The 48,179-nt window shown below is 65.1% G+C and carries 40 protein-coding genes (1 of these 40 cut by a window edge); 26 read left to right on the forward strand and 14 right to left on the reverse strand.

Translation table 11 applies throughout. The annotated features are described in order from the left end of the window. On the reverse strand, positions 1 to 1,264 hold the 5' portion of the coding sequence (locus tag H290_RS0119165; RefSeq protein WP_231373752.1) for a serine hydrolase. The gene continues 68 nt to the left of window position 1, outside the view; the window shows 1,264 of its 1,332 coding nt (coding positions 1-1,264); the start codon lies at positions 1,262 to 1,264; the stop codon falls past the left edge of the window. Between the two features lie 235 nt (positions 1,265 to 1,499). Between H290_RS0119165 and coaE the strand changes: the two genes are divergently transcribed. Continuing rightward, the gene (gene coaE, locus H290_RS0119170) at positions 1,500 to 2,417 is read left to right on the forward strand and encodes a dephospho-CoA kinase (protein ID WP_020108447.1); all 918 of its coding nucleotides are present in this window, start codon (positions 1,500 to 1,502) and stop codon (positions 2,415 to 2,417) included. Positions 2,418 to 2,459: 42 nt separating this feature from the next. On the opposite strand, the gene H290_RS0119175 is transcribed toward coaE, so the two are convergent. Next, positions 2,460 to 2,969 carry a DUF402 domain-containing protein gene (locus H290_RS0119175; protein WP_020108448.1) on the reverse strand — a complete coding sequence of 170 codons (510 nt, stop codon included), beginning with the start codon at positions 2,967 to 2,969 and terminating at the stop codon, positions 2,460 to 2,462. Positions 2,970 to 3,044: 75 nt separating this feature from the next. Here H290_RS0119175 and uvrB point away from each other — a divergent pair, with 75 nt between their 5' ends. Continuing rightward, positions 3,045 to 5,201 carry an excinuclease ABC subunit UvrB gene (uvrB, locus tag H290_RS0119180; RefSeq protein ID WP_020108449.1) on the forward strand — a complete coding sequence of 719 codons (2,157 nt, stop codon included), beginning with the start codon at positions 3,045 to 3,047 and terminating at the stop codon, positions 5,199 to 5,201. A 169-nt stretch (positions 5,202 to 5,370) separates the two neighbouring features. Continuing rightward, positions 5,371 to 5,817, forward strand: a complete 447-nt coding sequence (locus H290_RS0119185) for a universal stress protein (protein ID WP_028463397.1) — start codon at positions 5,371 to 5,373, stop codon at positions 5,815 to 5,817. On the opposite strand, the gene H290_RS0119190 is transcribed toward H290_RS0119185, so the two are convergent. The 5 genes from H290_RS0119190 to H290_RS0119210 form a co-directional block, all read right to left on the reverse strand. Next, complete coding sequence (locus H290_RS0119190) at positions 5,805 to 8,006, reverse strand: ATP-binding domain-containing protein (RefSeq protein ID WP_081631646.1); 2,202 nt, start codon at positions 8,004 to 8,006, stop codon at positions 5,805 to 5,807. The genes H290_RS0119185 and H290_RS0119190 overlap by 13 nt on opposite strands. A gap of 218 nt (positions 8,007 to 8,224) precedes the next feature. Then, the gene (locus H290_RS0119195; RefSeq protein WP_020108452.1) at positions 8,225 to 8,482 is read right to left on the reverse strand and encodes an HPr family phosphocarrier protein; all 258 of its coding nucleotides are present in this window, start codon (positions 8,480 to 8,482) and stop codon (positions 8,225 to 8,227) included. Positions 8,483 to 8,570: 88 nt separating this feature from the next. Next, positions 8,571 to 10,643 (reverse strand): fructose-specific PTS transporter subunit EIIC, encoded by a 2,073-nt coding sequence (locus H290_RS0119200; protein ID WP_020108453.1) that lies wholly within the window; start codon positions 10,641 to 10,643, stop codon positions 8,571 to 8,573. A gap of 56 nt (positions 10,644 to 10,699) precedes the next feature. Next, a complete protein-coding gene (locus H290_RS0119205; protein ID WP_020108454.1) occupies positions 10,700 to 11,680 on the reverse strand; it encodes a 1-phosphofructokinase family hexose kinase in 981 nt (326 codons plus the stop codon). Then, the gene (locus tag H290_RS0119210; protein ID WP_020108455.1) at positions 11,677 to 12,444 is read right to left on the reverse strand and encodes a DeoR/GlpR family DNA-binding transcription regulator; all 768 of its coding nucleotides are present in this window, start codon (positions 12,442 to 12,444) and stop codon (positions 11,677 to 11,679) included. The genes H290_RS0119205 and H290_RS0119210 overlap by 4 nt, the downstream gene beginning before the upstream one ends. A gap of 180 nt (positions 12,445 to 12,624) precedes the next feature. Here H290_RS0119210 and H290_RS0119215 point away from each other — a divergent pair, with 180 nt between their 5' ends. After that, the gene (locus H290_RS0119215) at positions 12,625 to 14,301 is read left to right on the forward strand and encodes a putative PEP-binding protein (protein WP_028463398.1); all 1,677 of its coding nucleotides are present in this window, start codon (positions 12,625 to 12,627) and stop codon (positions 14,299 to 14,301) included. A 24-nt stretch (positions 14,302 to 14,325) separates the two neighbouring features. Here the strand turns inward: H290_RS0119215 and H290_RS30865 are convergent, their stop codons facing one another. The 3 genes from H290_RS30865 to H290_RS0119230 form a co-directional block, all read right to left on the reverse strand. After that, entirely contained in the window at positions 14,326 to 15,438 is a 1,113-nt protein-coding gene (locus H290_RS30865; protein ID WP_020108457.1) for a DoxX family protein, read from the reverse strand. 131 nt (positions 15,439 to 15,569) lie between these two features. Next, positions 15,570 to 16,244: an MBL fold metallo-hydrolase gene (locus H290_RS0119225; protein WP_020108458.1), complete on the reverse strand. Its 675-nt coding sequence runs from the start codon at positions 16,242 to 16,244 to the stop codon at positions 15,570 to 15,572. Positions 16,245 to 16,281: 37 nt separating this feature from the next. After that, a complete protein-coding gene (locus tag H290_RS0119230) occupies positions 16,282 to 17,259 on the reverse strand; it encodes a GlxA family transcriptional regulator (protein WP_020108459.1) in 978 nt (325 codons plus the stop codon). Between the two features lie 71 nt (positions 17,260 to 17,330). Between H290_RS0119230 and H290_RS29240 the strand changes: the two genes are divergently transcribed. From H290_RS29240 to ilvD, 4 genes are all read left to right on the forward strand, one after another. After that, complete coding sequence (locus H290_RS29240) at positions 17,331 to 18,632, forward strand: MFS transporter (protein WP_020108460.1); 1,302 nt, start codon at positions 17,331 to 17,333, stop codon at positions 18,630 to 18,632. 73 nt (positions 18,633 to 18,705) lie between these two features. Beyond that, the gene (locus H290_RS0119240) at positions 18,706 to 19,332 is read left to right on the forward strand and encodes a YoaK family protein (RefSeq protein ID WP_028463399.1); all 627 of its coding nucleotides are present in this window, start codon (positions 18,706 to 18,708) and stop codon (positions 19,330 to 19,332) included. Positions 19,333 to 19,491: 159 nt separating this feature from the next. After that, a complete protein-coding gene (gene uvrA, locus H290_RS0119245; protein WP_020108462.1) occupies positions 19,492 to 22,443 on the forward strand; it encodes an excinuclease ABC subunit UvrA in 2,952 nt (983 codons plus the stop codon). A 59-nt stretch (positions 22,444 to 22,502) separates the two neighbouring features. Continuing rightward, the gene (gene ilvD / locus H290_RS0119250) at positions 22,503 to 24,191 is read left to right on the forward strand and encodes a dihydroxy-acid dehydratase (RefSeq protein WP_020108463.1); all 1,689 of its coding nucleotides are present in this window, start codon (positions 22,503 to 22,505) and stop codon (positions 24,189 to 24,191) included. An 82-nt stretch (positions 24,192 to 24,273) separates the two neighbouring features. On the opposite strand, the gene H290_RS0119255 is transcribed toward ilvD, so the two are convergent. Continuing rightward, a complete protein-coding gene (locus H290_RS0119255; RefSeq protein ID WP_020108464.1) occupies positions 24,274 to 24,624 on the reverse strand; it encodes a DUF1844 domain-containing protein in 351 nt (116 codons plus the stop codon). Between the two features lie 364 nt (positions 24,625 to 24,988). Between H290_RS0119255 and infC the strand changes: the two genes are divergently transcribed. The 6 genes from infC (at position 24,989) to pheT (ending at position 30,771) form a co-directional block, all read left to right on the forward strand. Beyond that, positions 24,989 to 25,627 (forward strand): translation initiation factor IF-3, encoded by a 639-nt coding sequence (gene infC, locus H290_RS0119260; RefSeq protein WP_028463400.1) that lies wholly within the window; start codon positions 24,989 to 24,991, stop codon positions 25,625 to 25,627. A gap of 37 nt (positions 25,628 to 25,664) precedes the next feature. After that, positions 25,665 to 25,859, forward strand: coding sequence for a 50S ribosomal protein L35 (rpmI, locus tag H290_RS0119265; RefSeq protein ID WP_020108466.1), 195 nt, complete (start codon positions 25,665 to 25,667; stop codon positions 25,857 to 25,859). 63 nt (positions 25,860 to 25,922) lie between these two features. Then, a complete protein-coding gene (gene rplT / locus H290_RS0119270) occupies positions 25,923 to 26,303 on the forward strand; it encodes a 50S ribosomal protein L20 (protein WP_020108467.1) in 381 nt (126 codons plus the stop codon). Continuing rightward, entirely contained in the window at positions 26,303 to 27,142 is an 840-nt protein-coding gene (locus H290_RS29245) for an RNA methyltransferase (RefSeq protein ID WP_081631642.1), read from the forward strand. Before rplT ends, H290_RS29245 begins: the two co-directional genes overlap by 1 nt. A gap of 89 nt (positions 27,143 to 27,231) precedes the next feature. Further along, positions 27,232 to 28,263, forward strand: coding sequence for a phenylalanine--tRNA ligase subunit alpha (gene pheS, locus H290_RS0119280; RefSeq protein WP_020108470.1), 1,032 nt, complete (start codon positions 27,232 to 27,234; stop codon positions 28,261 to 28,263). Positions 28,264 to 28,296: 33 nt separating this feature from the next. Continuing rightward, entirely contained in the window at positions 28,297 to 30,771 is a 2,475-nt protein-coding gene (gene pheT / locus H290_RS0119285) for a phenylalanine--tRNA ligase subunit beta (protein WP_020108471.1), read from the forward strand. A 19-nt stretch (positions 30,772 to 30,790) separates the two neighbouring features. Here pheT and H290_RS0119290 read toward each other — a convergent pair whose 3' ends face one another. The 3 genes from H290_RS0119290 to H290_RS0119300 all read right to left on the reverse strand — a co-directional run bounded on the left by H290_RS0119290 (position 30,791) and on the right by H290_RS0119300 (position 33,560). Beyond that, positions 30,791 to 31,840: a hypothetical protein gene (locus H290_RS0119290; RefSeq protein WP_020108472.1), complete on the reverse strand. Its 1,050-nt coding sequence runs from the start codon at positions 31,838 to 31,840 to the stop codon at positions 30,791 to 30,793. A 248-nt stretch (positions 31,841 to 32,088) separates the two neighbouring features. Then, positions 32,089 to 32,844: an ABC transporter permease gene (locus tag H290_RS0119295; protein ID WP_020108473.1), complete on the reverse strand. Its 756-nt coding sequence runs from the start codon at positions 32,842 to 32,844 to the stop codon at positions 32,089 to 32,091. Next, a complete protein-coding gene (locus H290_RS0119300) occupies positions 32,844 to 33,560 on the reverse strand; it encodes an ABC transporter ATP-binding protein (protein ID WP_020108474.1) in 717 nt (238 codons plus the stop codon). Before H290_RS0119300 ends, H290_RS0119295 begins: the two co-directional genes overlap by 1 nt. A gap of 93 nt (positions 33,561 to 33,653) precedes the next feature. Here H290_RS0119300 and argC point away from each other — a divergent pair, with 93 nt between their 5' ends. From argC to tyrS, 12 genes are all read left to right on the forward strand, one after another. Next, positions 33,654 to 34,691 (forward strand): N-acetyl-gamma-glutamyl-phosphate reductase, encoded by a 1,038-nt coding sequence (argC, locus tag H290_RS0119305; RefSeq protein WP_020108475.1) that lies wholly within the window; start codon positions 33,654 to 33,656, stop codon positions 34,689 to 34,691. Between the two features lie 71 nt (positions 34,692 to 34,762). After that, entirely contained in the window at positions 34,763 to 35,950 is a 1,188-nt protein-coding gene (gene argJ, locus H290_RS0119310) for a bifunctional glutamate N-acetyltransferase/amino-acid acetyltransferase ArgJ (RefSeq protein WP_036519635.1), read from the forward strand. Continuing rightward, positions 35,947 to 36,891 carry an acetylglutamate kinase gene (argB, locus tag H290_RS29250; RefSeq protein WP_020108477.1) on the forward strand — a complete coding sequence of 315 codons (945 nt, stop codon included), beginning with the start codon at positions 35,947 to 35,949 and terminating at the stop codon, positions 36,889 to 36,891. Before argJ ends, argB begins: the two co-directional genes overlap by 4 nt. Beyond that, entirely contained in the window at positions 36,888 to 38,087 is a 1,200-nt protein-coding gene (locus H290_RS0119320) for an acetylornithine transaminase (RefSeq protein WP_020108478.1), read from the forward strand. The genes argB and H290_RS0119320 overlap by 4 nt, the downstream gene beginning before the upstream one ends. Continuing rightward, complete coding sequence (gene argF, locus H290_RS0119325) at positions 38,084 to 39,007, forward strand: ornithine carbamoyltransferase (RefSeq protein WP_020108479.1); 924 nt, start codon at positions 38,084 to 38,086, stop codon at positions 39,005 to 39,007. Before H290_RS0119320 ends, argF begins: the two co-directional genes overlap by 4 nt. Further along, positions 38,986 to 39,474, forward strand: a complete 489-nt coding sequence (locus H290_RS0119330; RefSeq protein WP_028463402.1) for an arginine repressor — start codon at positions 38,986 to 38,988, stop codon at positions 39,472 to 39,474. Before argF ends, H290_RS0119330 begins: the two co-directional genes overlap by 22 nt. Before the next feature lie 107 nt (positions 39,475 to 39,581). Then, entirely contained in the window at positions 39,582 to 40,778 is a 1,197-nt protein-coding gene (locus H290_RS0119335) for an argininosuccinate synthase (RefSeq protein ID WP_020108481.1), read from the forward strand. A gap of 2 nt (positions 40,779 to 40,780) precedes the next feature. Next, positions 40,781 to 42,226 (forward strand): argininosuccinate lyase, encoded by a 1,446-nt coding sequence (gene argH / locus H290_RS0119340; protein WP_020108482.1) that lies wholly within the window; start codon positions 40,781 to 40,783, stop codon positions 42,224 to 42,226. Between the two features lie 108 nt (positions 42,227 to 42,334). Next, the gene (locus tag H290_RS29255; protein WP_020108483.1) at positions 42,335 to 45,322 is read left to right on the forward strand and encodes an AMP-binding protein; all 2,988 of its coding nucleotides are present in this window, start codon (positions 42,335 to 42,337) and stop codon (positions 45,320 to 45,322) included. Positions 45,323 to 45,370: 48 nt separating this feature from the next. Continuing rightward, on the forward strand, positions 45,371 to 45,610 hold the full coding sequence (locus H290_RS0119350; RefSeq protein ID WP_020108484.1) for a Trm112 family protein: 240 nt from the start codon (positions 45,371 to 45,373) through the stop codon (positions 45,608 to 45,610). 3 nt (positions 45,611 to 45,613) lie between these two features. Next, entirely contained in the window at positions 45,614 to 46,288 is a 675-nt protein-coding gene (locus H290_RS0119355) for a DNA-3-methyladenine glycosylase (RefSeq protein WP_020108485.1), read from the forward strand. Further along, a complete protein-coding gene (gene tyrS, locus H290_RS0119360; protein WP_020108486.1) occupies positions 46,285 to 47,571 on the forward strand; it encodes a tyrosine--tRNA ligase in 1,287 nt (428 codons plus the stop codon). Before H290_RS0119355 ends, tyrS begins: the two co-directional genes overlap by 4 nt. Positions 47,572 to 48,179: the final 608 nt, after the last annotated feature.

The following is a 48,179-nucleotide window of genomic DNA, read 5'->3' on the forward strand; positions in this document are numbered from 1 at the left end:
AAACGAACGGAATCAGCGACTTGGCGAGCACGGCGGCCGGCGGGAATCCGTCTGCGGTGGGCGCGAGGTTCCCCCAGACCACCAGTGTCACGTCGTTGACGGGGTCGTAGCCCATGAACGAGTTGTAGCCGGGCATCTCACCGATGTGCCCGAGTAGCGGTCCCATCGAAGCGATGCCGTAACCGTAACCGGAGCTTCCGGGGTCGTCGGGGTCCGAAGGTTTGATGCTGTCCATGCGCAGCTGCTGGGTTTTCGCGTCGAGGAGCCGGCCCTTGCCCAGGGCCTCCACCCAGGTGGCCAGGTCGCCCGCCGTCGAAATGCCTTGGCCCGCCGACCAGGTCCACGACGGGTTGTCGTTGGTGGTGATCCTCGGCTCAACCGTGCCGGCTTCGATGGCCGCGAGCCTCTCCGGTGGAAGGGATTCCTTGCCTTCACCCAAGGTCTCGACGTTCCCGCTGTACGAGTACCCGTTCACATAGGTGGACGGAAGGGAGGTGTCGGTGTTGGCGGGGAACGATGAGCCGGTCATGCCGAGCTCGGAGAAGAAACGGTCCTGAAAGATCTTGGCGATGGGTTTGCCGTCGAGTTCCTGGGCGATGAGACCGAGCAGGACGGTGTTCGTGTTGGAGTAGTGGTATTCGGTGCCGGGAGCCGAATACGGCGGATGTGCGAAGGCCAGCGCCAGCAGCTCTTCGGGCGTCCAAACCTTCTGGGTGTCCTCGTCGAGTGCGGTGTTCAGTTCGATCGTCTCGGTGTAGTTGTAGAGCCCGCTACGCATGTCGAGCAGCTGCCCGATGGTGATGTTCTCTCCGCCCGGAACATCTGGCCGATATTTGCTGACCGGATCGTCGACGGAGATCTTGCCCTCCTGGACCATCTGCATGATCGCGGTACCGGTCCAGGTCTTGGTGTTCGAACCGACGCGGACCTTCGTGGCGGGAGTCGGCTTCTCGGTGGAGTCGAGCCCGAGAGTGCCCCATCCGTTTGTGTAGTCGCCCTGCGGTGTCCGGATCAACACCATCATGCCTATCTCGTGGAACCCGGTGGCGATGTCGTCGACGACCTTGTCCATGGCGGCAGCGTCGAGTGGCAGCAGCGCGCTGTTCGATGGCGAACTACTCGAAGACGTCGATGTGTCCGAATCCGAGGAGCAGGCGGTTCCGACCAACGCGGTTGTGAGCATCACCGCAACCGCCGCGGTGGGTACGGGCCGGCGGGTCCGGCGCCGTGTCGCCTTGCCGTTCAATGGTTTTGATAAGAACATGTGCCCACCAAGGAGGAGATGCCAACGCACTCGGGTTTCAGCACGCGCCGATCCAATCGTGTGGACGCTCCGTGCGGGTAAGGCGACGGTACCGTGCGATTGCGGACCGTAGGGCGGAGTTGCAGCAGGATTGGGGCGAACGGACGAGCGGTGACGGCACCGGCCGAAACGCGTTGACTGCGGCGAAGACCGAGCTGACCGGCGTCACGGACTGATCATCTGCAACACTGAGTCGGTGATTCGAGTAGGCCTGACCGGCGGTATCGGCGCCGGAAAATCCACGGTGGCACGCACTCTGACCGAGCGCGGTGCATATCTGATTGACGCGGACGTCATCGCCCGGGAAGTTGTCGCACCGGGCAGTGATGGTCTTGCCCAGCTGGTCGAGACGTTCGGCGCAGACATTCTGCTGCCCGACGGTGCGCTCGACCGGGCGGCATTGGCGGCCAAGGCCTTCGTCGATGACGAGCAACGAAAGAAACTCAACGGCATCACGCACCCGTTGGTCGGTGCGCGCGCCGCTGAATTGCTCGACGCGGCGCCCGAGGATGCGATCGTGCTCCAGGACATTCCGCTGTTGGTGGAGAACCACACCGCGCCGTTCTTCCATCTGGTGGTCATCGTGCACGCCGACGAAGGCGTCCGGCTGGCTCGTCTGACCGGCCAGCGCGGTATGCCGGAAGACGACGCCCGGGCTCGGATCCGGTCGCAGGCCAGTGTCGAGGATCGGCGTGCGGTCGCGGATGTGTGGCTCGACAACAGCGGCACCCCCGATGATCTCGCGGCGAAGGCGGCGGCACTGTGGGACGAGCGGCTCGTGCCGTACGAGCGCGGGGTCCGCACTCGGGCCTGTGCGCCGCAGCCGAGCGCCGAGGTGGCCTACCGGGAGCAATGGCCGGTCGACGCGACCCGGCTGACGAATCGGTTGCGAGTGCTCGGCGGCGACAAGATCGCCGACATCAAGCACGTGGGGCGTACGTCCGAGGTAGGGGCTGCGGCGCTCGATGTCATCGAACTCGACGTCGCCCTGGCCGCCGGGGCGTCGGCGGCAGACTTGATCGATCCGCTGTCGGACGGCGGATTCCCGGAGCGCAGTCCGGGCGTGCACGCCAACGCCGATCCCGGCCGCGCCGTGACGATCAACCTGGTGTGACGCTCAACCCGGCGTGACAGATCGGCCGTCGAGGCGGCCGGCCTACTGCCACACGAGTGCGGCGCCCTGGGCGGCCAGCCAGGCCTCGACGTCGTTCCCGTGTGCCGCTGCACCGGTCATCGTGCGAGTGGCGATGTGGACCGCCGCCTCGGCGTGCTCACGCGGGAGTAGGCCGGCGGCATGGGCGTCGAACAGTTCATCGACGTCTTCGAGTTCGAGGTGGCCCGGGCGATCGATCAGGTCGAGATACCAGTCCTCCGAATGCCAGCAACCGTCCGCGTCGGGGCCGGTGAACGCCCCGACATCGAGGTAGAGGCGCTGGTTGCGCTCGTGTCCGGGGCGGAAGTGGAAAATGTTCGCCCGGAGCCCGAAGTCGGGGAGTAGCCAGGATTGCAGCCGGCTGAACTGCCGATGATCGGCGGGCCGGTCCATGTAGAGCCCGAAGTCGGTGGTCCGGTAGACCTCGACCGCACGGATGAACCCCTTGGGATCGGTATTCGTGCGCCCCGGGACATCGAAGATCTCGTGTTTGGGCGGGTGCGGCGCAGCCATCGCGACAACCTAACCCAGCCGGGTGTCCGCTGTCGGCGTACGCGCCGTGTCAGAGGTCGCGATTACTCTGGCGTCATGGCTTTCGCAGCAGAACATCCGATCGTTGCGCACTCGGAATTCCGCCCGGTCGGGGAGATCGAACGTACCGAGGCGACATTTGAGGTCGTCAGCGATCACCAGCCGGCCGGCGATCAGCCGACGGCGATCAAACAGCTCCAGAAGCGGCTGGCCGACGGTGAGAAAGACATCGTCCTGCTCGGCGCCACCGGCACCGGTAAATCGGCGACCACCGCCTGGTTGATCGAGAAGGTGCAGCGGCCGACGCTGGTGATGGCGCCGAACAAGACCCTTGCCGCCCAGCTCGCCAACGAGCTCCGGGACATGTTGCCCAACAATGCCGTTGAGTACTTCGTGTCCTACTACGACTACTACCAGCCCGAGGCGTACATCGCGCAGACGGACACCTATATCGAGAAGGACTCGTCGATCAACGACGACGTGGAGCGGTTGCGTCACTCGGCGACGTTCAGCCTGTTGTCCCGTCGCGACGTGGTGGTGGTGGCGTCCGTGTCGTGCATCTACGGCCTCGGAACACCGCAGTCCTACCTCGATCGTTCGGTGCAGCTCGAGGTCGGGCTGGAGGTCGACCGTGACGCGCTGTTACGCCTGCTCGTCGATGTCCAGTACAGCCGCAACGACGTCAGCTTCACCCGTGGCAGTTTCCGGGTGCGCGGTGACACGGTCGAGATCATCCCCTCCTACGAGGAGCTGGCGATCCGGATCGAGTTCTTCGGTGATGAGATCGAAGCGCTGTACTACCTGCATCCGCTGACCGGTGATGTCGTCCGGCAGGTCGAGGGATTGCGGATCTTCCCGGCCACGCACTATGTAGCCGGACCCGAGCGCATGGAGCGGGCGATCGCCTCGATCGAGACCGAGCTCGAGGAACGCCTCGCCGACCTGGAGGGCAAGGGCAAACTGCTCGAGGCCCAGCGTTTGCGGATGCGGACCAACTACGACCTCGAGATGATGCGGCAAGTCGGCTTCTGTTCGGGCATCGAGAACTATTCACGCCACATCGACGGCCGTGGCCCGGGTACCGCACCGGCAACCCTGATCGACTACTTCCCGGAAGACTTCCTGCTGGTGATCGACGAGTCACACGTCACGGTGCCGCAGATCGGCGCCATGTACGAGGGCGACATGTCGCGCAAGCGCAATCTGGTCGACTTCGGTTTCCGGTTGCCGTCGGCGGTCGACAACCGGCCGTTGACCTGGAGTGAGTTCACTGATCGCATCGGCCAGACGGTATACCTGTCGGCAACACCGGGACCGTATGAGCTCGGACAATCGAACGGTGAGTTCGTCGAGCAGGTGATCCGGCCGACCGGCCTCGTCGACCCGCAGGTGGTCGTCAAACCGACCAAGGGACAGATCGACGATCTGATCCACGAGATCCGGGAACGCAGTGAAAAGGACGAGCGGGTTCTGGTCACCACACTGACCAAGAAGATGTCGGAAGACCTCACTGATTACCTGCTGGAGATGGGAATTCGGGTGCGCTACCTGCACTCGGAGGTCGACACCTTGCGTCGCGTCGAACTCCTGCGTCAGCTCCGGCTCGGTGACTACGACGTACTGGTCGGAATCAACCTTCTCCGTGAGGGTTTGGACCTGCCCGAGGTCTCCCTGGTCGCCATCCTCGACGCCGACAAGGAAGGGTTCCTGCGGAGTACCACCAGCTTGATCCAGACCATCGGGCGTGCAGCCCGAAATGTCTCGGGCGAGGTGCACATGTACGCCGACAAGATCACCGACTCGATGCGCAACGCCATCGAGGAGACCGATCGTCGCCGCGAGAAGCAGGTCGCCTACAACAAGAAGATGGGCGTCGATCCGAGGCCGTTGCGGAAGAAGATCGCCGACATCCTCGATCAGGTCTACGAAGAAGCCGAAGATGCTGTTGCCGTTGGTGGTTCCGGCCGCAATGCGAGTCGTGGTCGTCGGGCGCAGGGCGAGCCGGGGCGGGCGTCGACGTCCTCCGGTGTACTCGATGGCCGGGACGTGTCCGCGATGCCTCGTGCAGAACTCGCGGACCTCATCGGCGCGCTGACCGATCAGATGATGAATGCTGCCCGCGATCTGCAGTTCGAACTCGCGGGTCGCCTGCGCGATGAAATAGCTGATCTGAAGAAAGAGTTGCGCGGCATGGACGCCGCGGGGATCTCGTAGACCAAGTTACATGTGACGCGAGTGACAGTAATCATCGCCGCAGGTCAGCGCAGTCGGTGGTGCGCGCTTCCGTGGATACCCGATTGCTGGACGCCGGTAGCGATATACCCTCTCGGAAGGCAACGCCGCCGGGCGTTTCCATATGCAGGCACGTTTATTGGAGGAATGAATGAGCGCATACCAGACCGTCGTAGTGGGAACCGATGGATCTGAATCGTCGATGAAGGCCGTGGAGCGCGCGGGGGCGATCAGTGGGGGCTCGGCACAGTTGATCATTGCGTGTGCATATTTCCCGACCGACGACAGGGCGGTTTCGGCGGCATCCGATGTGCTCAAAGACGAGGGCTACCAGGTTCACGGGTCCGCGCCGACCGAGGAAATCCTCCGAACCGCAAAGGAACGGGCCACGGCGGCCGGTGGTGTCAAGATCTCCACCCGTCCCGTCGTCGGCGCTCCGGTGGATGCACTGCTGAACCTCGTTGCGGACTCCAACGCCGACCTGCTCGTGGTCGGTAACAAGGGTCTCAACTCGATCGCCGGTCGGTTGCTCGGTTCCGTCCCTGCGGACGTCGCCCGCAAGTCGCGGTCCGACGTCCTGATCGTTCACACCGTCTGAGCGGCCCGCTGTAGGGGCTGGGGCAACTCGGCGCTGTGCACAACTGCCAGCTGCTGAGTTGCCCGGGTGAGTGCCACATACAGATCGCCCCATCCGCGTGCTGACTGCTGCACGATCATCGACGGTTCGATGACGATCGTGCGGTCGAACTCCAGGCCCTTGCATTGCGCCACGGTGAGAACGGACAGTTCCACCCCACCGCCATCGAGATTCTCGGTGGCACAGCGGATTTCGTCGATCAACTCGTCCGGGGCGATGATCGCAGCGATCCCGTCGAGTGGTTCGGTCGCGAGTCTGGCCGCAACCGAACCGACCTTGTTGGCCGATGTCTGCTCGAAGACCGGTGGCCGTCCACTCGATCGGATCGAGGTGGGCGCCGACATCTCGCTGTCGATCTGCTCGAGGATCGGGGCCGCGACCGCCATGATCTCGCTGGGTGTGCGGTAGTTGACCGTCAGGTCGAACTTGCGCCACCGCTGGGCCACGTACGGGGTGAGCACCTCGCCCCATGAGTTCGTCCCCGCCGGATCGCCCGTCTGCGCGGTGTCCCCGATGACGGTCATCCAGCGATTCGGGATGCGGCGCATGATCATTCGCCATGCCATCGCCGACAGTTCCTGGGCTTCGTCGACGATCACATGGCCGAATGTCCAGGTGCGGTCGTTGTATGCGCGTTCGGCCGTGGTCAGAGCCACCCGGTTGGTCTGGCGTGCCGCAAGTTGTTCGGCATCGATCAGGTCGTATGCCATCAGGATTTCCGGGTCCAGTTCATCTTCGAGGTCCTGGGGTGCCGATCCGGTCAGGATGTCGAGCGCATCCTGTGCGTCCGACAGCTTTTGACGCCACTGGGCGCGTTCTCGCTCTTCATCGCCGTCGTTGTCGATGCCGATGATCTCGGCCAGTTCGTCGAGGAGCGGTGCATCGGCGGGGCTGAAACCACTACGTGAGGTACGGAGAAGTGCGTCCCGGTCGGCTTGTGGCCAGCCGGGCGTCGCGGACTTGATCCGCTGCGGTGACGTGAGCAGATCCGCCAGCACCACCTGCGGGGACAGCTGAGGCCAGAAATGCGCCAGAGCGGCAGTGATATCCGGGTCTTCGCGCATCTCGTCGCGGATGTCTGCGATGTCGGTGCCGCTCAGCAGCTGTGAACCGTCGATCAGGCTCGAACCGATCCGTTCGGCATGTTGCTGCGCCAGCGCGTCGAACGCCGAGCGCATGAATACCGAGCGGGCGTGGTTGTGCGGTCGCCGCGACGACCTCGCCCGGCCGCGGGCACGCTGGATCACCTTGCTGGTGATGGCGACCTCATATCCCTCGAACTTCAGGATGATCGGCGATGAGGGCAGCTCTTGGCGGTCCCGGACAGCCTGTTTCAGGACATCGACGATGGCCAGGTCGCCCTTGCGGGTCGACGCCACCGGATTGTCGGTGACGGTGGCCTGGACGCCCGGGTAGAGGTCGCCGATGGTCGACAGGAGGACGCCGCTCTCGCCGAGGGACGGCAGCACCTGCCCGATGTACTTCAAGAACGTGGTGTTGGGGCCGATGATGAGAACGCCACTGCGCGCGAGGGTTTCGCGATAGGTGTACAGCAGGTAGGCGGCGCGGTGGAGTGCCACCGCGGTCTTGCCGGTGCCCGGACCACCCTGGACCACCAGCACGCCGCGGTGCGGCGACCGGATGATGACGTCCTGCTCACGCTGGATGGTCTCGACGATGTCGTTCATGTGCCCGGTACGGGCGGCGTTGAGAGCGGTGATCAGTGCCGTTTCGTTGACCACGTCGCCGTGGCCGGTGTCGTCGGCGTCGGCGATCTCGGTGACGTCGAGACGTTCGTCGTTGATCGCGGTGATGGTGCGGTTGCGGGTGCGGACGTGACTGCGCGTCTGCACGTCTTCCGGTGATGCGGGGGTCGCGAGGTAGAACGGGCGACTGAGCGGTGCGCGCCAATCGAGCAGGAGGGTGCTGTCCTGATCGTCGTCGTCGAGGATGCCGATGCGCCCGATCCGGCGGACCTCACCGCTGTCGAGGTCGAGGCGGCCGAAGTAGAGATTGTGTTCGGCGGCATCGAACTTGGTCAGGTCGTCGTTGTACAGACGCTCATAGGATTCGCGTTCGGAACGGGCCTGTGGGGTGCCACCGGTATCGCGCAGCGCAGACGCCAGCCGGGTCTGCGCGTTGCGGCGCATCCGGTCGAGCCGACCGTATACGCGATCCAGATGGTGTTGTTCGGCCTCGAACACAGTCCTCCTCGGTGTACTGAAGCAGCGTGTCGAACGGGAGATCCGACTGCGTCGTGCGCGCACAAAAATGGCACCAAAGAATAACGCGGTGGGCCGGATAAAGCTTCCCGGCCCACCGCGTCACAGAGGGGATGCGGCCTGCTACCAGGCCGATGCGACCTTGTTCAGGCGTCGAGATCCGAGGCCACGAGCCCGGCGACCTTGTCGAGCGTTCCCTGATCCTCACTGGTGACGGTGACCTCGGTGCCCACCGTCGCGCCGAGCGTCATGATCAGCAGGGCCGAGCCGGCGTCCACCGGCTCACCCCCGGCCACGGCCAGGGTCACCGGGATCCCGGCGGCCGACACGGCTTCGGCGATGGTGGCTGCGGGGCGGGCGTGCAGGCCGATGGACGATCCGACCGCAACGGTGGTACTGGGCATGATTTTCTCCTTGTTTGTTTCGAGCTGTGGGGTTGTTTCGAGCTGGGGTGAAGCTGTGATCAGGGTGTTGCTGTGCTCTGTGTGTGGATCAGGCCGCGGTGAGGACTTTGGCCTCGGTGTCGGCCACCTTGCGGGGGCGGATGAACTGCTTGGCGGCGACAACGCACGCTGCCGAGATGATGGTTCCTGCCGCGAGTGCGACGAAGAACCACAGGAGCCCGCCGATGGCGAACGAGACGAAGATGCCGCCGTGGGGCGCGCTCAGGGTCACGTCGGCCGCCATGATCAGAGCGCCGGTCACGGCACCGCCGGCCATCATCGAAGGAATCACGCGGAATGGGTCGGCCGCCGCGAACGGGATCGCTCCTTCGGAGATGAACGAGGCGCCCAGCAGCCAGGCCGCCTTTCCGTTCTCACGTTCGGCCGGGGTGAAGAGTCCGGGACGAACGGTCGAGGCCAGGGCCATCGCCAGCGGCGGCACCATGCCGGCCGCCATGACCGCAGCCATGATCTGCAGCGATGCGTGGTCGGTGACCGAGAGTCCGGCCACGGCGAATGCGTACGCAGCCTTGTTGACCGGACCGCCGAGGTCGAAGCACATCATCAGTCCGAGGATGACACCGAGCACCACCGCAGACGAGCCCGACAATCCGTTCAGCCAGTCGGTGAGTCCGTCGGTGAGCGCGGCCAGCGGCTTCCCGAGCACGATGAACATCAGCAGGCCGACCACCAGTGAGGCGAACAACGGGATGATCACCACCGGCATCAGGCCACGTGCCCACTGCGGAACACCGATCCGGCCGATGTAGAGGGCGGCAAACCCGGCGATCAGACCACCGATGAGACCACCGATGAATCCGGCTCCGACGAATACCGCCACGGCGCCCGCGGTGAATCCTGGCGCCAGACCCGGCCGGTCGGCGATGGCAAAGGCGATGTAACCGGCCAGTGCCGGTACGAGGAACGAGAAGGCGAGCGAACCGAGCTGGAACAGGACCGCGCCGAGGTAGGTCATCAGTCCACCGTCAGGCAGCGACGTCAGTGAGTTGTCGAGGGTGATATCCGACGCGGTGTCGGCGATCTCGTAGCCCGCCAATAGGAAGCCCAACGCGATGAGCAGGCCGCCGGCAGCGACGAACGGGATCATGTAGCTCACGCCGGTCAGCAGGATCTGGCGCAACCGGGTACCCCAGCCGACGTCGCCGCCGCCGGTCTGTTCGGTGTCGGACACCGCGGAACCGGCAACTGTGGCGGCGTTCGGATCGAGTCCGGCCCGCAGCGCTTCGGTGATCATCGCGTCGGGTTCGTTGATGGCGCGCTTGACGCCCGAGGCGACCACCGGCTTACCGGCAAATCGTTCTTTGCCCTTCACCCCGACATCGGTTGCGAAGATCACGGCACTCGCGGCGGCGATGGTGTCAGGGGACAGGGGGGTGCTGCCCGACGAACCCTGGGTCTCGACATGCACTTTCACCCCGGCGCGTTCGCCGGCCGCCACCAGTGAATCGGCGGCCATGTAGGTGTGCGCGATGCCGGTGGGGCAGGCGGTGATCGCGACGATGGTCTGCTCGGCACCCGACGGACCGGTATCGCCGACAGGTTCGGAGGGGGACTTCGCGGTGGTGACCTTCTCGACGGCCGGTGCCTTGGCCGGCGTGGCCGCGGGTGCGGCCGCGGGTGCCGGATGAAGGACATCCTCGACGAGCCCGACCACGTCGTCTGCGCCGGCGGCGTTGCGCAGAGCCGACACGAACTCCGGCTTCACCAGTGCGCGGGCCAGTGAGGAGAGCAGTTTCATGTGCTCGGCTCCGGCGCCGGCGGGGGCGGCGATCAGGAAGACGAGGTCGGCGGGGCCGTCGGGGGCGCCGAAGTCGACCTTCGGGTCGAGCCTGGCGAACCCCAGGGAGGCCGCGACGATGGACTCGTCCCGGCAATGCGGGATCGCGATCCCGCCGGGAAGCCCGGTGGCGGACTGCGATTCGCGGGCCAGGGCGGCGTCGCGCAGGCTGTTGACGTCGGTGGTGCGTCCGGCGGCGGCGAGCTGATGGGCCAGCGCCTCGATCACAGCCTCTTTGGTGGTGCCGAGCCCGGTATCGAGCGCGATCAATTCCGGGGTGATGATCGCCGGAACCGGGCCGGTGTGGATCGTCGGGTTGGACATTGCGGATTCCTTATTTCGTGATTCGAGATCAGGGTTTCGAGGATCTGGTGTGGCCATCAGGAGCTACCGAGGACCGAGGTCAGCGCGGTGACTGTCACGGCGCCCGGGTTGGTGTGATGGGGACTGGGCAGTGCCGTGCCGGGTAAGGCGGCGGCGGCACTCCCGTACGCGACCGCCATGGCTAGGCGGTCAGCTGGTCCGGCGTTCTCCAGATCAGCGAGTAGATATCCGGCCAGCGACGAATCGCCGGCGCCAACCGTGCTTCGCGGCGCGATCGGAGGTGTTGTGGCGTGCCACGCGCCGGTCGTCGTGACCAGCACTGCGCCCGCGGCGCCGAGGGTGGCCAGCACGGTCTGCGGGCCACCGCGTTCGATCAGCGAGCGGGCTGCCCGAGCGGTGGGGTAGGGATCGCCCTGTTCGGCGGCGCGCTCGAGTTCGAGGCCGTCAGTACCAGCGAGCTGACCCAGCTCTTCGGCATTCGGCTTGATGAGATCAGGTGCAGCAATGGCAAATTCGGCTGCCAGTGCCCGAAGCGGACCGTCGGAGGTGTCGACGGCGATCTTGGCGGGTCCGGTCCGGAGCGCCGCAACGAGTTCGGCGTACCAGCGGTCCGGGACACCGGGAGGCAGCGAGCCCGACAGCACAATCCAGGCGGCAGACGCCGCGAGATCGCGGAGGGATGCCGACAGGGCTTCGAGTTGTTCGGGAAGCAGGGCGGCGCCCGGCTCATTGATCTTGGTGGTGGTTCCGTCCGGCTCGGTCACCGTGAGGTTCACCCGCGCTGCACCGGGATGCGCGATCGCGTGGTGGGTGATCCCGGACTCGGTCAGTGCCTGGAGCAGCGGTTCGCTCGGGTTACCGGGGAGCACTGCGACTGCACTCTTTCCGGCCGAGGTGATCACGCGGGCGACGTTGACACCTTTGCCCCCGGGATGTGAGGTCGCGGTGGTGGCGCGGTGCACAGCGCCGCGACGTAGCGGTCCGTCCAGTGTCACGGTGCGGTCGATGCTGGGATTGGCGGTCAGGGTGACGATCATGCCGTCACCACGTCGATGCCGGCGTCGATGAACTCGGCGCGGGCGGTGTCCGAGAGGTCGGTGTCGGTGATCAGCACATCGACCCGGTCGATGGGGGCGAAGCTGATCAGATCCTCGCGACCGACCTTGGATGAGTCCGTGACGACCACGACCTGGTGTGCAGACTCGACCATGGCCCGCTTGATCGCGGCTTCGTCGCTGTCCGGTGTGGACAAACCGTGGCGCATGCTGATGCCGTTGGTTCCGACAACCGCCACATCGACGCGCATGGTGGACAGTGTCCGGAGCGCATCGTCGCCGACGACGGCCTGTGTGATGCCGCGGACCCGTCCGCCGAGTAGATGCAGCCGCAGTCCACCGAGGCCGCTCACTCGCGTCGCAACCGGAAGTGAGTTGGTGATGACGACCAGATCCTGGTCGGTGGGCAGGTGAGCGGCGAGTCGCGCGGTGGTGGTTCCGGCATCGATCAACACGCTGCCGCCGGCCGGTGGCAGGTGATCGATGGCGGCTTTCCCGATGCGTTCCTTTTCTTCTGCGTGGCTGTGTTCGCGCTCGGTGGTGCCCACCTCGATGGCGGTCAGGGCCGAGGCCGGTACCGCGCCGCCATGGACCCGCCGGATCAGGCCGAGCCGCTCCACGGCGGCCAGGTCGCGGCGGACGGTCTCGGTGGTCACGGCGTACAGCTCGGCGAGGTCTGCAACCGACATCCGACCTTTCTGTGCGATGACCGATGCCATCGCCTGCTGCCGTTCCTCTGGATACATCCTGTCCTCCGATGCGGCCCGCCTCGATGTGGCAAGCGTTGGTTTCTTGTGTTGCTTTATGTTGTTTTATGCCCGAACGTATTGCTTTGTCAAGCATTTTAGGTAATCTGGATCACATCAACCCGTGGTTGTGTTTGCACGCACCACATGTTCGGATCGACTTCAGGAGGTCGGATGACGATGTCAGCGCAGGTAAAGAGCTCGCGACAGGTTCTGCGGGGTACCCCGGTGGTACCGGGCGTGGTCCTGGGACCCGCAGTTGTGCCCGGACCGCGCGTGGAACCGGCGATCGATACGGAACTCGTGCCCGCGGCGGATCGTGACGCACAGCTGCAGGCATTCGGCCGGGCGACCACCGCTGTTGCGAAACGACTCCAGGACCGCGCTGCGGTGTCGAGTGGATCGGCTTCGGAGGTGCTCGCGGCCAACGCGGCGATGGCAACCGATCGCGGATGGCTCGGCGCGGCGGAGAAGCTGATCGCCACCGGCAGTTCGGCCGCGGCGGCCGCGGTCGCCGCGACTGCGCAGTTCGCCGACCTGTTCGCCAAACTGGGTGGGCTGATGGCCGAGCGGGTGACCGATCTCAACGACATCCGCGATCGGGTGCTCGCCGAGTTGTCGGGCTTGCCCGAGCCGGGTGTCCCGGTGCCGGATGTGCCCTCGGTACTCCTGGCCGACGACCTCGCGCCGGCCGACACGGCGGGTCTGGACCCGTCCCTGATCATCGGGCTCGCGACCTCTCTCGGCGGGCCGACCAGCCACACCGCGATCATCGCCCGCCAACTCGGGATTCCTTGCGTGGTCGCGGTGATCGGGCTCGAATCCGTGGTGGCCGGCACCCAGGTGCTGATCGACGGGGGTACCGGTGAACTGACCGTGTCCCCCGACGTAGAGGTCGCGGCGAAGGCGGTGGCCGCCCACCAGTTGATCGCCGCACGCACCGCGGCGTGGTCAGGGCCGGGCGCGACCTCGGATGGTCATCGCGTCGATGTGCTCGCCAACGTGCAGGACGGGGCCGGGGCCCGGGTCGCGGCGGGAACCGCGGCCGGGGGCGTGGGACTGTTCCGCACCGAACTGTGTTTCCTGGATCGGGAGAAGGAGCCGACGGTCGACGAACAGGCGGCGATCTACCGTGAGGTGATCGAGGCCTTCCCCGAATCCAAGGTGGTCCTGCGGACGCTCGACGCCGGGTCTGACAAGCCGCTGCGTTTTGCCAATCATCCCGATGAGGCCAACCCGGCGCTGGGTGTGCGCGGCATCCGAATTGCCGCACGGGACAACGGAATCCTCGATCGTCAGCTGGACGGGGTGGCGGCTGCCGCCGAAGGCCTGCGGGCCCCCTGGGTGATGGCACCGATGATCTCCACCGCCGCAGAGGCGAAGTGGTTTGCCGACAAGGTCCGCGAACGCGGCCTGGTGCCGGGCGTGATGATCGAGGTGCCCGCGGCGGCCCTGCTGGCCGAACGAATCCTCGAGCACGTCGAGTTCTTGTCGATCGGAACCAACGACCTCGCGCAGTACACGATGGCCGCGGATCGGATGTCGGCAGATCTTGCCGAGCTGACCGACCCATGGCAGCCGGCCGTGCTGTCGCTTGTTGCCCGGACCGCGGCGGCGGGAGCAGCCGCCGGCAAACCGGTGGGTGTCTGTGGTGAGGCCGCGGCGGATCCGCTGCTGGCCTGCGTTCTGGTCGGACTCGGAGTCACGTCACTGTCGGCGGCCGCCTCCGCGGTGGCCGGAGTCGGCGCAAAACTCGGCAGCGTCACCCTCGATGAGTGTCGTCGGGCCGCTGCCGCGGTGTCGCAGACCTCGGATCCGGCAAGTGCGCGGGAAGCCGCCCGCGCGGTTCTCGGCTGAGACCCGCGCACCTGCCGAACCGGATCAGCGGGCCTTTGCTGCGGCTTTCTGAGCCTTCTTGGCCTGCCTGCGCGCCCGCGCGGAGAGTTTGGCCCCCTCTTCGGCGGCGCGCTCTGCCACTTCGAGGCTGTACTCCCTGACCGACTCGGCCAGCTCGGGAGCCTTCTCGCGCACTGTTTCCAGGGCGTGCTCGGCATGCTCGTAGGTCGAATCCCAGGCCTTGGCGGCAGAATCGGCGAGTGCGGAACGGTGGTACGCGGTCGCATCGATCACCTGCGACTGCTTCTTACCGGCTTTCTTGCCCAACGCGGCCTGCTGTTTAACTGCTGCTTTACCCAGTACGGCCTGTTGTTGCACGGCTACCTTGCCCAGAGCGGCCTGTCGTTCTGCTGCGGCCTTGGTCAGCGCTGCGCCCTGCTCGGCTGCGACACCCGCCAACACTGCGCCCTTGGCGGCAGCGACGTCCGCGAGTTCGGAAGCGCGTTCAGAGGCCACCTCGGCGAACTTGCTGCCGCGATCGGCCGCGACTTCGGCGAGCTTGCTGCCGCGATCGGCCGCGACTTCGGCGAACTCACCGGTGAGTTCGGCGACGGCCTCGGCGAAGTGCGACGCCTTGTCGGCGAGTACCTCGGTGGCCGCCGATCCGTCTGAACCCGATGGCAGCGCGGTGGCCAGCTTGTCGCTCGCCCGCGCTGCGGCCCGGCGTCCGCGCCACGCGAGTGACGGTTTGCCTTCGGTGTCGACGGTGGCGAGCAGAAGGCCGCCGAGTAGGCCGACGTTCTGGATGAAGTGCGCTTGCTGTTCAGCGCGCTCATGCGGGTCGGTTTCGTTCCAGAAATCGTGTCCGGCGAGTGTCGTCGGGACGACAACACCGGTCAGCGTCAGCGCGGCCAGTCGCGGGAACTTGCCCGTGGCCAGTGCCAGACCACCGGCGATGTGAATGGCGCCATTGATACGGACCACGGCCTGCGCGTCTTTGGGGATGAGATCTGCGGCCGTGGGCGGCAGTGCACCCTTGGCCTTGTCGACGTATGGTTGCGCGGCTTCGGCCAACGGTTCCGGACGTCGGATCACCTCGATCCCGGTGGCGATGAACGCGGCTGCGAGCATGGGACGGGCAATTCGGCGAATCAGCATTTTAAGGGCCTCCTCCAGACACTGTTAATTCGAATCTGCTTGTCGAGCTTTCGGCTGAACATGGCTGCCGGATGGGGTTCCACCCGACGTATGGTCGAACTAGGAGTGGGGTACCCCGCGGCGTGGGCTTTCTACCAGCCTCGTTCGCGCCACTCGTCGAGATGCGGGCGTTCGGCGCCCAGGCTGGTGTCGAGTCCGTGTCCGGGGTACACCACCGTGCTGTCGTCGAAACGGTCGAACAGTTTTGTGGTGACGTCGGCGATGAGCGACTTGAAGTCCTCGGGCGTCTGCGACTTGCCGACGCCGCCGGGAAACAGGCAGTCACCGGTGAACAGGTGCGTGACGTCGTCGTCGAAGAACAATGCGATGGAACCGTCGGTGTGACCCTTCACGTGGATGGTGCCCAACTTGAGGTTGCCGACCTCGATGATGTCGCCCTCGTCGACGAGCCGATCGGTCGGCACCTGAATCGGCGGCGCGTCGATCCGGCCTGCGGCGGTCGGCAGGCCGGTGGCCTTGACCACTTCGTCGAGCGCGATCCAGTGGTCGGGATGCCAGTGGGTGGTGAAAATCGATTCGATGTGGCCGTGCGCCTTGATCAGTTCGATCAGGACATCGGCGTCGTTCGCGGCGTCGATCAGCAGCGCTTTGCCGGTTTCACGGCAGGTGATGACGTAGACGTTGTTGTCCATCGGGCCGACGGACAGTTTGAGGATCGTTGCATTCGGTGTGGTTTTACGTTGTGGCACATCCGAATTGCGGAAGTCGCCGGTGTAGTTGTCGGAAATCGGGGCCGCTGCACTCATGGGATCAACCCTAACCGTCCGGCTGAGGGTTTGTGGCTCACCTGCCCTGGAACATGCGCCGATAGTGGGTGGGGGAGGTGCCCAGATGGGTACGGAGCTGGTGACGCAGATTCGAGCCGGTGACCAGACCGGACAGATGTGCGACCTCGTCCACCGGCAGGTCCCGGGTTTCCAGTAATTCGCGTGCGAGATGCAGCCGCTGCTTTCGTACCCAGACGGCCGGCGTGTCGCCGGTCTCCTCACTGAATCGGCGGTTGAACGTCCGCACACTCATGTGCGCGCGTTCGGCCAACTGGGCGACGGTCAGCGGTTCGGTCAGATTGTGGCGGGCCCAATCTCGAACGCTCGCGGTGGAACTGCTGTCGATCTCGGGTACCGCGGCGTCGATGAACTGCGCTTGGCCGCCGTCGCGCCATGGCGGGACGACGCAATACTTGGCAACCCGGTTGGCGACCCGCGTGCCGTGGTCGCGCCGGATGATGTGCAGGCAGAGGTCGATGCCGGCGGCCAGGCCCGCCGATGTCAGGACATCGCCGTCGTCGACGAACAGGACACCTTCATCGAGGTCGACGGCCGGATACATCCGTCGAAAGTCGTCGGCCTTGTCCCAGTGGGTCGTTGCCGGACGACCGTCGAGAATACCGGCGGCGGCCAGCGCAAATGCGCCGGTGCAGATCGACACCATGCGCGTTCCGGGTCGGACCTGCTCCAATGCCGCTCGAAGGTTGTCCGGGTAGACGCCCCCGTAGCGCACTTCGGGCATGCGGGTGCCCGGGATGAGCACGGTGTCCGCCTCGGCCAGTGCCTCAGGCCCGTGACCGGGGGTCAGCATGAAGTCGGACAGGGTGCCGACGGGACCGGTGGTGAGACCGGCGAACCGGATGTCGTAGAGCGGACGCCCATCGTCGTCGGTGGCCTGCGAGAACACCATCGACGGGATCGTCGCATCGAAGCCGATGACAGGTGCGAGGAGCAGTACCACCACCCGATGAGGCGTGAACCCGGCTGCAGTCATGGCAGTAATTCTACACATGATGGCATTTATGCCAATAGCGTCTTTGGTGCCCCTCGGACAGACTGACTCTTGTGACGACCGTCAAAATCCCCTCGGCCCGCACGCCCGGCCGCCTTCATTGGGCCTGGGTGGTGGCTGCTGTCGCCTTCATCGCGCTCCTGGCCGCCGCGGGATTCCGCTCCGTTCCGAGCGTGATGATGGAACCGCTGAACTCCGAGTTCGGCTGGTCCCACGCGACCGTCGGGCTCGCGATGTCGATCAACATGACGCTGTTCGGGTTGACTGCACCTTTTGCCGCGGCACTGATGGATAGGTACGGGATCCGGCCGATCCTCGCCGGTGCGCTCACCCTGATCGCCACCGGTACCGCGCTGAGCGTGTTCATGACCGAGAGCTGGCAGCTCATGCTGCTGTGGGGCGTGCTGGTCGGCATCGGGACCGGGTCGATCTCCATGGGCTTCGTGGCGACCGTCGCCACCCGCTGGTTCGTCGAGAAGCGGGGGCTGGTGACCGGTGTCCTGACCGCCGCGAGCGCCACCGGCCAGCTGATCTTCCTGCCGTTGATCGCGGAGGTGACCACGCGTGCCGGGTGGCGGTGGGCGTCGATCATCGTGGCCGCATCCGCGCTTGCCGTGGTCCCGCTCGTCCTCATCTTCATGCGAAACTACCCGTCCGACAAGGGTATTGGCCCCTACGGTGCCCCGCTTCAGGAGGCGCCTCCGATTCCCGCGGGCGGCAGCTTCCGAAGCGCGCTGGACGGACTGGTGATCGGTGCCCGCACCCGGGTGTTCTGGTTGCTCGCGGGCAGTTTCGCGATCTGTGGGATGACCACCAACGGGCTCATCGGCACCCACTTCATCCCCGCCGCCCATGACCACGGCATGCCCACCACGGTCGCCGCGAGCTTGCTCGCGACCATCGGTATCTTCGATGTCGCGGGGACGGTCTTCTCCGGCTGGCTCACCGACCGGGTGGATCCGCGCGTGCTGCTCGTCGTCTACTACGTCGGCCGCGGTATCTCGCTCCTGACTCTTCCCGTATTGCTGTCGCCGCACGCCGAACCGAGCACCTGGGTGTTCATCATCTTCTACGGCCTCGACTGGGTCGCGACCGTGCCACCGACCATCGCGCTGTGCCGCAGCTACTTCGGTGCGAAGACACCGGTGGTCTTCGGCTGGGTGTTCGCGTCCCATCAACTCGGTGCCGCGGTCGCGGCCTTCGGCGCCGGATATCTGCGAGACGAACAAGGCAGCTATGACATGGCGTTCTACATCGCCTCGGGGCTGTGCGTGATCGCCGCGGTGATGTGTGTGAGCATCCGCCGGCCGGCTTCCGCCCGACCCGTCGAACCGGTGCCCGTGGCGCATACTTGAGCCCACTGTTCGGCGTCGGTCAGGAGTCGTTGGTTGTGACGGTGCGGGTGTGAAGACGATCGACCGCAATGAGCTGGCGCTGGCGGCGGGATTGACCGCAGTCGCAGGATTTGTGGACGCGGTGGCATTCGTCCATCTCGGGGGCTATTTCATCTCGTTCATGAGCGGCAACACCACGAAGATGTCGTCATCATTTGTCGACGGCTTGATGGCGACCGCCCTGCGATGCCTATCGATCATCGGGTTGTTCGTGGTCGGGGTCATGGTGGGTTCGATCATTCGCCGTCTCACGATGGGAGAGCGCGGGCGAATGGAGGTGTTGTATTCGGTATCAACACTTCTCGGGGTGTCCGCGGTGATTGCCGTCACGTGGTCCGGATTTGTGTCACTGATGGTGGGCGCGGTGGCGATGGGCACTCTCAACTCGGTCTTCGAGAAATCGGGGGAGGTCTCGGTCGGTTTGACGTACATGACCGGGACTCTGGTGAAGGCGGCTCAGCGGTTGGTGGATGCCGCGTTCGGTGGTCCGAGGTGGTTGTGGGCGCGGTACTTTCTGTTGTGGGCGGCGATGGCGGTCGGGGCGCTCGGCGGGGCCGGCGCCTATCGCGAACTCGGTATGTCGGCAATGTGGCTGCCGTTTGCGACAGTTGCCTTGCTCACAGTCTGGGCGATGAGGATCACCGCAGGTCAGAAGGTTTGACGGCTCTAGCTGAATGGTGTGATCTGCGCGGACAATTTGCTGTCGCCGGTATCTTGTCAGTGGGTGCCTCTAACATTGCCGGGTACGCCTCTGGCACACATCTAACGGCCGATCAGTGATGGTTGGCACACGCCCTATTTGAACTCGAAAAGGACCACAGTGGTTGATCGACTCATCGTGCGCGGAGCCCGCGAACACAACCTTCGCGGCGTCGACGTGGATCTCCCGCGCGACAGTTTGATCGTCTTCACCGGGCTCTCCGGCTCGGGAAAGTCGAGTCTGGCATTCGACACGATCTTCGCCGAGGGGCAACGCCGCTACGTCGAATCGCTCTCCGCGTACGCCCGGCAGTTCCTGGGTCAGATGGACAAGCCCGATGTCGACTTCATCGAAGGCTTGTCGCCCGCGGTCTCGATCGATCAGAAGTCGACCAACCGCAATCCGCGGTCGACGGTCGGCACCATCACCGAGGTCTACGACTACCTCCGCCTGTTGTACGCGCGCGCAGGCAAGGCGCATTGCCCCGAGTGTGGTTCCGCCATCGAAAAGCAGACTCCGCAGCAGATCGTCGATCAGGTGCTGGCGATGGACGAGGGCATCCGGTTCCAGGTGCTGGCACCGGTCGTCCGGACCCGCAAGGGTGAATTCGTCGACCTGTTCGGCACACTCCAGACGCAGGGATTCTCGCGCGCCCGAATCGACGGTGTGGTCCATCCGCTGGCCGATCCTCCGAAGCTCAAGAAGCAGGAAAAGCACGACATCGAGGTGGTCGTCGACCGGCTGGCCGTGAAGGCCTCGGCCAAGCAGCGTCTCACCGACTCGGTGGAGACCGCACTCGGGCTGGCCGATGGCGTGATCGTGCTCGACTTCGTCGACCTGGAAGAAGGCGATCCCGATCGGGAGCGCCGGTTCTCCGAGCGAATGGCATGCCCGAACGGCCACCCCATCGCGATCGACGATCTCGAGCCGCGCTCGTTCTCGTTCAACTCGCCCTATGGGGCCTGCTCCGACTGTGACGGCCTCGGCGTCCGCAAAGAGGTCGACGAAGAACTGGTCGTCCCGGATTCCGATTTGACGCTCGCAGAGGGTGCCATCGCGCCGTGGGCGGGTGGCCACAATGCCGACTACTTCTTGCGGTTGATGTCCGGACTCGGTGATGCCATGGGGTTCGACACCGAGACCCCGTGGAAGAAGCTTCCGCTCAAGGCCCGCAAGGCGATCCTCACCGGCAGCGAACACCAGGTTCACGTGAAGTTCCGCAACCGGTACGGCCGCACACGCTCGTATTACACCGAGTTCGAAGGCGTGATGTCCTTCCTGCATCGCCGGATGGAACAGACCGAATCCGAACAGATGAAAGATCGGTACGACGGATACATGCGGGATATCCCGTGTCCCACCTGCAAGGGCGCGCGGCTGCGTCCCGAGATCCTCGCCGTCACCCTCGACCACCAGCGGTACGGCAAGAAGTCGATCGCCGAGGTCTGTGCGCTGTCGGTGGCAGAATGTGCCGACTACCTCTCCGACCTCAAGCTCGGCAAGCGCGAGCAGGCCATCGCCGGCCAGGTTCTCAAAGAGGTGCAGTCACGCATCCGCTTCCTGCTCGACGTGGGTCTGGAATACCTGTCGCTGTCCCGGGCGGCGGGTTCGTTGTCCGGCGGTGAGGCGCAGCGTATTCGCCTGGCCACCCAGATCGGTTCCGGCCTGGCCGGTGTTCTTTATGTCCTCGACGAACCGTCGATCGGACTGCATCAGCGCGACAACCGCCGACTGATCGACACCCTGACCCGGCTGCGCGACCTGGGTAACACCCTGATCGTCGTCGAGCACGATGAAGACACGATCAGGTCGGCCGACTGGATCGTCGACATCGGCCCGCACGCCGGTGAACACGGTGGTCGAGTCGTGCACAGCGGCAGCTACCAGGACCTGCTGAAAAACGAGGAATCCATCACCGGCGCGTATCTGTCGGGGCGTTCCAGGCTGGAGGTCCCGCTGATCCGGCGGCCGATCGACCGCAAGCGGCTGCTGACCGTGGTCGGGGCGCGTGAGCACAACCTCAAAGAGATCGATGTCGTGTTCCCTCTGGGTGTTCTCACCGCGGTCACCGGCGTCTCGGGGTCGGGCAAGTCGACGCTGGTCAACGACATCCTGGCAACGGTGATGGCGAACAAGCTCAACGGCGCACGGCAGGTCCCGGGGCGTCACACCCGCATCAACGGGATGGACAACCTGGACAAGCTGGTCCGGGTCGACCAGTCTCCGATCGGCCGTACCCCGCGATCCAACCCGGCCACCTACACGGGGGTCTTCGACAAGATCCGCACCCTGTTCGCCGCGACCACCGAGGCCAAGGTCCGCGGTTACCAGCCGGGACGGTTCTCGTTCAACGTCAAGGGTGGTCGCTGCGAGGCGTGCTCGGGCGAAGGCACGATCAAGATCGAGATGAACTTCCTGCCCGACGTCTACGTTCCGTGCGAGGTGTGCCACGGCGCCCGGTACAACCGGGAAACCCTCGAGGTCCACTACAAGGGCAAGACCATCTCCGAGGTCCTCGACATGCCGATCGAGGTGGCGGCGGACTTCTTCGAGCCGATCACGTCGATCCATCGGTACCTGAAGACCCTCAACGAGGTCGGGCTGGGCTATGTCCGGCTCGGGCAGCCCGCGACAACGCTGTCCGGTGGTGAGGCACAGCGTGTGAAGCTGGCGGCCGAACTGCAGAAACGGTCGACCGGGCGCACGGCCTACATCCTCGACGAACCCACCACGGGTTTGCACTTCGAGGACATCCGCAAGCTGATCACGGTCATCAACGGCCTGGTCGACAAGGGCAACTCGGTCATCGTGATCGAGCACAACCTCGACGTCATCAAGACCGCCGACTGGGTCATCGACATGGGTCCGGAGGGTGGTTCGGGTGGTGGCACCGTCGTCGTCGAGGGGACTCCCGAAGATGTCGCCGCCGTGCCGCTCAGTCACACCGGCAAGTTTCTCGCCGAGATCCTGAAGCCGACCAGCGACGCCGCGCCGGCGCCCGCACGGAAAGCGGCCCCACGGAAGGCTGCCGCCAAGCAGACTGGACGTAAGAAAGCGGTCACCGCAGGCTGAGTGTGGCCACCGGATAGGACGGGGCCGACACCGGCCGACGACAACACCGAGGAGTTCCGATGGTCGACATGAAGCCGCGTAGCCGCACCGTCACCGATGGGATCAGTGCGGCTCCGAGTCGGGGGATGCTGCGTGCTGTCGGAATGGGTGACGAGGATTGGGGCAAACCCCAGATCGGCATCGGCAGTTCCTGGAACGAGATCACCCCGTGCAATCTCTCGCTCGACCGGCTGGCGCAGGCCAGCAAGGAGGGTGTGCACGCCGGTGGCGGCTATCCGTTGGAGTTCGGCACCATCTCGGTGTCGGACGGCATCTCGATGGGCCACGAGGGCATGCATTTCTCGCTGGTGTCGCGGGAGGTGATCGCCGACTCGGTGGAGACCGTGATGCAGGCCGAACGCCTCGACGGCTCGGTCCTGCTGGCCGGTTGTGACAAGTCGCTGCCCGGCATGTTGATGGCCGCCGCCCGCCTCGACCTCGCCTCGGTGTTCCTCTACGCGGGCACGATCGCGCCGGGCTGGGTCAAACTCGCCGATGGCAGCGAACGCGACGTCACCCTGATCGACGCGTTCGAGGCGGTCGGCGCATGTCATGCGGGCAAGATGTCCGAGGAAGACCTGGGTCGTATCGAGCGGGCGATCTGTCCGGGCGAGGGTGCCTGTGGCGGGATGTACACCGCCAACACGATGGCGTCGATCGCCGAGGCGCTGGGGATGAGCCTGCCGGGCTCGGCAGCACCACCGGCCGCCGACCGCCGGCGGGACGCGTTCGCGCACCGGTCGGGGGAGGCCGTCGTCAACCTCTTGCGACTGGGAATCACCACCCGCGACATCATCACCAAACCCGCGCTCGAGAACGCGATCACCGTGACCATGGCTCTCGGCGGTTCGACCAACGCGGTGCTGCATCTGCTGGCCATCGCCAGCGAGGCCGAGGTGGATCTGCACCTCGACGACTTCAACCGCATCGGCGACCGCACACCGCACCTCGGCGACCTCAAGCCATTTGGCCGGTATGTGATGAACGACTTCGACCGACACGGCGGCATCCCGGTGATCATGAAGGCGCTCCTCGACGCCGACCTGCTCAACGGCGATGCTCTCACGGTCACCGGCAAGACCCTCTCCGAGAACCTCGACGAGATGGAGATCGGCCCGCTGGACGGGAAAGTCATTCGGGCACTGGACAATCCGATCCACAAGACCGGCGGTATCACCATCTTGCACGGCTCGCTCGCGCCCGAAGGTGCGGTGGTGAAGTCGGCCGGATTCGACGCCGACACGTTCGAGGGTCCGGCCCGGGTATTCGAACGCGAGCAGGGCGCGTTGGCCGCCTTGGCCGATGGCGTGATCACGGCGGGCGACGTGGTGGTGATCCGCTATGAGGGTCCAAAGGGCGGACCCGGGATGCGGGAGATGCTGGCCATCACCGGTGCCATCAAGGGCGCCGGTCTGGGTAAGGATGTGTTGTTGCTCACCGACGGACGATTCTCCGGCGGCACCACCGGACTCTGCATCGGACACATCGCACCGGAGGCCTCCGACGGGGGACCGGTCGCTTTCATCCGTGATGGCGATCGCATCCGGGTCGACATCGCCGGCCGCACGCTCGACCTCCTCGTCGACGACGAGGAGATCGAGCTACGTAAACAGGACTGGAAGCCGCTCGACCACAAGTATCAGCGGGGTGTGCTCTCCAAGTACGCGAAGCTGGTCCGCTCGGCCTCGGTGGGCGCCGTCACCCACTGACGCGGTCCTAGCAACCCGAAGATGTGCCCTTTTGGCGAACAAAAGACCAGGTGAGCGCCGCCAAAAGGCCACATCATCGGGTTCAGTCGGCGACGGGGCCGGTCTGTTTTTCGCCGGGACCCTGGCCGGGATCGTCGGGATGGGCACTGGCCTCACGGAACGCGAGCTGCAGGCTCTTGAGTCCGTCGCGCAGTGCGGAGGCGTGGATGCCCAGGTCGGCGACCGAGGACTGGATGAGACCGGCGAGGGCGGTGATCAGTTTGCGGGCTTCGTCGAGGTCGAGGTGCGGGCTCGTCGACGGATCCTGCTCGGACAGGCCGAGCTTTTCGGCCGCAGCACTCATCAGCATGACCGCAGCTCGGGTGATCACTTCGATGGCCGGGATTTCGGCCAGGTCGCGCACCTCGGGCTCGGAATTCAGGTTTTCCGTCATGGCTGTTAGACTTCCACCTACGACCGCCCTGGCTGACGCCGGGGTTGCAAGTGGAGTTCACACTCCCACCGCTCGACGGCGATGTCTTCGAAAGAAGAATCGCACGGTTGAACGGTCCGGTTTTGTCGTCGGAGAGTCCGCATTGCGGAATATCTCCGGTGGCCTCTGCGTTGGAGGCTGTGATCGCTGGGATGCGATAGGTGACATGAACCGGTCGGTGTGGGCCCCGTCGATGATGATCATCATCGATCCGGGGCCTTTTCGCTGAGGATCTGTTTCACCAGTTGCCACCGCGGTCCAACCTGAGAAAAAACGTCTGCCACGAGGAACCACCTGCGTACGCGGACACAAATGAGGAGGCCCCATCAGCACTGAGACTCGTATCAATGAGCGCATCCGAGTACCCGAGGTCCGTCTTGTCGGCCCCAACTCGGAGCAAGTAGGCATCGTCCGTGTGGAGGATGCCCTGCGCTTGGCTATCGAGGCCGATCTCGATCTGGTCGAGGTTGCCCCGAATGCGCGTCCGCCGGTCTGCAAGATCATGGACTACGGCAAGTTCAAATACGAGGCGGCACAGAAGCAGCGCGAATCGCGTCGCAACCAGCAGATGACCGTCATCAAGGAGCAGAAGCTCCGCCCCAAGATCGACGACCACGATTACGAGACCAAAAAGGGTCACGTCATCCGCTTCCTCGAAGCCGGGTCGAAGGTCAAGGTGACGATCATGTTCCGTGGACGCGAGCAGTCGCGACCCGAACTTGGTTACCGACTACTGCAGCGTTTGGGCTCCGACGTAGGCGAGTACGGGTTTGTAGAGACCTCCGCCAAGCAGGATGGCCGCAACATGACGATGGTCCTGGCACCGCACAAGGGCGCCAAGACCAAAGCTCAAGCACAAGCGCAAGCACAAGCACCAAAAGCGCAAGCGCAACCCCAGCAGAGCGCACCCACCAAGCCTGCGGCAGATCCAGGACCGGCTCCGGCCGCCAATCCTGAGAGCTGACCTCTCCAACAGGCGTTACGAAGAGAAAGGCATTCCCATGCCCAAGACCAAAACCCACAAGGGCACCGCCAAGCGTTTCAAGGTGACCGGTAGCGGCAAGATCGTCCGCCAGCGCGCGGGCCGTCGCCACCTGATGGAGCACAAGCCCACCAAGCAGACCCGTCGTCTCGATGGCACCGTCGTCGTTTCCGAGAACGATGCTCCCCGCATCAAGCGCCTGCTGAAGATCTAACGCTCCCCACCAGACCACTCGCTGCCGGTTCCCGGCCGCCACATACTAAGAGGTAAATCAACAATGGCACGCGTAAAAAGGGCGGTAAACGCCCAGAAGAAGCGTCGTTCAACCCTGGAAGCTTCCAAGGGCTACCGCGGACAGCGTTCGCGTCTGTACCGCAAGGCAAAAGAGCAGCAGCTGCACTCGCTGGTCTACGCCTACCGCGACCGTCGCGCCCGCAAGGGTGAGTTCCGCAAGCTGTGGATCTCGCGCATCAACGCTGCGGCGCGGGCCAATGACATCACCTACAACCGCTTCATCCAGGGTCTGAAGATCGCTGGTGTCGAGGTCGACCGCAAGATCCTCGCCGAGATCGCCGTCAGCGATCCCGAGGCATTCACCGGTCTGGTCGCGGTTGCCAAGAAGGCTCTGCCGGCTGACGTCAACGCCCCCGCAGCCTGATCGGCACTGACATAAACATCCCCGCGCCGGACGTTCTCACCGAACGTTCGGCGCGGGTTGTTTCATATGCAAAGCTGCACCGTTCCGCGGCGCGGCGCAAGGCCGGGACTTTCCTGGCCGAGGGTTTCAATGCCGTCGACGCTGCAGTCGCAACGCGTCGCGCACAGGTTCTCCTGGCGACAGACGAGGCTCTCGACCGGTACGCCGATCTGGTGCATAGCGCTGCGGCCGGTGGCGTCGAGGTTCTGCGTATCTCGGCGGGAGCCGCCGACAAGCTGGCGGAGACCATCACCAGCACCGGTCTGTTCGTGGTCTGCGATCTGGTCGATGTCTCCATGGCCGAGGTGCTGAGCAGTGCACCGCGCCTACTCGCGGTACCGGTGGAGATGACTGATCCGGGGAATGCCGGCACGCTCATCCGGACCGCCGATGCGATGGGCGCCGACGGTGTCATCCTCGCCGGGGACAGTGTGGATCCGCACAATGGCAAGTGCGTGCGTTCCACCGCGGGCAGCGTGTTTCATGTCCGCATCGCCCGTGAGCGGAGCATCTCCGAGGTCCTCGCCGCGCTGCGCGACGCCGGTGTTGCCATCTGCGCCACCGCGGGAGATGCCGAGTTGAGCCTGCCCGATGCCGGTGAGGTGCTCGCCGGTCCGACCGCATGGTTGTTCGGCAACGAGGCGCATGGACTGCCGGACGAGATTCTGGCGCAGGCCGACCACCGGATCTCCATTCCGATCCACGGTCGAGCCGAGAGCCTGAACCTGGCCGCCGCGGCTGCGATCTGCCTCTATGCCAGCGCCGATGCCACCCGAGTGGTCGACTACCCTCTCAGTTGAGCCAAGCCAGTTCCATCAGCCGTACTTCGTTCAGATAGTCACTCGTACAGAGTTCCAGAAGTCAGATATCCAAGGGAGTCATCACAGCCGTGGCCGACGTCGACAGCCAGACATTGGCGACCGCAGTGGACGCTGCTGTCGCAGCCTTTTCCGACGCGGTTGATCTGCCCGCCTTGGCCACGGCCAAGACCGAGCACCTGGGCGACAAGTCGCCGATCGCATTGGCCCGCCGCGAACTCGGTGCGCTGCCGAAGGAGCAGAAGGCCGAGGCCGGCAAGCTGGTCAACGTTGCTCGTGGCCAGGCGCAGAAGGCGTACGACGAGCGTCTTGCCGTCCTGACCGCCGAGCGCGATGCCGCGGTGCTGGTCGCCGAGACCATCGACGTCACCCTGCCGACCGCTCGCCGGACATTGGGCGCCCGCCACCCGATCACGGTGATCGGCGATCAGGTCGCCGATGTGTTCGTCGGAATGGGCTGGGAGATCGCCGAGGGTCCAGAAGTCGAGACCGAGCACTTCAACTTCGACGCGCTGAACTTCCTGCCGGATCACCCGGCCCGGTCGATGCAGGACACCTTCTACATCGCACCGCCGGAGTCGCGGCAGGTGCTACGGACCCACACGTCACCGGTTCAGGTCCGCGCCATGTTGTCGAGGGAACTGCCGATCTATGTCGCGTGCCCGGGCCGGACATTCCGCACCGACGAACTCGACGCCACCCACACCCCGGTCTTCCACCAGGTCGAAGGCCTGGCCGTGGACAAGGGGCTGACGATGGCGCACTTGCGGGGCACCCTCGATCACTTCGCCAAGGCGCTGTTCGGCCCGGAGACGGTCACCCGGATGCGCCCGAGCTACTTCCCGTTCACCGAGCCGTCCGCCGAGGTCGACGTCTGGTTCGCCGGCAAGAAGGGTGGCGCGGGCTGGGTCGAGTGGGGCGGCTGCGGCATGGTTCATCCGAATGTGCTGCGCGCCAGCGGGATCGACCCCGAGGTCTACTCGGGATTCGCATTCGGCATGGGGCTCGAACGCACCCTGCAGTTCCGCAACGACCTGCCCGACATGCGCGACATGGTCGAGGGCGACATCCGCTTCACGGTGCCCTTCGGTCCCGGCGCCTGAGTACGCAGAACCAACGAAAGAGCTGAGTTTCCAGTGCAATTAGCGCAGTCGTGGCTGACAGAGATCCTGCAACAGGGCACTCCCGGGTGGAGCAAGTCGCCCGCCGAGGTCGACGAGGCCTTTGTTCGCGTCGGATTCGAGATCGAAGACATCACCCCGTTGCCGGAGATCACCGGACCGCTGGTGGTCGGCCGGGTCACCAAGATCGAAGAGCTCACCGAGTTCAAGAAGCCCATCCGCTTCTGCCAGGTCAATGTCGGTGAGGACAAGGACCGCGACATCGTGTGCGGCGCACGGAACTTCGCCGAAGGCGACCTGATCGTGGCGGCGCTGCCCGGCAGTGTCCTGCCCGGTGACTTCGCGATCGCCACCCGCACGACCTACGGCAAGACCAGCGACGGCATGATCTGCTCGGTCACCGAGCTGGGTGTCGGCAACGACCACAGCGGCATCCTGGTGCTGCCGCCGGAGATCGCGGCCCCCGGCACCGATGCGCGTGAGGTACTCGGTCTCGACGACACGATCATCGACGTCAACGTCACCCCGGACCGCGGCTATGCGTTCTCGGTGCGTGGGCTGTCCCGCGAACTCGCGTGCAGCTTCGACCTGCCGTTCGCAGATCCGGCGACGGCGCCCACCCTGCGGACCAGTGCAGGTTCGGGCCCGGCAGTGCATCTCGACCCGGAGTCGGGTGCCACTCGGTACTGCGCGCTGGTGGTTCGCGGTATCGACCCGTCGGCTCCGAGCCCGTGGTGGATGGTCAAGCGGCTGATGATGTCCGGTGTGCGACCGATCTCGGCAGCCGTCGACATCACGAACTACGTCATGCTCGAACTGGGCCAGCCCCTGCACGCCTTCGACGCGGCCAAGCTCTCCGGTGACATTCGGGTCCGCCGCGCGACCGCGGGGGAGAAGCTGACCACGCTCGACGACGTCGTGCGCGACCTCGATCCGGAAGATGTGGTCATCACCGACGATTCCGGTCCGATCGCTCTGGCGGGTGTGATGGGTGGTGCGGCCACCGAGATCAACATCGGAAGCACCGATGTCCTGTTGGAATCGGCGACGTTCAACCCGGTCTCGGTGTTCCGGACCGCCAAGCGTCACCGTCTCACCAGCGAGGCCAGCAAGCGCTTCGAGCGTGTTGTCGACCCGAAGGTCACCGACATCGCGCTCCTGCGCGCCGCATCGCTGTTGGCCGAGATCTGCGGCGGCACAGTCGAGTCCACGTACACCGATGCCGGCGCGGTGGCGCCTGCGGCGACCGTGCTGATGGCCGAGCGGGCACCGTCGGCGACGGCCGGCATCGACTATCCGGTCGGCACTGCGCAGCAACGACTCGTGCAGGTGGGCTGTGCGGTGGAGGCAGCGGGCGACATGCTCACCGTCACCCCGCCGAGCTGGCGACCCGATCTTCGGCTGAGTGCCGACCTCGTGGAGGAGGTGTTGCGCCTCGAGGGCTACGAAAACATTCCGACCAAGCTGCCGACGGCTCCCGGTGGGCGTGGTCTGACACCGCGACAGCTCCGTCGCCGCAGCGTCGGACGCAGCCTTGCCCTGTCGGGTTACGCCGAGGTCTTGCCGTACCCGTTCATGCCGGCCGGCGTCTTCGACCTGTGGGATCTGCCCGCCGACGACCCGCGCCGGGCCACGGTCACCGTGCTCAACCCGCTCGAAGCCGATCGGCCCGAGCTGAACACCACCCTGCTGCCGGGGCTGCTCGAGATGGTCGGCCGCAATCTTGCTCGCGGACAACGGGATCTGTCGATGTACACCATCGGTCAGGTGGTTCTGGGTGGGCAGCACGTTCGTCCGATCGACGCGCTGCCGGTGGACCGGCGACCGAGCGCGGAGCAGATCGCCGAACTGGTCGAATCGCTTCCGGCGCAGCCATTGCACGTTGCCGCTGTGCTGACGGGTCTGCGTGAACCCGCCGGTCCGTGGGGCAGGGGACGCGTTGCCGACACCACGGACGTGTTCGATGCCGTGGCGATCATCGGTCAGGCCGCAGGTGTCGAATTGACGCTGCGGTCGGCTGTACAGGTGCCGTGGCACCCCGGTCGTTGTGGTGAGATCCTTGCCGACGGCATCGTGGTCGGGTGGGCCGGCGAACTGCATCCGGCGGTGCTGGAGAAGTTGCACCTACCGCCGCGTTCGCTGGCTCTGGAGATCGATCTCGACGCGATCCCGGTGAACAATGCTCTTGTGTCGCCGCGCATCTCGCCGTATCCGCCGGTCCTGCAGGACCTCGCGGTGGTCGTCGATGCCGACGTGGCCGCCGAAGACGTCCGCGCCGCACTCGAGGCCGGGGCCGGTGAACTGCTCGAGAGCATCGCCGTGTTCGACGTCTTCACCGGCGAGCAGGTGGGCGAGGGCAAGAAGTCCCTCACCTTCTCGCTCCGCTTCCGGGCGACCGACCGCACCCTCACCGAGGACGAGGCAACAGCCGCCCGGGACGCCGCACTGGCAGCGGCGACGTCGGCGGTGGGCGCGCAGATGCGAAGCTGAACCGCGCGCCCGGGCGACGTTAGAGCGTCACCAAACCGCGCGGCAATGGCAGGGGCAGACTGGTGTAGGTCGCGATCCCCGGTTCGGCGGCGACGACCTGCGGGATCGCGTTGAGGGTCGGCATCGCCGTCGCGACCATTCCCAGCACCATGAAATCGTTCAGGGTTGTGCCCTTGAAGTCCTTCGGCGGCAAGACGTCGATGGCGGTGCGGATACTCGGACGGCCGTCGATCTCGACGAGGTACGTGGGGCCGTCGATCGACCATTCCGGTTTGAGGGATTGTCCCTTGCGCCAGCGGAAGCGGAGTTCGACGATGCTTCGTCCGGCGACCTTTCCGTGCCAGCTCGCGGCGATCCCGGCAACACAGCCGGCGGAAATGCTCCACGAACCGAGGTCGATGTCCTGTGTCGTCTCGGCGTACTCGGCCTCGCAGACCACCTCGTCGAACTCGACGCCGAGAGCGTCCCCGAACAGGCGGACCGCGTCTTCGAAGATCGCGGTGCCCGACCGGGTCATTTCGAACAGATCGGGGTCGTCGATCGGGCGGCCGAAGCCAACCGGAATCTCGGTCGTGGGTGAGTCGTAGCCGCTGATATCGGCGGTCTCGGTGACTGTGATCTTGTCGATCTGATCGCATCCGCTGGTCGACGCGATCGCGATGAAGTCGGCGAATCCGGGGTTGATGCCCGAACCGAAGACCGTGGCGCTGCCCTTTTCGCAGGCCGCGATGATTCGGGCGCGACCCTCGCCGAGCGAGTGCCCGGTGATGAACGACGCGGTCGTGACGATGTTCACGCCGGCCTCGAGGATCCGGACCATCTCATCGACGTTCACCCACATCGGGTTGTAGATGACAACGTCCGGCTTGAGCGACAGCAATTCGTCGATGTCATTTGTCGCGGTCACTCCGGCAGGCGGGAGCCCGCACAGGGTTCCGACGTCCTGGCCGATCTTGTCCGCCGCAAAGGCGTAGCAACCGATGAGTTCGAAGTCAGGATGCCGCAAGACCGCTTCGACCGATTGCTTGCCGACGTTGCCAGTTGTCCACTGCACCACGCGATATGTCATCGGAGTTTCTCCCACTGTCCTGGTCGTCGCCGACCCGGATCGGGTCCCGACGAAATCTCGAAAATTTTCCGCAGACCCGGTGGGTCTGTTTACGGTAGCCCTTACGGTACTTGCATCAGTAGGTACCTGAGCCAGTTTTGGCCAAATTGCCGAATCGGACACAGCACCTTCGCGGCGAGTTCCACCGAACTGATACTCCGATGCGAATTCGTCTCAGTGACAAGCTCGGTCGACGCCCGGGGTCGGGTTCAGGGTGTGGTGCGACGCAGGGTTGCCGCACCCAGGCACAATGCCACCACGGAGAACGCGACGACGACACCGAGATCACGCCACATCTGACCGGTGGGATTCGCGTGCACCGCCACCTGTTGCAACGCATCGACCGCGTAGGTGACCGGCAGGATGCCGCTGATCCAGTCCAGCCAGTCGGCCATCTGATCGCGGGGCACGAACAGTCCGCACAGCAGGAGCTGGGGGATGACCACCACCGGGATGAATTGCACCGCTTGGAATTCCGTGCGGGCGAAGGCCGAGAAGAACAGACCCAGCGCAACTCCGAGTATTGCCACGAGCACCGCGATCACCACCACCCAGATGGCGGCTCCGGCGATGTCGAGGTCGAGGATCCAGAAGGCCACCGCACTCGCGAGCGTGGCCTGCGCCGCGGCGGCGATCGAGAAGGCGGCACCGTATCCGGCGAGGAGATCGAGTTTGCCCAGCGGAGTGGTCAGCAGCCGCTCGAGGGTGCCCGACGTTCGTTCCCGGACCATGGCGATCGACGTCGTGATGAACATCAGCACAAACGGCAGGATCCCGAGCATGATGATGCCGATTTCATCGAAGCGGGAGGTTCCCGGTATCCGGCCGGGCGAATCGTCGAACATGAAGTACAGCAACACCATCAGGATGCACGGCACCACGAGGATCATCGCGACCGTGCGGTGATCGCCCAGCAACTGCCGGAGGATGCGATGTGTGGTGGCGGTGAACTGACGCAGGTGCATCACGGGGATCCCTGCGTGATCAACTGCAGGAACGCGGTCTCCAGGTTGGTCTGTCCGGTGCGTTCTCGCAGCTGGTCCGGCGTCAGCTCGGCGAGAATCCGGCCTTCGCGCATCAGGATCAGGTTGTCGCAGCGGTCGGCCTCGTCCATCACATGACTCGACACCAGCAAGGTTGCACCGGCTCTGGCGAGTGCATGGAATCGATCCCACAGGTCTGCCCGCAAGACCGGATCGAGGCCGACGGTGGGCTCGTCGAGGATGAGGAGTGTCGGCGAACCGACCAGCGCACAGGCGATCGACACCCGACTGAGCTGGCCGCCGGACAGGTCCAGGGTCTTGCGCGCCCGAAGGTCGGTCAGGCCCACCGCATCGAGCGCGCCGTCCACCCCGGTCCGGTTGTTGTAGAGGTCGGCGAAGTACGCCACGTTCTGTTCGACGGTCAGGTCGGTGTAGACCGACGGCGCCTGGGTGACGTACCCGACCAGATGCCGCAACGCGGCGCTCCCGGCCGGCCGGTCGAGGACCGTCACGGATCCGGATTCGATCTGCTGGGTACCGACGATGGCACGCATCAGGGTGGTCTTGCCGCAGCCCGACGGACCGAGGAGCCCGGTGATGGACCCCACGGGTACCGTGAGGTTCAGGTCATGCAGGACAGGATTTCCGCCTCGCTTGACCGCAAGCGACTGCACATTGATCGCCGCGGACGTGGTCACCGTTCAGTCATACCGCGCTGCGTACGAGCCCGCGGGCGAAGCGTGGTCAACCCGCTTATGAATTAACTTGCGGTGGGGTGCATAATGAATCATATGAGTGTGTCAGTGGCAGTTGCCGGCGCCAGCGGGTATGCGGGTGGAGAAATTCTCCGTCTGTTGCTCGGTCATCCCAAGTATGCATCCGGAGAGTTGCAGATCGGTGCTTTGACGGCCGGGTCGAATGCCGGGTCGTCGTTGGGGGAGCACCATCCACATCTGCTGCCTCTGGCGGACCGTGAATTGGCGGAGACGACCACCGAGATCCTGTCCGGGCACGACGTCGTCTTCCTCGGTCTCCCGCACGGAACCTCCGGGCCCGTGGCCGACGCGCTGCCGCCGGCGACCCTGGTGATCGACTGCGGTGCGGATTTCCGGCTGCAGGACTCGAGCGAGTGGGAGCGGTACTACGGCGGTACGTATGCCGGTAGCTGGCCCTATGGGCTGCCCGAACTGCCCGGCAACCGCGAGGTTCTCGCCGGGGCCACCCGGATCGCGGTCCCCGGCTGCTATCCCACGGTGAGCACGCTTGCACTGTTGCCGGCCGTCGCCGCAGGCATCATCGCCCCGCAGGTCACCATCGTTGCGGTCAGCGGCGCCTCGGGCGCCGGACGGTCCCCGAAGGTCGATCTGCTCGCCTCCGAGGTCATCGGTTCGGCGCGGGCATACGGGGTCGGTGGGGTCCACCGGCACACGCCGGAGATCATCCAGAACCTGTCGGCTGTGGCGAACACGCCGGTCAGCGTCTCGTTCACGCCGGTCCTGGCGCCGATGGCGCGAGGCATCCTGGCCACCTGCACTGCTCCGACGTCGGTGACCACCGCGCAGGCGCGGGCGGTATACGAAAAGGCATACGCCGACGAACCGTTTGTCACCGTGCTGCCTGAGGGACGGCAGCCGACCACCGGGTCGGTGATCGGTTCGAACGCGGTTCAACTCAGTGTTGCGGTCGATGAGCGGTCCGGCACCCTGATCGCGGTCGGCGCGATCGACAACCTCACCAAAGGCACTGGTGGCGGTGCCGTGCAATCGATGAATCTGGCCCTGGGATGGGGCGAAACCGAAGGACTGAGCACCGTGGGAGTGGCGCCGTGAACCAGGACAGCGTGAACCAGGGCAGTGACAATGTGGCCGGCCACTGGCGCGAGGTCGACGGTGGACACCGCATGACCAACATCCAGGGTGTCACCGCGCCGCTGGGCTTCCGGGCGGCAGGCATCAAGGCCGGGATCAAGGCGAGCGGTAAAGAAGACCTGGCGCTGGTGTTCAACGAAGGCCCCGACTACGCGGCCGCCGGCGTGTTCACCTCCAACAAGGTCAAGGCCGCTCCGGTCTTGTGGAGTCAGCAGGTCCTGAGCACCGGCCGCCTTCGTGCGGTCGTCCTCAACTCCGGCGGCGCCAATGCCTGTACGGGTCCGGGCGGATTCCAGGACACCCATGCCACCGCCGAGGCGACCGCCGCGGCGATCAGCCACTGGGGCACCGAGACCGGTGCCATCGAAGTCGCCGTCTGCTCGACCGGTTTGATCGGTGACCGGCTTCCGATGGACAAAGTGCTCGCCGGTGTCACGGCGATCGTCCACGAGATGGGCGGCGGTCTGTCCGGCGGCACCAACGCGGCATACGCGATCATGACCACCGACACCGTCCCCAAACAGGCGGCGTTTCACCACAGCGACGGCTGGAACGTCGGCGGGATGGCCAAGGGTGCGGGCATGATGGCACCGTCGCTGGCAACGATGCTCAGTGTGATCACCACCGACGCCGCGGTCTCGGCCGCGCAGCTGGACGAAGCACTCCGGGCGGCCACCGCGCTGACCTTCGACCGGCTCGACGTCGACGGTTCCTGCTCCACCAACGACACTGTGCTGCTGCTCAGTTCGGGTGCCAGTGAGAAGACGCCGGATCAGGCCGCCCTCAACGAGGCCGTCCGGTTGGTCTGCGACGACCTGGCGAAGCAGATGCAGGCCGATGCCGAAGGCGTCACCAAGCGGGTTGTGGTGACCGTGACCGGTGCCGCCAGTGATAGCGATGCCCTGGCCGCCGCTCGCACGATCGCCCGCGACAGCCTGGTCAAGACGGCGCTGTTCGGTTCGGATCCCAACTGGGGCCGGGTCCTGGCTGCGGTCGGCATGGCTCCGGTGGAACTCGATCCGGATCGAATCTCCGTGCGGTTCAACAACTATCCGGTGTGCGAAAACGGAATGGGTGTCGTCGGGGCACGTGACGCCGACCTGTCCGGCATCGACATCGACCTCACCGTCGATCTCGGTATCGGTTCGGGAACCGCATTCATCCGGACCACCGACCTCTCCCACGCCTACGTCGAAGAGAATTCGGCCTACTCGTCATGACGGACGCCGAATCTGAACTCAGCGCGCTCGACAAGGCGCACGTGCTCGGTGAGGCGCTGCCCTGGCTGAAGCGGTTTGCCGGCAAGGTGATCGTCGTCAAGTACGGCGGCAACGCGATGATCGATGACGATCTGAAGGCGGCGTTCGCCGAGGACATGGTCTTCTTGCGCACCTGCGGGATTCACCCGGTCGTCGTGCATGGCGGTGGTCCGCAGATCTCGGCGATGCTCAAGCGTCTCGGGATGAGCGGTGAGTTCAAAGGTGGCTTCCGCGTGACCACACCGGAGGTGATGGACGTCGCGAGGATGGTTCTGTTCGGTCAGGTCGGACGCGAACTCGTCGGCCTCATCAACGCACACGGTCCGTACGCGGTGGGGATCTCGGGTGAAGACGCCCATCTGTTCACCGCGACTCGTCGCTCGGTGATGGTCGATGGCGAGGCAACGGACATCGGTCTCGTCGGTGACGTGACCACCGTGAATCCGGGTGCAGTCACCGATCTCATTGCAGCGGGCCGTATTCCGGTCGTCTCGACGATTGCACCCGACGCGGATGGCGTCGTCCACAACATCAACGCGGACACCGCGGCCGCCGCGCTCGCCCAAGCTCTCGGCGCCGAGAAGCTGGTGGTGCTGACGGATGTCGAAGGCCTGTACACCAATTGGCCGGATCGTGGATCGCTGGTGTCGGAGATCGGCACCACCGCGCTGGCCGAACTGCTGCCGAGTCTGGATGCCGGGATGGTGCCGAAGATGGAGGCCTGCCTGCGGGCGGTTGCCGGCGGCGTTCCCCGTGCCCACGTGATCGATGGCCGCACACCGCATTCGACGCTGCTCGAACTGTTCACCACCGAAGGCAACGGAACCATGGTTGTGCCCGACAGCGACGACCAGATTGTCGATGTATACGGCGAGAAACCACCTATCGAGGACAAATCATGACCAACCCGACCGACCCGACCCTCGCTCTGCAAGAGCGGTGGACGTCGTCGTTGATGAACAACTACGGCACCCCGAAGGTGGCTCTGCGCTCGGGCAAGGGTGCGGTTGTGACCGGTGCCGATGGACGTGAGTACCTCGACCTCCTCGGTGGTATCGCGGTGAACATCCTCGGGCACGGAAATCAGGCGATCATCGACGCGGTGAGCGCGCAGCTCTCGACGCTCGGGCACACGTCGAATCTCTATCTCACCGAGCCGGTCATCAAGCTGGCCGAATCGTTGTTGTCGCGGTGGGGTGTGGCGGGCAAGGCGTTCTTCTGCAACTCGGGCGCCGAGGCCAACGAGGCCGCGTTCAAGATCGCGCGTCTGACCGGCCGGCCCGAGATCATCGCTGCCGAGAAGGCTTTTCACGGCCGGACGATGGGCGCGCTCGCGATGACGGGTCAGCCCGCCAAGCGGGCCCCGTTCGAGCCGATGCCGGCCGGTGTGCGCCACGTGCCGTACGGCGACCTCGACGCGATGAAGGCTGCGATCGGCCCGCAGACCGCGGCCGTCATCCTCGAACCGATCATGGGTGAGAGCGGAGTGATCGTCCCGCCGGTGGACTACCTGGCCGCTGTGCGGGCCCTGACCACCGAGCACGGTGCCCTCCTGATCCTGGACGAGGTCCAGACCGGAATCGCCCGGACCGGAACGTTTTATGCGCACCAGGCGACCGGGATCACCCCGGACGTGATGACCCTGGCCAAGGGCCTCGGTGGCGGTCTGCCGATCGGTGCGGTGCTGGCCACCGGCCGAGCGGCCGATCTGCTCGAACCCGGACAACACGGCACCACCTTCGGCGGTAATCCGGTGTGCGCCGCGGCGGCACTGGCCGTACTCGAACAGGTCGATACCCTCGATCTGACCAATCACGCTGCGCGGCTCGGCAAACACATCACGTCGTCGATCGAAGAACTCGGTCATCCGCTGATTGCCCACTCACGTGGTTCGGGTCTGTTGATCGGCATCGTGCTGACCGAGCCCATCGCGCCGGCCGTCGAGGCGGTGGCCCGCGACCATGGCTACCTCATCAACGCCCCGGGTCCCGACGTGTTGCGGCTGGCCCCGCCCCTGATCCTCACCGAGGAGCAGGCAACCGGATTCGTCGGCGACCTCCCGGCGATACTCGACGCCGCGAAAGGAGTCACGTCATGACACGCCACTTCCTGCGGGACGATGACCTGTCGCCGGCGGAGCAGGCGCACGTGCTCGAACTCGCCGCCGAAGTGAAGCGGAATCCCTTCGCCCACAAGCCACTTGCCGGTCCCAAAGGTGTTGGGGTGATCTTCGACAAGAACTCCACCCGCACCCGGTTCTCGTTCGAGGTCGGTATCGCGCAACTCGGTGGTCACGCCGTTGTCGTCGACGGCAAGGCCACTCAGCTCGGCCGTGAAGAGACCCTCGCCGACACCGGCCGGGTGTTGTCGCGGTACGTCGAGGCCGTGGTCTGGCGGACCTATGGCCAGGACCGGCTCGAAGAGATGGCATCGGCGGCGACGATCCCGGTTGTCAACGCGCTCTCCGACGACTTCCACCCCTGTCAGGTCCTCGCCGACCTGCAGACGATCGCGGAGCAGAAGGGCAAACTCGCCGGTCTGACGCTGACGTATCTCGGCGACGGGGCCAACAACATGGCGCATTCGCTGATGCTCGGTGGCGTGACCGCCGGCATGCACATCCGGGTCAGTGCACCCGAAGGATTCACCCCCGATGACAGGTTTGTCGGGTATGCCGCCGAACGCGCCGAGCTCACCGGTGGCAGCGTGACGGTCATCGGGGATCCTCAGGAGGCCGTCGCCGGCGCCGACGTGCTGGTCACCGACACCTGGACCTCGATGGGCCAGGAGGATGACGGCAAGGACCGGGTCGCACCGTTCCGGCCCTACCAGATCAACGCAGAACTGGTCGAGCTTGCGGATCCCGACGCCATCGTCATGCACTGCCTACCGGCTCACCGCGGCGAGGAGATCACAGACGAGGTCCTCGACGGCCCGCGCAGTGTGGTCTTCGACGAAGCAGAGAACCGGTTGCACGCACAGAAAGCGGTGCTCATATGGCTTCTGGAACAGCAGTGACCACCCGGGCCGGACGTCATGCCCGGATCGTGTCGCTGCTGGCCGGTGCCCAGGTGCACAGCCAGACCGAACTGCAATCCCTCCTGGCGGACGAAGGGATCGAGGCGACCCAGGCGACGTTGTCTCGTGACCTCGACGAACTCGGTGCGGTGAAGTTGCGCGCGGCCGACGGCGGATCGGGCATCTACGTCGTACCCGAGGACGGATCCCCGGTCCGCGGGGTCAGCGGCGGCACCGACCGGCTGTCCCGACTACTCGGCGAACTGCTGGTCTCGGTCGACTCCAGCGGCGGGATGGCAGTGCTGCGGACCCCGCCGGGTGCGGCCCATTATCTGGCGAGCGCACTGGACCGGGCGACCCTCCCGGACGTGGTCGGAACCATCGCCGGAGACGACACATTGTTTGTGCTCGCCCGCGAACCCATGACCGGAGCCGACCTGGCCGAAATGCTGGAGGCGTTGGCATGAGATTCTGACCATGCGGCCGTGTACCACCACGCACAATTTTGTTGACACCCAAGACTTCAACAGTCATCACGAACGAAGCACGACGAAAAACAAGGAGTGACCCCCTCATGGCGGAGCGCGTAATCCTCGCGTACTCGGGCGGCCTGGACACCTCGGTGGCCATCAGCTGGATCGGTAAGGAGACCGGTAAGGAGGTCGTGGCGGTTGCCATCGACCTCGGTCAGGGTGGCGAGGAGATGGAGGTGGTTCGTCAGCGAGCCATCGATTGTGGCGCTGTCGAGTCCGTGGTGGTCGACGCCCGCGACGAGTTCGCAGAGGAATACTGCCTGCCGACCATCACCAGCAACGCGCTGTACATGGACCGGTACCCCTTGGTGTCCGCGATCTCGCGCCCACTGATCGTCAAGCACCTGGTGACCGCGGCTCGCGCCCACGGCGGCACGGTTGTCGCCCACGGCTGCACCGGCAAGGGCAACGACCAGGTCCGCTTCGAGGTCGGATTCGCCACGCTGGCACCGGAACTCGACGTCATCGCCCCGGTCCGTGACTACGCCTGGACCCGAGAGAAGGCCATCGCATTCGCCGAGGAGAACGCGATCCCGATCAACGTCTCCAAGAAGTCGCCGTTCTCCATCGACCAGAACGTCTGGGGTCGGGCAGTGGAGACCGGATTCCTCGAGGATCTGTGGAACGCTCCGACCAAGGACGTGTACTCGTACACCGAGGACCCCACCATCAACTGGATGGCCCCCGACGAGGTCATCATCAGCTTTGAGAAGGGTCGCCCGGTCGCCATCGACGGCCGCCCGGTCAGCGTGCTCGAAGCGATCGTCGAACTCAACCGTCGGGCCGGCGCGCACGGTGTCGGCCGCCTCGACGTCGTCGAGGATCGTCTCGTGGGCATCAAGAGCCGCGAGATCTACGAAGCACCCGGTGCGATGGTCCTGATCCGGGCTCATGAGGAACTCGAGCACGTCACCCTCGAACGCGAACTCGGTCGCTACAAGCGCCACACCGACCAGAAGTGGGCCGAGCTGGTTTACGACGGGCTGTGGTTCTCGCCGCTCAAGCGGTCGCTCGAAGCGTTTGTCGATCACACCCAGGAGCATGTCTCCGGTGACATCCGGCTGAACCTGCACGGCGGCCACATCGCTGTCACCGGCCGGCGCAGCGAGGAATCGCTGTACGACTTCAACCTCGCCACCTACGACGAGGGCGACACCTTCGACCAGTCGGCGGCCAAGGGCTTCGTGCACCTGCACGGCCTGTCGTCGAAGATCGCTGCCAAGCGGGACCTCGGCTGACGATGAGCGGAAACGGAGCCGGAGCGCGACCAGACAGTCAAGCCCCGGGTACCAACGAGGGTTCGCTGTGGGGTGGCCGGTTCGCTTCCGGTCCGGCCGACGCCATGGCGGCCCTGAGCAAGTCGACACACTTCGACTGGGTGCTGGCTCCGTACGACGTCCGGGCGTCGCAGGCGCACGCCCGGATCCTGCACAAGGCGGGTTTGCTGTCCGACGACGACGTGGCCACCATGCAGGACGGTCTGTCCCGGCTGGCCGCCGACGTCCGTTCGGGTGCCTTCGGTCCGGCCGAGACCGATGAGGATGTCCACGGAGCACTCGAGCGTGGCCTGATCGAACGGGTCGGTCCCGAGGTCGGTGGCCGGCTGCGGGCCGGCCGTTCCCGCAACGATCAGGTCGCAACCCTATTCCGGATGTGGTTGCGGGATGCGATCCGTCAGGTCTCAAGCGGTGTCCTGGACGTCGTCGACGCGCTGATCGCCCAGGCGAAGGCGCATCCCGATGCGGTGATGCCGGGCAAGACCCATCTGCAGGCGGCGCAGCCGGTTCTGCTGGCACATCACCTGCTTGCCCACGCGCATCCGTTGCTGCGAGATGTCGAGCGCCTCAAGGATTTCGACAAGCGCGCCGCGGTGTCGCCGTATGGTTCGGGTGCTCTGGCGGGATCGTCGCTCGGCCTCGATCCGGCCGCGATCGCCGAGGATCTCGGATTCGACAGCGCAGCCGAGAACTCCATCGATGCCACGTCCTCACGTGACTTCGCTGCCGAGGCCGCCTTTGTCTTCGCGCTCATCGGTGTTGACCTCTCGCGGATGGCCGAAGAGGTGATCCTCTGGAGCACACCGGAATTCGGCTACATCACTCTCGCTGACGAATGGTCGACGGGTAGTTCGATCATGCCGCAGAAGAAGAACCCGGACGTCTCCGAGCTCACGCGTGGAAAGTCCGGACGGATGATCGGCAACCTCACCGGATTGCTGGCCACACTCAAGGCACAACCGCTCGCCTACAACCGCGACCTGCAGGAGGACAAGGAACCGGTTTTCGATTCGGTTGCCCAATTGCAGTTGTTGTTGCCGGCGATCGCGGGCCTGGTCGGAACTCTGACATTCCACGAAGAGCGGATGGCTGAGCTCGCTCCGGCCGGATTCACCCTGGCGACCGATATCGCGGAGTGGCTCGTCCGGGCCGGTGTGCCGTTCCGGGTCGCGCACGAAGTGGCCGGCGCGTGCGTGCGTGCCGCCGAAGGCCGCGGCGTCGGACTTGCCGACCTGACCGACGAAGAGTTCGCGGCGATCAATGCGGCGTTGACACCGGATGTCCGCGAAGTGCTCACGGTGGCAGGCTCGATCGCGTCCCGCGATGCGCTCGGTGGGACGGCCGGCGTGCGCGTGGCGGAACAGCTGGAGCGACTCGCGGGGAAGGCTGCGGGACACCGGAACTTCTGACTTCGGGGATACTGGTCACCGGTAGCCATCGCCGCAGCCAGCGGCGATGGCGACGGGTAACATGTGACGCCAGTCACCAATTCTTCGATGTTGTTGTGAGGGGGGTTTGTGCGAGGCGTTCCCAACGTCAAGGAATCCTTTGATCGTGTTGTGGCCACGGCACAGAACGGGCTCGAGGTCATCCGGTACGGCAGTCTCGAAACCGGGACCCGGCCTGCGCCGTTCCGGGTAGAGGAGACGGTCCCGATGTACCGGCTGCGCCGGTACTTCCCGGACGATGTGGCACAGGGTCCGCCGGTCGTGCTCGTCCCGCCGATGATGGTGGCGGCAAACGTCTATGACGTCACCACCGAGAACGGTGCGGTGAGCATCTTGCACCGCGCCGGCCTCGACCCCTGGGTTGTCGACTTCGGATCACCGGACAAGATCGACGGCGGAATGAGCCGCACGCTGGCCGACCACATCGTGGCGATCGACGAGATCATCGACCGGGTCCGTGCGGTGACCGGGAAAGACGTGCATCTCGCCGGGTACTCCCAGGGCGGGATGTTCTGCTATCAGGCTGCTGCGTACCGCCGGTCCAAAGGCATCGCGAGCATCGTCACCTATGGCAGTCCGGTGGATGTGCTCGGAGCGCTGCCGTTGGGCCTGCCGGCCGCGTTGGTGACGCCCGGCGCACAGTTCTTCGCCGACAATGTGTTCAACCGCATCGCGATCCCCGGATGGTTGGCGCGTACCGGCTTTCAGCTTCTCGACCCGGTGAAGGCGGCCCGCAGCCGCATCGATTTCCTGCGCCAGCTCCACGACCGGGAAGCGTTGTTGCCGCGCGAGGATTCCCGCCGTTTCATCGAAGTCGACGGCTGGGTCGCCTGGTCGGGTCCCGCGGTGGCAGATCTGCTGCGACAGTTCGTGGTCCACAACCGTCTGGTCGGCGGCGGTTTCGTGATCAACGACCAGGTGGTCACACTCGCCGAGATCACCTGCCCGGTACTGGCCTTCGTGGGCGAGGCCGACGACATCGGTCAGCCGGTGGCGGTTCGGGGCATACTGCGCGCCTCGCCAATGGCTCGAGTTTATGAATCATCCTTGCCGGTAGGGCATTTCGGATTGGTGGTCGGCACGACCGCCGGCACGCGAACATGGCCGACAACCGCCGAGTGGATACGCTGGAACGACGGATCGGGCGAGGAACCCGAAGCAATCGAGAAGATGCGTGACGACGGCGATCAGAGCCACGGAACCGGCGTCAGTTTCTCGTCCCGGATTGCGCATGGTCTCGGATCGGCCGCCGGGATGGGTGCCGATACCGGCCGCGACATCGTCGGCGCGGCCAAATCGGTCGGCCGGACCGCGGATGCGGTGCGGCGGGAGTCGTTGCGCGTCTTACCACGATTGGTGCGGCTCGGTCAGATCCATTCCCGCACAACCATTTCGCTCGGCAAGTTGATGAACGAGAACGCTCGCCGGAACGGCAGACAGGAATTGTTCCTGTTCGAGGACCGCGTCTTGAGTCATCGGCAGGTCAACGACCGCATCGACAACGTGGTGCGCGGGCTCATCTCCTGCGGGGTCCGGCCGGGTGAACACGTCGGCGTCCGGATGCTGACCCGTCCGAGCGCACTGGTCGCGATTGCCGCGTTGTCCCGACTCGGTGCGGTCGCGGTGATGTTGTCGGCCGGGTCCGACCTGAAACCGTCTCTGCGGCTTGGGGTTTGCTCGCTGGTGCTGACCGACCCGGCCAACCTCGAGGAGTTGGCTGCGATCGCCGACCGGGTCTTGGTCCTCGGTGGCGGTGATGAGCGGACACTCGCGCAGGCCGACGGTGAACGCGTCATCGACATGGAACAGATCGATCCGGAGTCGGTGGAGATCCCCTCCTGGTATCGGCCCGATCCCGGGCGCGCAGGCGATCTCGCGTTTGTGCTGTTCAGTAAGAACGGCAGCAACCTCGAGAAGTGGCCGGTCACAAACCATCGATGGGCGTTGTCGGCGTTTGGCGCCGCATCCGCCGCCGCACTCAGTGGTAACGACACCGTGTACTGCCTGACTCCGCTGCATCATGCGTCCGGCCTGTTGACGTCCCTCGGTGGCACGGTCGTGGGCGGCGCCCGGATCGCGTTGTCCGCCGGGCTCGATGCCGACACGTTCGCCGCCGAGATCCCGCGGTACGGGATCACCGTGGTGTCTTACACCTGGTCGATGTTGCAAGACATCATCGGGTCGGACGATTTCTCGATCACCGACCACAACGCGATCCGGCTGTTCATGGGGTCGGGTATGTCTGCCGGACTGTGGGAAGACCTGAACGAGAAGTTCCCGCGGGCCCGAGTACTCGAGTTCTTCGCGACAGGTGACGGATCGGCCATCCTGGCAAATGTCACCGGCACAAAGGTCGGCTCGTCGGGCCGGCCGGTGCCGGGCGTCAATGATGTTGCAGTCGCCGCATTCGATCTGGCCGAGGGCCGCCTGATCACCGACGATGACGGTTTCGTGCGCGAAGCCCGGGTCGACGAAGTAGGGGTCATGCTGTCAAAAGCGCAGCAGCAGTATGAAGTCGGTGCGACCGTCCTTCGTGACGTGTTCGCGGTGGACGATCGGTGGCAGCTGTCTGAACACATGTTCTCCCGCGATGCGGACGGCGACTTCTGGTTCATGGGCCATTCCAGCGCGGTGGTCGATTCGGCCGATGGATACATCTATCCGCAACCGATCGTCGACGGGCTGTCCCGGCTCGTCCAGGTAAAGCATGCAGTGGTCTACAAGGTGGGAGAACCAGGGAACCAGATTGCGGTCGCCGCGGTGTCGAGGCAGGAGGGGACCGGTTCGCCGACCGGATCCGCACTCCGACTTGCACTTGCCGGTCTGACACCCGCGCAGCGACCACACATCATCCGAATCCTCGACCACATCGACGTGTCCTCGTCATACCGCCCGCTGAGTGCGGCGCTTGAGGCCGCCGGGATCCCGGCCGCGGGTGCGTCGGTCTGGTATCGCGATGAGGGTGGCCGATACCGCAGACTCACCAAGGCGATTGCACAGGAATTCGGTTGGGAACCGGGTGGTTCCGTGATCCCGCCGGCAGTGAGTCCGGGCTGACGGTGATCGTCGGGTGCCGGGTACGGCGGGCCGGGTACCGTTGACCCCGTGCCACACGAAGCCGGATTGAGCCCATTGCTGCTGACCTTGCTGGCCTGCCCGCAAGATCACGGTCCATTGCTGGTCATCGGCAATGAGGAGATGTACAACCCTCGCCTGCGCCGGGTCTACCGCATCGATGACGGAATACCCGCACTACTGATCGACGATGCACGTGACGTCGACGACAGCGAACACGAGCAACTGATGTCGCGAGTGACCGCAACAACCGGCCCCGTCGCCGACTGATCGTTGCCCACGCCGGTCCTGTTCGATGCACTCCGGTTGGCCGGCGCCACCCCGGTGCAGGCCGCTCGCCGATTGCTCGGGTCCTACCTCGAAGTCGACGGTCCGGGTGGGACGGTACGAATGCGCCTCGTCGAAGTCGAAGCCTATGGCGGTCCACCCGACAGCCCATTCCCGGATCCGGCGTCCCATGGTTACCGGGGCCGGACCGATCGCAATGAGGTGATGTTCGGAGATGCCGGTCATCTCTACGTCTATCGCTCGTACGGCATCCACTGGTGCGGCAACATCTCGTATGGTCCGGTCGGGCAGTGCGGTGGTGTGCTGATGCGTGCAGGGGAGATCGTCGGCGGTGAACAACTGGCACGAGAACGCCGGAGCACTGCCCGCACCGACACGCAATTGGCTTGTGGCCCAGGCAATGTGGGTTCAGCAATGGCGATCGGGCGAAACTTCAACGGGGTGGCGGTCTGTACTGCGGACTCACCCGTGAGATTGCTCCGTGGGCCGCGTATTCCGGCATCCGCTGTCGGGCACGGGCCCCGGGTCGGAGTGAGCACCGCGCAGGATCGCCCGTGGCGACTGTGGGATGAACGCAGCCCTGCGGTCTCGAAGTACCGGCGCGCCGCACCCCTCCGGCTGTCGGTACCGGTCGTTGATGGGGGAGGATCGACTACGTGACCGCAGCAAATTTCGCACCGGCAGACATCCTGGAAGACCTGACTTGGCGAGGGCTCATCGCCCAGAGCACGGACCTCGACGAGTTGGGGAAAGTGCTGTCCGAGCTGACGACGCTCTATGCCGGATTTGATCCGACCGCACCGAGCCTGCACGCCGGGCACTTGGTGCCGCTGCTGACTCTGAAGCGATTCCAACGTGCAGGTCATCGCCCGATCGTGCTCGCGGGCGGCGCCACCGGAATGATCGGTGACCCCCGCGATGTCGGGGAGCGGACCATGCAATCGGCCGAGACTGTCGCCGACTCCGCCCGCCGGATCAAGGGGCAACTCGAGCGTTTTGTGGACTTCGACGAGTCGCCCAACGGTGCCGTCGTTGTCAACAACCTGGACTGGACCGGCAAGCTCACCGCCGTCGACTTCCTGCGCGACCTCGGTAAACACTTCTCGGTGAACGTCATGCTCGCGCGCGACACGGTTCGTCGCCGTCTCGAGTCCGATGGCATGAGCTACACCGAGTTCAGCTACATGTTGTTGCAGGCCAACGACTACCTGCAGTTGCACCGCGAGTACGGCTGCGCACTCCAGGTCGGTGGTTCGGATCAGTGGGGCAACATCATCGCCGGCGTCGACCTGACCCGACGGGTGGACGGTCATGCGGTGCACGCGATGACGGTTCCGCTGGTCACCTCGTCGGACGGCAAGAAATTCGGCAAGTCGACCGGTGGTGGAAGTCTGTGGCTCGACCCGGAGATGACCACGCCGTACGCCTGGTACCAGTACTTCCTGAACACCGCAGATGCCGATGTCATCCGCTACCTGAAGTGGTTCACGTTCCTGGGTCGCGAGGAAATCGCAGAGCTCGAGCAGGTCACCGCCGATTCACCCCACCTGCGGGCCGCCCAGCGTCGGTTGGCCGCGGAGATGACCACGCTGGTGCACGGGCAGTCGAACACCGATGCGGTGGAAACCGCCAGCCAGGCGTTGTTCGGTCGGGCCGAACTCGACAGTCTCGATGAGGGCACGCTGTCTGCCGCGCTGTCGGAGACCACCGTCGCCGAGTTCGACGCCGGCTCAACGCCGACGATCGTCGAGTTGCTTGTTGCCACCGGACTGTCGGACAGCAACAAGGCTGCGCGACGCACCATCAACGAAGGCGGCGCCTACGTGAACAACAACAAGATCACTACCGATGACTGGACGCCGGCCGCTGACGACCTACTCCACGGTGCGTGGCTCGTGGTGCGTCGAGGCAAAAAGAATCTCGCGGGCGCAAAGGTTGGCTGAGCCTTTCGAGTTCAGTCGAGTTGTTACGGCGTAAATCGCTGTGACCAGCTGATTTGACGCGATGCCGACAACCGCGTAACTTTTGTCGAGTCAGCGAGTGAGGCGCCGGAGAGCAAGAGTCCGGAGCGGCCCTAACACCGACGAGAGAGTCTTTTCTCGAAGGAACAACGTTGACCGCCCAAGTGAGAAATTGCATCCGCTTTCGAGTGGGGTTTTCGAGCGCGGGTGGCCCGAAAAGTCGAGAAACTCGGCGCGACTAGCTGGTTACCAGCGTGTTGCATGAAGGTTTCGAAGCTGGTAGGTTGGGAGACCTGCGCCAGAGAGAGTCCGGCCGCAGAACTTCTAGGTTACAGAATATAACTACTCCATCCAAGATGGCACTCGTAAACGGTGTCGAAGTTGGTTGTGGGTGTGTTCTTTGAGAACTCGATAGTGTGTCGATGGATTGTTAGTGCCAATTTAGGTGCTGTGTCTGTCACGGTGACGAAACCCCATCTGGGGTGAGTTCCTGGCGGGGCAGTGCCGGCATTAGTTTGAAATTGTTTTTGATTGCCATTCGCAGGTTTTGAGTCCTGTGGGTGATGGTCAGTTTTTGTTTGGTTGGGATT

The organism is Nocardia sp. 348MFTsu5.1, from assembly GCF_000383535.1.
Classification (GTDB): Bacteria; Actinomycetota; Actinomycetes; order Mycobacteriales; family Mycobacteriaceae; genus Williamsia; species Williamsia faeni.

Bases quoted from the DNA above. Each gene is read 5' to 3' on its own strand.
- H290_RS0119175 (WP_020108448.1), bottom strand. From the start codon at position 2,969: ATGGCTGCGCCGCACCCGCCCAAACACGAGATCTTCGATGTCCCGGGG.
- uvrB (WP_020108449.1), top strand. From the start codon at position 3,045: ATGGCTTTCGCAGCAGAACATCCGATCGTTGCGCACTCGGAATTCCGC.
- H290_RS0119185 (WP_028463397.1), top strand. From the start codon at position 5,371: ATGAGCGCATACCAGACCGTCGTAGTGGGAACCGATGGATCTGAATCG.
- H290_RS0119190 (WP_081631646.1), bottom strand. From the start codon at position 8,006: ATGCGCCGCAACGCGCAGACCCGGCTGGCGTCTGCGCTGCGCGATACC.
- H290_RS0119195 (WP_020108452.1), bottom strand. From the start codon at position 8,482: ATGCCCAGTACCACCGTTGCGGTCGGATCGTCCATCGGCCTGCACGCC.
- H290_RS0119200 (WP_020108453.1), bottom strand. From the start codon at position 10,643: ATGTCCAACCCGACGATCCACACCGGCCCGGTTCCGGCGATCATCACC.
- H290_RS0119205 (WP_020108454.1), bottom strand. From the start codon at position 11,680: ATGATCGTCACCCTGACCGCCAATCCCAGCATCGACCGCACCGTGACA.
- H290_RS0119210 (WP_020108455.1), bottom strand. From the start codon at position 12,444: ATGTATCCAGAGGAACGGCAGCAGGCGATGGCATCGGTCATCGCACAG.
- H290_RS0119215 (WP_028463398.1), top strand. From the start codon at position 12,625: ATGTCAGCGCAGGTAAAGAGCTCGCGACAGGTTCTGCGGGGTACCCCG.
- H290_RS30865 (WP_020108457.1), bottom strand. From the start codon at position 15,438: ATGCTGATTCGCCGAATTGCCCGTCCCATGCTCGCAGCCGCGTTCATC.
- H290_RS0119225 (WP_020108458.1), bottom strand. From the start codon at position 16,244: ATGAGTGCAGCGGCCCCGATTTCCGACAACTACACCGGCGACTTCCGC.
- H290_RS0119230 (WP_020108459.1), bottom strand. From the start codon at position 17,259: ATGACTGCAGCCGGGTTCACGCCTCATCGGGTGGTGGTACTGCTCCTC.
- ilvD (WP_020108463.1), top strand. From the start codon at position 22,503: ATGGTCGACATGAAGCCGCGTAGCCGCACCGTCACCGATGGGATCAGT.
- H290_RS0119255 (WP_020108464.1), bottom strand. From the start codon at position 24,624: ATGACGGAAAACCTGAATTCCGAGCCCGAGGTGCGCGACCTGGCCGAA.
- rpmI (WP_020108466.1), top strand. From the start codon at position 25,665: ATGCCCAAGACCAAAACCCACAAGGGCACCGCCAAGCGTTTCAAGGTG.
- rplT (WP_020108467.1), top strand. From the start codon at position 25,923: ATGGCACGCGTAAAAAGGGCGGTAAACGCCCAGAAGAAGCGTCGTTCA.
- H290_RS0119290 (WP_020108472.1), bottom strand. From the start codon at position 31,840: ATGACATATCGCGTGGTGCAGTGGACAACTGGCAACGTCGGCAAGCAA.
- H290_RS0119295 (WP_020108473.1), bottom strand. From the start codon at position 32,844: ATGCACCTGCGTCAGTTCACCGCCACCACACATCGCATCCTCCGGCAG.
- argC (WP_020108475.1), top strand. From the start codon at position 33,654: ATGAGTGTGTCAGTGGCAGTTGCCGGCGCCAGCGGGTATGCGGGTGGA.
- argJ (WP_036519635.1), top strand. From the start codon at position 34,763: ATGACCAACATCCAGGGTGTCACCGCGCCGCTGGGCTTCCGGGCGGCA.
- argB (WP_020108477.1), top strand. From the start codon at position 35,947: ATGACGGACGCCGAATCTGAACTCAGCGCGCTCGACAAGGCGCACGTG.
- H290_RS0119320 (WP_020108478.1), top strand. From the start codon at position 36,888: ATGACCAACCCGACCGACCCGACCCTCGCTCTGCAAGAGCGGTGGACG.
- argF (WP_020108479.1), top strand. From the start codon at position 38,084: ATGACACGCCACTTCCTGCGGGACGATGACCTGTCGCCGGCGGAGCAG.
- H290_RS0119330 (WP_028463402.1), top strand. From the start codon at position 38,986: ATGGCTTCTGGAACAGCAGTGACCACCCGGGCCGGACGTCATGCCCGG.
- H290_RS0119335 (WP_020108481.1), top strand. From the start codon at position 39,582: ATGGCGGAGCGCGTAATCCTCGCGTACTCGGGCGGCCTGGACACCTCG.
- argH (WP_020108482.1), top strand. From the start codon at position 40,781: ATGAGCGGAAACGGAGCCGGAGCGCGACCAGACAGTCAAGCCCCGGGT.